At 44.4% G+C, this 57,671-nt stretch carries 53 protein-coding genes and 1 pseudogene (1 of these 54 running past the window's edge); 26 read left to right on the forward strand and 28 right to left on the reverse strand.

The window, feature by feature from the left end; translation table 11 throughout:
* Positions 1-35: 35 nt before the first annotated feature.
* Complete coding sequence (locus F6K57_RS12465) at positions 36-2,240, forward strand: S-layer homology domain-containing protein (protein WP_293067986.1); 2,205 nt, start codon at positions 36-38, stop codon at positions 2,238-2,240.
* 295 nt (positions 2,241-2,535) lie between these two features.
* The gene (locus tag F6K57_RS12470) at positions 2,536-2,664 is read left to right on the forward strand and encodes a hypothetical protein (RefSeq protein ID WP_293024958.1); all 129 of its coding nucleotides are present in this window, start codon (positions 2,536-2,538) and stop codon (positions 2,662-2,664) included.
* A gap of 45 nt (positions 2,665-2,709) precedes the next feature.
* Here the strand turns inward: F6K57_RS12470 and F6K57_RS12475 are convergent, their stop codons facing one another.
* A complete protein-coding gene (locus F6K57_RS12475) occupies positions 2,710-3,333 on the reverse strand; it encodes a type I restriction enzyme HsdR N-terminal domain-containing protein (protein WP_293045054.1) in 624 nt (207 codons plus the stop codon).
* Positions 3,334-3,419: 86 nt separating this feature from the next.
* Positions 3,420-3,614, reverse strand: a complete 195-nt coding sequence (locus tag F6K57_RS12480; protein ID WP_293067990.1) for a hypothetical protein — start codon at positions 3,612-3,614, stop codon at positions 3,420-3,422.
* A 61-nt stretch (positions 3,615-3,675) separates the two neighbouring features.
* On the opposite strand from F6K57_RS12480, the gene F6K57_RS12485 reads away from it, so the two are divergent.
* Together F6K57_RS12485 and F6K57_RS12490 are read left to right on the forward strand one after the other, a co-directional pair.
* Positions 3,676-4,122, forward strand: coding sequence for a hypothetical protein (locus F6K57_RS12485; RefSeq protein ID WP_364302573.1), 447 nt, complete (start codon positions 3,676-3,678; stop codon positions 4,120-4,122).
* A 234-nt stretch (positions 4,123-4,356) separates the two neighbouring features.
* Positions 4,357-5,775 (forward strand): LCP family protein, encoded by a 1,419-nt coding sequence (locus tag F6K57_RS12490; RefSeq protein ID WP_293067993.1) that lies wholly within the window; start codon positions 4,357-4,359, stop codon positions 5,773-5,775.
* Positions 5,776-5,813: 38 nt separating this feature from the next.
* On the opposite strand, the gene F6K57_RS12495 is transcribed toward F6K57_RS12490, so the two are convergent.
* Entirely contained in the window at positions 5,814-6,494 is a 681-nt protein-coding gene (locus F6K57_RS12495; RefSeq protein WP_293067996.1) for an N-acetylmannosamine-6-phosphate 2-epimerase, read from the reverse strand.
* 1,272 nt (positions 6,495-7,766) lie between these two features.
* Between F6K57_RS12495 and F6K57_RS12500 the strand changes: the two genes are divergently transcribed.
* Positions 7,767-9,590 (forward strand): peroxidase family protein, encoded by a 1,824-nt coding sequence (locus F6K57_RS12500; RefSeq protein ID WP_293067999.1) that lies wholly within the window; start codon positions 7,767-7,769, stop codon positions 9,588-9,590.
* A 2,510-nt stretch (positions 9,591-12,100) separates the two neighbouring features.
* Positions 12,101-13,948, forward strand: coding sequence for a peroxidase family protein (locus tag F6K57_RS12505; RefSeq protein WP_293068003.1), 1,848 nt, complete (start codon positions 12,101-12,103; stop codon positions 13,946-13,948).
* Here F6K57_RS12505 and F6K57_RS12510 read toward each other — a convergent pair.
* Positions 13,911-16,277 (reverse strand): ATP-binding protein, encoded by a 2,367-nt coding sequence (locus F6K57_RS12510; protein ID WP_293068006.1) that lies wholly within the window; start codon positions 16,275-16,277, stop codon positions 13,911-13,913. The two genes, F6K57_RS12505 and F6K57_RS12510, sit on opposite strands and share 38 nt — an antisense overlap.
* A 442-nt stretch (positions 16,278-16,719) precedes the next feature.
* Between F6K57_RS12510 and F6K57_RS12515 the strand changes: the two genes are divergently transcribed.
* Positions 16,720-16,980 carry a hypothetical protein gene (locus F6K57_RS12515; RefSeq protein WP_293068009.1) on the forward strand — a complete coding sequence of 87 codons (261 nt, stop codon included), beginning with the start codon at positions 16,720-16,722 and terminating at the stop codon, positions 16,978-16,980.
* Positions 16,981-17,439: 459 nt separating this feature from the next.
* Here the strand turns inward: F6K57_RS12515 and F6K57_RS12520 are convergent, their stop codons facing one another.
* Positions 17,440-17,628, reverse strand: coding sequence for a hypothetical protein (locus F6K57_RS12520; protein ID WP_293026661.1), 189 nt, complete (start codon positions 17,626-17,628; stop codon positions 17,440-17,442).
* 477 nt (positions 17,629-18,105) lie between these two features.
* On the opposite strand from F6K57_RS12520, the gene F6K57_RS12525 reads away from it, so the two are divergent.
* The 3 genes from F6K57_RS12525 to F6K57_RS12535 all read left to right on the forward strand — a co-directional run bounded on the left by F6K57_RS12525 (position 18,106) and on the right by F6K57_RS12535 (position 19,572).
* Positions 18,106-18,549 (forward strand): Hsp20/alpha crystallin family protein, encoded by a 444-nt coding sequence (locus F6K57_RS12525; protein ID WP_293068012.1) that lies wholly within the window; start codon positions 18,106-18,108, stop codon positions 18,547-18,549.
* Positions 18,550-18,706: 157 nt separating this feature from the next.
* On the forward strand, positions 18,707-18,922 hold the full coding sequence (locus F6K57_RS12530) for a hypothetical protein (RefSeq protein WP_293026655.1): 216 nt from the start codon (positions 18,707-18,709) through the stop codon (positions 18,920-18,922).
* Between the two features lie 98 nt (positions 18,923-19,020).
* On the forward strand, positions 19,021-19,572 hold the full coding sequence (locus F6K57_RS12535; protein ID WP_293068015.1) for an outer membrane beta-barrel protein: 552 nt from the start codon (positions 19,021-19,023) through the stop codon (positions 19,570-19,572).
* 45 nt (positions 19,573-19,617) lie between these two features.
* Here the strand turns inward: F6K57_RS12535 and F6K57_RS12540 are convergent.
* Both F6K57_RS12540 and F6K57_RS12545 read right to left on the reverse strand, forming a co-directional pair.
* Positions 19,618-20,160 (reverse strand): annotated as a pseudogene (locus F6K57_RS12540) (aldo/keto reductase); the annotation flags it as partial.
* 240 nt (positions 20,161-20,400) lie between these two features.
* Positions 20,401-20,970, reverse strand: a complete 570-nt coding sequence (locus F6K57_RS12545; protein ID WP_364302583.1) for an aldo/keto reductase — start codon at positions 20,968-20,970, stop codon at positions 20,401-20,403.
* A gap of 288 nt (positions 20,971-21,258) precedes the next feature.
* On the opposite strand from F6K57_RS12545, the gene F6K57_RS12550 reads away from it, so the two are divergent.
* Together F6K57_RS12550 and F6K57_RS12555 are read left to right on the forward strand one after the other, a co-directional pair.
* Complete coding sequence (locus F6K57_RS12550) at positions 21,259-22,047, forward strand: hypothetical protein (RefSeq protein ID WP_293026647.1); 789 nt, start codon at positions 21,259-21,261, stop codon at positions 22,045-22,047.
* Positions 22,048-22,138: 91 nt separating this feature from the next.
* Positions 22,139-22,534: a nuclear transport factor 2 family protein gene (locus tag F6K57_RS12555; protein ID WP_293026645.1), complete on the forward strand. Its 396-nt coding sequence runs from the start codon at positions 22,139-22,141 to the stop codon at positions 22,532-22,534.
* Positions 22,535-22,646: 112 nt separating this feature from the next.
* Here the strand turns inward: F6K57_RS12555 and F6K57_RS12560 are convergent, their stop codons facing one another.
* Complete coding sequence (locus F6K57_RS12560; protein ID WP_293068020.1) at positions 22,647-23,222, reverse strand: EF-hand domain-containing protein; 576 nt, start codon at positions 23,220-23,222, stop codon at positions 22,647-22,649.
* Positions 23,223-24,527: 1,305 nt separating this feature from the next.
* Here F6K57_RS12560 and F6K57_RS12565 point away from each other — a divergent pair.
* The 3 genes from F6K57_RS12565 to F6K57_RS12575 all read left to right on the forward strand — a co-directional run bounded on the left by F6K57_RS12565 (position 24,528) and on the right by F6K57_RS12575 (position 29,425).
* Positions 24,528-25,832 (forward strand): glutamate-5-semialdehyde dehydrogenase, encoded by a 1,305-nt coding sequence (locus F6K57_RS12565; protein ID WP_293026637.1) that lies wholly within the window; start codon positions 24,528-24,530, stop codon positions 25,830-25,832.
* Between the two features lie 2,735 nt (positions 25,833-28,567).
* Positions 28,568-28,843 (forward strand): hypothetical protein, encoded by a 276-nt coding sequence (locus F6K57_RS12570; protein WP_293026635.1) that lies wholly within the window; start codon positions 28,568-28,570, stop codon positions 28,841-28,843.
* Between the two features lie 318 nt (positions 28,844-29,161).
* Complete coding sequence (locus tag F6K57_RS12575) at positions 29,162-29,425, forward strand: hypothetical protein (protein WP_293026633.1); 264 nt, start codon at positions 29,162-29,164, stop codon at positions 29,423-29,425.
* Here the strand turns inward: F6K57_RS12575 and F6K57_RS12580 are convergent.
* Both F6K57_RS12580 and F6K57_RS12585 read right to left on the reverse strand, forming a co-directional pair.
* Positions 29,414-29,617 carry a hypothetical protein gene (locus F6K57_RS12580; protein WP_293026631.1) on the reverse strand — a complete coding sequence of 68 codons (204 nt, stop codon included), beginning with the start codon at positions 29,615-29,617 and terminating at the stop codon, positions 29,414-29,416. The two genes, F6K57_RS12575 and F6K57_RS12580, sit on opposite strands and share 12 nt — an antisense overlap.
* Before the next feature lie 273 nt (positions 29,618-29,890).
* The gene (locus F6K57_RS12585; RefSeq protein WP_293068025.1) at positions 29,891-30,094 is read right to left on the reverse strand and encodes a hypothetical protein; all 204 of its coding nucleotides are present in this window, start codon (positions 30,092-30,094) and stop codon (positions 29,891-29,893) included.
* A gap of 407 nt (positions 30,095-30,501) precedes the next feature.
* Here F6K57_RS12585 and F6K57_RS12590 point away from each other — a divergent pair, with 407 nt between their 5' ends.
* The gene (locus F6K57_RS12590) at positions 30,502-32,046 is read left to right on the forward strand and encodes a glycoside hydrolase family 9 protein (RefSeq protein ID WP_293026627.1); all 1,545 of its coding nucleotides are present in this window, start codon (positions 30,502-30,504) and stop codon (positions 32,044-32,046) included.
* A gap of 105 nt (positions 32,047-32,151) precedes the next feature.
* Positions 32,152-32,322 carry a hypothetical protein gene (locus F6K57_RS12595; protein WP_293026625.1) on the forward strand — a complete coding sequence of 57 codons (171 nt, stop codon included), beginning with the start codon at positions 32,152-32,154 and terminating at the stop codon, positions 32,320-32,322.
* 82 nt (positions 32,323-32,404) lie between these two features.
* On the opposite strand, the gene F6K57_RS12600 is transcribed toward F6K57_RS12595, so the two are convergent.
* The 8 genes from F6K57_RS12600 to F6K57_RS12635 form a co-directional block, all read right to left on the reverse strand.
* Positions 32,405-34,441 carry a serine/threonine-protein kinase gene (locus F6K57_RS12600; protein WP_293026623.1) on the reverse strand — a complete coding sequence of 679 codons (2,037 nt, stop codon included), beginning with the start codon at positions 34,439-34,441 and terminating at the stop codon, positions 32,405-32,407.
* Positions 34,442-34,842: 401 nt separating this feature from the next.
* On the reverse strand, positions 34,843-36,117 hold the full coding sequence (gene iscB, locus F6K57_RS12605; RefSeq protein ID WP_293068029.1) for an RNA-guided endonuclease IscB: 1,275 nt from the start codon (positions 36,115-36,117) through the stop codon (positions 34,843-34,845).
* Between the two features lie 239 nt (positions 36,118-36,356).
* Entirely contained in the window at positions 36,357-36,911 is a 555-nt protein-coding gene (locus tag F6K57_RS12610; RefSeq protein WP_293068032.1) for a Rab family GTPase, read from the reverse strand.
* 287 nt (positions 36,912-37,198) lie between these two features.
* Entirely contained in the window at positions 37,199-39,610 is a 2,412-nt protein-coding gene (locus F6K57_RS12615; RefSeq protein ID WP_293024234.1) for an OmpA family protein, read from the reverse strand.
* 148 nt (positions 39,611-39,758) lie between these two features.
* Positions 39,759-40,430: a hypothetical protein gene (locus tag F6K57_RS12620; RefSeq protein WP_293068036.1), complete on the reverse strand. Its 672-nt coding sequence runs from the start codon at positions 40,428-40,430 to the stop codon at positions 39,759-39,761.
* A 430-nt stretch (positions 40,431-40,860) separates the two neighbouring features.
* Complete coding sequence (locus F6K57_RS12625) at positions 40,861-41,103, reverse strand: TIGR02450 family Trp-rich protein (RefSeq protein WP_008181697.1); 243 nt, start codon at positions 41,101-41,103, stop codon at positions 40,861-40,863.
* Between the two features lie 50 nt (positions 41,104-41,153).
* A complete protein-coding gene (locus F6K57_RS12630; protein ID WP_293024226.1) occupies positions 41,154-41,741 on the reverse strand; it encodes a rhomboid family intramembrane serine protease in 588 nt (195 codons plus the stop codon).
* Positions 41,742-41,892: 151 nt separating this feature from the next.
* Positions 41,893-43,830, reverse strand: coding sequence for a S9 family peptidase (locus F6K57_RS12635; protein WP_293024224.1), 1,938 nt, complete (start codon positions 43,828-43,830; stop codon positions 41,893-41,895).
* A 275-nt stretch (positions 43,831-44,105) separates the two neighbouring features.
* Here F6K57_RS12635 and F6K57_RS12640 point away from each other — a divergent pair, with 275 nt between their 5' ends.
* Entirely contained in the window at positions 44,106-44,324 is a 219-nt protein-coding gene (locus F6K57_RS12640) for a DUF4327 family protein (protein ID WP_071103068.1), read from the forward strand.
* 382 nt (positions 44,325-44,706) lie between these two features.
* Here the strand turns inward: F6K57_RS12640 and F6K57_RS12645 are convergent, their stop codons facing one another.
* A complete protein-coding gene (locus tag F6K57_RS12645) occupies positions 44,707-45,930 on the reverse strand; it encodes a protein kinase (RefSeq protein ID WP_293024221.1) in 1,224 nt (407 codons plus the stop codon).
* 200 nt (positions 45,931-46,130) lie between these two features.
* A complete protein-coding gene (locus tag F6K57_RS12650) occupies positions 46,131-48,452 on the reverse strand; it encodes a serine/threonine phosphatase (protein ID WP_293024219.1) in 2,322 nt (773 codons plus the stop codon).
* Between the two features lie 421 nt (positions 48,453-48,873).
* Between F6K57_RS12650 and F6K57_RS12655 the strand changes: the two genes are divergently transcribed.
* A complete protein-coding gene (locus tag F6K57_RS12655) occupies positions 48,874-49,593 on the forward strand; it encodes a pentapeptide repeat-containing protein (RefSeq protein ID WP_293068043.1) in 720 nt (239 codons plus the stop codon).
* Between the two features lie 178 nt (positions 49,594-49,771).
* Here the strand turns inward: F6K57_RS12655 and F6K57_RS12660 are convergent, their stop codons facing one another.
* Positions 49,772-50,248, reverse strand: coding sequence for a TspO/MBR family protein (locus tag F6K57_RS12660; protein WP_293024213.1), 477 nt, complete (start codon positions 50,246-50,248; stop codon positions 49,772-49,774).
* 78 nt (positions 50,249-50,326) lie between these two features.
* Here F6K57_RS12660 and F6K57_RS12665 point away from each other — a divergent pair, with 78 nt between their 5' ends.
* The gene (locus F6K57_RS12665; RefSeq protein ID WP_293068047.1) at positions 50,327-50,449 is read left to right on the forward strand and encodes a hypothetical protein; all 123 of its coding nucleotides are present in this window, start codon (positions 50,327-50,329) and stop codon (positions 50,447-50,449) included.
* Between the two features lie 97 nt (positions 50,450-50,546).
* Here the strand turns inward: F6K57_RS12665 and F6K57_RS12670 are convergent, their stop codons facing one another.
* Positions 50,547-51,449, reverse strand: coding sequence for a ParA family protein (locus tag F6K57_RS12670; RefSeq protein ID WP_364302603.1), 903 nt, complete (start codon positions 51,447-51,449; stop codon positions 50,547-50,549).
* Positions 51,450-51,469: 20 nt separating this feature from the next.
* Here F6K57_RS12670 and F6K57_RS12675 point away from each other — a divergent pair, with 20 nt between their 5' ends.
* Positions 51,470-52,327 carry an AAA family ATPase gene (locus F6K57_RS12675; RefSeq protein WP_293040904.1) on the forward strand — a complete coding sequence of 286 codons (858 nt, stop codon included), beginning with the start codon at positions 51,470-51,472 and terminating at the stop codon, positions 52,325-52,327.
* 1 nt (position 52,328) lies between these two features.
* On the opposite strand, the gene F6K57_RS12680 is transcribed toward F6K57_RS12675, so the two are convergent.
* Entirely contained in the window at positions 52,329-52,526 is a 198-nt protein-coding gene (locus F6K57_RS12680) for a hypothetical protein (RefSeq protein WP_293024209.1), read from the reverse strand.
* A 43-nt stretch (positions 52,527-52,569) separates the two neighbouring features.
* Here F6K57_RS12680 and F6K57_RS12685 point away from each other — a divergent pair, with 43 nt between their 5' ends.
* Together F6K57_RS12685 and F6K57_RS12690 are read left to right on the forward strand one after the other, a co-directional pair.
* Positions 52,570-52,728 (forward strand): hypothetical protein, encoded by a 159-nt coding sequence (locus F6K57_RS12685; RefSeq protein WP_293024207.1) that lies wholly within the window; start codon positions 52,570-52,572, stop codon positions 52,726-52,728.
* Positions 52,676-53,302 carry a TIGR04282 family arsenosugar biosynthesis glycosyltransferase gene (locus F6K57_RS12690; RefSeq protein WP_364302608.1) on the forward strand — a complete coding sequence of 209 codons (627 nt, stop codon included), beginning with the start codon at positions 52,676-52,678 and terminating at the stop codon, positions 53,300-53,302. The genes F6K57_RS12685 and F6K57_RS12690 overlap by 53 nt, the downstream gene beginning before the upstream one ends.
* Here the strand turns inward: F6K57_RS12690 and F6K57_RS12695 are convergent.
* Together F6K57_RS12695 and F6K57_RS12700 are read right to left on the reverse strand one after the other, a co-directional pair.
* The gene (locus F6K57_RS12695) at positions 53,270-53,392 is read right to left on the reverse strand and encodes a hypothetical protein (protein WP_293040908.1); all 123 of its coding nucleotides are present in this window, start codon (positions 53,390-53,392) and stop codon (positions 53,270-53,272) included. The genes F6K57_RS12690 and F6K57_RS12695 overlap by 33 nt on opposite strands.
* 80 nt (positions 53,393-53,472) lie before the next feature.
* Positions 53,473-54,060 (reverse strand): IS607 family transposase, encoded by a 588-nt coding sequence (locus tag F6K57_RS12700; protein ID WP_293024203.1) that lies wholly within the window; start codon positions 54,058-54,060, stop codon positions 53,473-53,475.
* Between the two features lie 162 nt (positions 54,061-54,222).
* On the opposite strand from F6K57_RS12700, the gene F6K57_RS12705 reads away from it, so the two are divergent.
* On the forward strand, positions 54,223-54,909 hold the full coding sequence (locus F6K57_RS12705; protein ID WP_293024201.1) for a TIGR04283 family arsenosugar biosynthesis glycosyltransferase: 687 nt from the start codon (positions 54,223-54,225) through the stop codon (positions 54,907-54,909).
* Here the strand turns inward: F6K57_RS12705 and F6K57_RS12710 are convergent.
* Positions 54,827-55,138: a hypothetical protein gene (locus F6K57_RS12710; RefSeq protein WP_293024199.1), complete on the reverse strand. Its 312-nt coding sequence runs from the start codon at positions 55,136-55,138 to the stop codon at positions 54,827-54,829. The genes F6K57_RS12705 and F6K57_RS12710 overlap by 83 nt on opposite strands.
* Complete coding sequence (locus F6K57_RS12715; RefSeq protein WP_293024196.1) at positions 55,128-55,262, reverse strand: hypothetical protein; 135 nt, start codon at positions 55,260-55,262, stop codon at positions 55,128-55,130. Before F6K57_RS12715 ends, F6K57_RS12710 begins: the two co-directional genes overlap by 11 nt.
* 173 nt (positions 55,263-55,435) lie before the next feature.
* Between F6K57_RS12715 and F6K57_RS12720 the strand changes: the two genes are divergently transcribed.
* Together F6K57_RS12720 and lipA are read left to right on the forward strand one after the other, a co-directional pair.
* Positions 55,436-55,813 carry a four helix bundle protein gene (locus tag F6K57_RS12720; protein ID WP_293024193.1) on the forward strand — a complete coding sequence of 126 codons (378 nt, stop codon included), beginning with the start codon at positions 55,436-55,438 and terminating at the stop codon, positions 55,811-55,813.
* A 376-nt stretch (positions 55,814-56,189) separates the two neighbouring features.
* Positions 56,190-57,098 (forward strand): lipoyl synthase, encoded by a 909-nt coding sequence (lipA, locus tag F6K57_RS12725; RefSeq protein ID WP_293046970.1) that lies wholly within the window; start codon positions 56,190-56,192, stop codon positions 57,096-57,098.
* Positions 57,099-57,349: 251 nt separating this feature from the next.
* On the opposite strand, the gene F6K57_RS12730 is transcribed toward lipA, so the two are convergent.
* Positions 57,350-57,671, reverse strand: partial view of an SRPBCC family protein gene (locus tag F6K57_RS12730; RefSeq protein WP_293046964.1) — the 3' portion only. Its footprint extends 119 nt past the window's final position; only the last 322 of its 441 coding nucleotides appear in the window; its start codon lies beyond the right edge, outside the window; it ends in the stop codon at positions 57,350-57,352.

Raw genomic sequence — 57,671 nt, forward strand, 5'->3', positions numbered from 1 at the left:
GCTGTGTTCTTAAGCGTTTTGGGTAATCCTAAATTATGGCAACTCTATACGTCAATCCAGCTACTGGAAGTGATAGCGCTGATGGTAGCGAATCTACGCCCTTTAAAACTATTACCAAAGCCTTCGAGTCAGCTGGTTCAGGTGACGAGATTCAACTAAAACCTGGTACTTATAATACAGCCAGTGGTGAAACCTTTCCGCTGAAAGCTCCCTCCGGTGTACAAATTATAGGTGATGAAGCAAACAAAGGCAAGGACATCTTAATTGAAGGCAATGGGTTGTTCAACACCCGTTTCGGTGGTGGTCAAAACGTGACCCTTATCCTAGCTAAGGATACCGAACTCAGGGGAGTAACAATGACCAATCGGGAGCGCCGAGGCACTGGTGCCTGGATTGAGTCTGGTAGTCCTGTTGTTGCTAATTGTACCTTCAAAGAGTGCAATCGTGAAGGGGTTAATGTGACAGGTGAGGCCACACCAGAAGTTAAAGATAATAATTTCATTGGTAGTGGTATAGAGGGTCAAGGGATATCGATTACCAGGGATGCCAAAGGGAACATCCAAGGGAATACCTGTAAAAAAATGGGTAATGGCATTGCTGTTGATAGTAATGCAGCGCCAAGGCTGGTCGAGAACCAAACCTCTGAAAACATCTTTGGGATAGTGGTTTCTGGGGACGCTCGACCGATACTGCGTAAGAATCGGATGGAAAACAACGACAGATTTGGTCTGTCAGTTTCGGGCAAGGGTTTGCCAGATTTGGGAACCACAGGAGACCCAGGGGAAAACGTACTGCGTAACAACGGTGAGTTTGATTTAAAAAATTACACCACGGTTAAGCTGATTTCAGTGGGCAATTTTTTAGTTGCCTCAAAAGTCAGTGGTCCGGTTCAAATTGATGACGCGATCACTAAGGTGCCTGATGATACCGATAAAGACACTGATACCGATAAAGACACTGATACCGATAAAGACACTGATACCGATAAAGACACTGATACCGATAAAGACACTGATACCGATAAAGACACTGATACCGATAAAGACACTGATGGAGAAAAGAAAAAGTTAACCGATATTGCCGGTCATTGGGCAGAGGATTTCATCAAGGGATTGTACAGTAAAGGATACATTAGTGGCTTCCCTGATGGCACCTTTCAGCCAGAAAAAACAATGACCCGTGCTGAATATGCGGCCTTGTTGGTCAACGCTTTCAATCCTTCAGCTGAAAGGGATGCCAAGGATTTCAGTGATGTTGCTTCCAATTATTGGGCTTACGAAAAGATTAAACAAGCCTATCGTGGTGGATTCCTGTCTGGCTACCCTGGGGGGACATTCAAACCCGCAGACAAGGTCCAACGTGCCCAAATAATTGTTTCACTAGTGAATGGGTTAGACTTAACGGCTGCTAGTCCCAATGCCTTACAAGCCTATGATGACAGCGGTTCCATTCCTACCTACGCCATTGAGGCTGTCAAAACCGCAACCAAAAAAGAAATTATCGTAAATCACAGCAATCTCAGGCAACTCAACCCCACTCGCAATGCTACCCGTGCTGAAGTAGCTGCGATGGTTTATCAAGCCTTGGTGGATGCTGGAACAGTCAGCGCCATTACTAATCAATATATTGTCAAATTTGACGACGACGGGATACCCACATTCGCAGACATTCAAAACCACTGGGCGAAAGAGTTTATTCAAGGATTGTTGGCAGAAGGTATGATTTCAGGTGTTGACAACAGTAACTTTAAACCTAACGATAAGATCAACCGTGCTCAATATGCTGCCTTGATTAGCAAAGCCTTCAACCCTGCACCGAAAGCGGAAAGGCCAGCCAAGCAATTCAAAGATGTCAGTGATAAGTCTTGGGCTAAGGATGCAATTCAAAAAGCCTATCGCGGTGGATTCCTCTCTGGTTACGCTAATGGCAACTTCGGACAAGCCGATAATGTCAAGCGAGCGGATGTGATTGTTTCCTTAGTAAATGGTTTGGGTTTAAAAGAATCGGATCCTAATGCTTTGGATCTCTATGATGACAAAGGAGATATTCCCAGCTATGCCACAGATCAAGTAATAACCGCTACTAAAAAACTGATTGTGGTCAATTCCCCTGACCAGAGGAAACTCAATCCAGTGCGTGAGGCCACTCGTGGTGAGGTAGCTGCGATGGTTTATCAGGCTTTGCTGGATCAGGGCACACTAACCGCTGCTGTGAATAGTGAGTACATTGTGGTTGGTTGATTTATAGTTTCGATCTCACGGGAGTTAGATCAACTAAATCTTTCTGAAAACATCAGTAGCCTGCTGAGTGCAGGCTTTTTTTTGTATAGCGCCATAGCTGTAAGCGATTGACCGTAGGTCACGCTACGCGATGGTCCAATGGAGCCGCTACGCGAACGCATTTCGATTTAGCTATCAGCTATCAGCTAAAGGCTGACGGCTGAATGCTTATGACGGCTGAATGCTTATGACGGCTGAATGCTTACCAGAGAACAGGGAACAATGATTTTCCAAGAACCGATCAGAGGTACAAATCATGCATAACAATCGTAGAGCGATGCTCTTAAGGCCAAAGGCCACGCGGGGCGCGTTCAGAGCCGCTACGCGATCGCTTACAGTCAATTTTATTCCCCCTACTCCCTACTCCCTACTCCCTACTCCCTAAAACCTAGGAATAAAGTACCTCACAGAAATTTAGAACTGCTATAGTTCACATCACTATCAATTCAGCAATGCGCTTGAGAATCCTAAGCACATTATACCAGTCATTGCCACGATAGAGGGTAAACTCATCGGAAAGAGCATACATCGGTCTACCGGATTTGGTTAGTTTCAAAAACCGGAAATTAGTACCATTAGTCACCAAGCCAAAACTAGGGCGCAACTGATTAGGATTAGCCATCATGTAGGTCAATGCCTGAGGAATTGCTGACTTGAGAGAGAATCCAGCTTGTTTTGACTCAATCACTAATACCCAAAACTGGTCTTGTAGCACCAGCACATCAATACGCCCTCGCAGGATTTCGTGCTCCTCAACAGCGGAAATCTCTATTGCAGCCTCTGTCTTGAGGTGAAAGGGAGAACCATAAAAGCCCGCTAGTCCTAACAAGGGAGACAGCACTACCATTTTGACAATGTCTTCCACCATCGGATACTGTTCCAGGTATAGTATTTGAGCCTTAATTTGCTCTAAGGACTGCCGTTCAGTGTCGGTAAGTTCTGATAACTCCTCCTGCCACTCTCGGAAAAATTGGTCATCCTCGGCTGAAGTCAGGTCAAATTTGACCTTCACATCATGCAAGCTAAGTTCTGTTGCTGGAATCGTCTTCACCATCTCGATTGAGCCAAGGTCTGTCTTAACTTCTCGGGAAAACTATGATCGCCGACCGCGAAAGCTAGTTAGGGCTTACCACTAGTTTGTCAGTTAGACTTCCCATAGCTCCAGGCTCGACCTACTAATGCGATCGCTAAAATAACCGTTGGAGCCAGTACACCAATCAACCCATTAACGGATGTAGCGGGAATGGGTAAACTGGGAGCAACGTATTTAATAATAACAGCTATTATCGTGGAGAGGATGACGAGTTTGATAATGAAGCTGAGCTGATTATCCATGTTGCCATTGCCCTATTGCTATTACTATATTTTCATTGGTGGATAACAACTAAGAAATGTCATGATAAGAGGTAAAACTACCAAATCATGGGGTTTGAGGGATTATCAAGGCAAGCTACGGATGAAACAGCATGTGAAAAACACTAAATCTACCGAAAATCAAGATATTCAGCGCCTACAGCTATTTATTTACCTTGTCCCCATCTTTGGCTTGTTTCCAGCACTGTGGACAGTGTACCACTCTCAGGGAACCAGAGAGGAAAAAACCGTCAGTCGCTTGTCGGTCACCTTGGCCTTTGGTTGGTTGCTAGGGTACAGTTTATTATCAGCAGGAGCACAATTGTCGGAATTTTGGACATTACGCTTGCTGTTTCTCAATGCTATGCTGACATCTGGCTATTTTCTGGTCAGTTTCGCTGTGATGGTGCGCTTATGGCAGCGCCAGTCACCACGCTTGCCTGGGATTAGCCGGATCTCTGAAGGAATCCTGGGCAAGTATTTGTCCTAGTTTAGGGGTTTACTAAAAGAAATAATGTACTCTAATGATGGTTTTGACTGAAGGATTGGGCAAGGTTGATCGAAAATTTACCTGATCAGGCAGCAACCTGTTATAAAACCTGCTATAGAGTATTAATACTAAACCTTAAGATGGAAGATCCAGGTCAACCATGTGAAACCGGTCAGGAGTGAATAGTCTTCTTCTGTCAATACCATCCCTATTGCCTGTGTGTGAGGAAGCCCAGTGCCAGTTCAAAGAACTTATCGAAAACGCCGTGTAGTGAGAAGACCTACTCGCCCCGTTCGCAGAAAAAAGGTAAAAGTCAAGCGAGGGAATTTGCTCTGGCTTTGGCTAGGTTTTACCGCAGTGGCAATGTCATCTGCGGCAGCAGGTGCAATGCTAGCTGTATCCCTGGCAAGTACCCCTTTGCTGCAAAGTGAACTGACTCCGGACGAGAAATCTGTATTTAACCAAGAGGAAACCATCTCCAGCAACACCATGCACTTGCCGGAGTTGACTCGACCAGTTAATATCTTATTTCTTGGTATCAAAGTCCTAACCTCTGATCTAGATAAACCCCCAGAAGTAGACCTGGGATACCACGCTCTGGTCAATTCCTTAGAGGGTTTGTCAGATACCATGCTCCTGCTACGGTTTGACCCAGACGGGGAAAAAGTCAAAGTTCTTTCCATGCCTCGTGATACTAAAACTCGTATTGAGAAACATGGTAACATTAAGCTCAATGCTGCCAATTATTTCGGTGGACCTGCACTCACAGCGAAGGCGGTCAGTGATCTTCTCGATGATGTGGCCATTGACCGTTATATCCGAGTAAACGTTCAGGGTGTGGAAAAACTGGTGGATGCCTTGGGAGGAGTTACGGTCTATATTCCCAAGGACATGAAGTACACTGACCACTCTCAACACCTTTATATCAACCTCAAAAAAGGTAGACAGCACCTGAATGGTGAGAAGGCGATGCAGTTCCTGCGGTTTCGCTATGACAAATATGGGGATATAGGTCGAGTTCAGCGGCAACAAATGCTGATGAGGGCATTGGTAGAACAGGCACTAAAACCTAGCACTATCGCACGAATCCCACAAATACTCTCAGTTATTCAGTCCCACATTGACACCAACTTAAGTATAGAAGAGCTAGTGGCATTAGGGGGTTTTGCCACCAAGACGAAACGAGCCAATGTCCAAATGCTAATGCTGCCTGGTCGGTTTAGCAACGATGGCAAGAAACAAGCCAGTTACTGGTTGCCAAACCACCGCCGCATCCAGGAGATGGTGGCTCAGCACTTTGGTCAAGGCTATGGCTACTACTCCAATGCCAACTCCACATCCCTGCGGATTGCGATTCAATACACTACAGATTCTTCTCAAGTCGCTAAGGCTATGCTCCGCAACCTCAACCGAGGTGGCTACCAGAATGTTCGTATTGATCAGAAATTGTCTAGGGAACCATTGCGCACCACTCGCATTATTGCCCAACAGGGAGACGATGAAAGTGCTGGCACTATCCGTAACTATTTGGGATTTGGGGAAGTGCGGGTAGAAAGCACTGGCGCTCTTTCCTCAGATATTACTATTCAGTTGGGTCAAGACTGGCTACAGAAACTGGATTCTCAAGAAAAAGATAGGTTTTCCAGCTTCTAGCAAGGCTAATTATAGGGCTAGTGGACAGTTAATCCTACTTATAATAACTCGACAAAAGCCTTAACTTGCAAATCAATGCCAGTAATGGCAGTGCCGACAACAACCGCATAGGCTCCCAATTCTAGAGCAGTTTGAGCCATCTTGGGGGTGGCAATACCTCCTTCGCAAATGGCTGGGATATCTAAATGCTTCACCAACTGGCTGAGTAGGCCAAAGCCGGGAGGAGAGAGATGGCTGGTTTGAGCAGTGTAACCATAGAGGGTGGTACCAACTAAATCCACGCCAGCGGCTTGTGCTGCGATCGCACTCTCAAGGGTATCCACATCTGCCATCACCGGTTTACCCAGTGTATCGTGAATCTGCTTAATTAAACCTTGAACTGTTTCCCCTCCAGGACGTTCCCGTAAGGTGGCATCAATGGCAATAATATCAGCACCAGCGGATGCGATCGCTTTGGCATGGTGAAACTGGGGAGTAATATAAACCTCAGACTCCGGTAACTGTTGCTTCCACAAGCCAATAATTGGAGCAGTGGGACATTGACTACGGACAGCTGCCACATGGTCAGGTGTATCAATACGCACACCCGATGCCCCCTGATTTATCGAAGCTTGTGCCATAGCGGCAATCACTAGGGGGTGGTGCAGGGGTGAGTCACGGGGTGCCTGACAAGAAACAATTAGACTATGACGAATTGAATTGAGATAATTAGCTGCCATGTTGTTGGTGGTTACAGTAAGTGATGATCGATATATAGAGGTTTCACAGCATTTATAAAATAGGTAAGCTACAGAAGTTTTGGATTTTAGGGAATCGGGAATCGGGAATCGGGAATCGGGAATCGGGAATCGGGAATCGGGAATCGGGAATCGGGGAAAAATTATGTGTAGCTCATAAATCTAATAACCGTTATATAGTAATTGGTTTAAGCACTGGGTTTATTGTATTATATTACCTCCAGATAATTACCCTTAATAAAAATATTACCATCTCCCGATCTCCCTATTTACCCATCTCTCCATCTACCAGCGCCACGGACTATTACGGAGATCTGCTTGGTAGTTGTATGTGTTTTGTTTTGACTTTATCGCTTTTTAAAATCAGGTCATTTTAAGGGTAATTATCATGTCATTGAGTCTAATTTTATGCTGAATTTCAGTCTTTATATTTCCAGTTATAGCTGATTAATCAAGCTTTGTTGCCCAAGCAGAATTTCCACCAGTTTTTCGTTGATAAACTGGCGCGATTCCTCAGCCAAAAGACGTAGAGTGGCTTTACTCATCAATGGCTACTTTAAATTTTATGCTTTTGTCAACCCCTATACCTAAATCCTTACACTATATTTATCTACAATCAAGATTTATTGGCTTGACAAGATATTGATTTATTGTGCGTCTGTAAGCATTCAGCCGTCAGCTATCAGCGTGTCGCGTATCAGCTAATGGGCTACGCCCACGCTACACCGAACAGCTAAAGGTCTGTGGCCACGCTACACCGAACAGTTTATGCCCATAGCTTAGGCTACTAATGGTGCTTGTGAATAAAATAAGCTGACGGCTGACGGCTGATAGCTGAATGCTTACGTGCGTATCTATCCAGATAATCTTTAATTAAAGAATTAAAGATTCTGTAAAAATTTTTTTTTTTTGCGGTAGATATACGAAATCCAGCTATCTTAAAATTAGCGGCAATTAGCAGTAATTTTTAATCTTGACTATGGGGAAGTTACGGAAAAAATATGTAGCTAAAATAAATAATTAATCGCTCTTATAGCCCGTTTTAAAAATTATTTACTGGCGATAAATGAGGGAATTACTTGAGGAATTACTTTAGACGAAAACCTCTGAATCTTGGGGATAACTAAAGTAAACTACCCGCATTTACCAAACCATGTAGCTACTTTTCAAACACCTTCTTAGAACAGATAGAGTATTTTACTGCATCTACCACATTAGCGGTTGGGATGCAATCTTAACCTAAGTACTAACCTTATGAAAAATCATTTATCTAACTTAAAAGTGGTTAGAAATCTCAAGCCTCGTCAGCTTGGTCTAGCAGTAACCACTTTCGCTGCCCTAGGATTTACCATGTCTGTGCCTGCTGCAGCAGGAGAATTTCGCACCATTAACGGATTTGGTAACAACCTAAATGATGCCACATTGGGTCAAGCGGAAACAGAACTGCTTCGCCTTCTAACTCCTGCTTACGAGGATGGCTTCAATGCACCAAGAATAACCGGTAGCACCGGCAATCTTCTGCCTAACCCCCGTGACATTAGTAATACGATTGTGCCCCAGAAGGAATTAGTACCTAATTTCCTGAACGCCAGTGACTGGATCTGGCAGTGGGGGCAGTTCATAGATCACGACTTGGATTTGAATGAGGGAGGCTTAGATCGCTCACCAGAAGATTTCACCCCCATCCCAATTAACCCTATTGACATTGCTACTGGTCTTCCGGATCCACTCGCGCCATTGATACCCTTGATCAGGGTTCCTGCAGCTCCAGGCACTGGCACTGGACCTGGCAATCCGCGCCAGCAGATCAACCAGCTAACTTCTTTTATTGATGGTTCACAGGTCTACGGATCTGATTCAGTGCGGGCGGAATTTTTGCGTACTAATGACGGTAGTGGAAAGCTCAAGAGCCAGAGTATCAATGGCCAAGAGCTACTGCCTTTCAACACTGGCGGATTTCCTAATGCCAACACTACCCCTCCTATATCAGGAGAAGAGTTGTTCATCGCTGGCGATGTTCGTGCCAACGAACAAATTGGCTTAACCGCAGCTCACACTTTGTTCGTACGGGAGCACAATCGTCTGGCTGAAGAACTTGCTGAAAAAATTGACGCTGGCGACCCGGTCATTTTGGAGAAGTTACATCAGTCAGGACTTGATCAAGGCGACTTTATCTACGAATCAGTCCGTAAGGTCGTTGGTGCTCAGATTCAGGTAATCACATACAATGAATTCCTACCGCTGCTCATGGGGGATAGCCTTTTGGAGGATTACTCTGGCTACGATCCCACAGTTGACCCACGTATCAGTGTGGAATTTGCCAATGCTAACTTCCGCGTTGGCCACACTCTTCTCTCCCCAGAGCTTCAGCGCATTAACAATAACGGCACTTCCCTCGGAAGTATCTCCCTTGCCGATGCCTTCTTCAATCCCCAAGAAGTGATTGATAATGGCGTCGATTCACTGTTTTTAGGTTTAGCTTCCCAGGTGGCTCAAGAGGTTGACAATCAGATAGTGGACGAGGTGCGGAACTTCCTTGCCCCGATTGCCACCGGTGGCTTTGACCTTGCTTCAATCAATATTGCGCGGGCAAGGGAAGTTGGCCTTCCCGGCTACAATCAGGCTCGTGTGGAACTCGGTCTGGATCCGGTCACTGCCTTCTTGACCACCGATACCGAACTTGGCATTACTTCTAACCCAGAAGTAGCAGCTCTATTTGAAAAAATCTACGAGTCTGTAGAGGATGTGGATTTCTGGATTGGAGGAATATCTGAGGACTCCTTCAACGGTGGCTTGGTCGGTGAACTATTCAATACGGTCATCTCAGACCAGTTCAGGCGGGCACGGGATGGTGACCGGTTCTTTTTCCTCAACGATCTTGAGCATCTGCTGGCCTTGGCTCCAGATCTAGAAAGCACTCGCCTCTCGGACATTATTCGCCGAAACTCAACGATTACCAACATCCAGGCTAATGCTTTCGTTGTCCCAGAAGACGTGCCCGAACCTAGCACGATCATTGGCTTAGTTACACTCCTAGGTTTAGCAGCTATAGGGCAGCGCTCAGGAAATAGGAAATAGGGAATAGGGAATAGGAAAACAGAGGGGTCTGATCAGGGTAGGTTTTTAACAAAAAGGTGAGTGTGGGGTCTAGGGGGTGGGGAGTGGGGAAAATAGAAGGGAATTCCGAGTTACCCGAGCAAAAACGTTCCTTCCGCAACCTGATTAAACCGTGCCTTCTTGATGCAAAGCGCGAGTGGGGAAAACCCCCGTCAGGCCACTGGATCGCTACCAACGTTTCAAGCTCCTGATGTTTACCAACACCCTATACCCCACACCCCACACTCAGTAAGGCGCTCAATGCTATTTGTCACCCCGTCATCTCCCTATCCCCCCACAGGGCAAACGCATCTTATTTTTGTACATGCTGGCGGGGCAAGGATTTCAGATATCGAGTGCTGTTTTTAATCAGTTGGTAAAATCCTTACTGGATAAGGGTTTTGGAATTTAGATGGGTTTGCCCTGTATCCCCCCAGGGTAAGCTCATCTAATTTGGTATAAAATGTACTTGACACAAACTATAGTGTATTTTATAATAATCCATCGAAGTCAATCAAGGGGGGTAAAATTCAAGCTACAATCCTTACCGGGTAATAGTTCCAGCCTATCAGTTACAAAAAGATAGATGGTGTTTTGAGCACGACCATAGAGGTAGTTATAAGGGTTTGAGCTTCCATAACATCATTCGTAGGGTCAACTTGGAAGTTGATCTTCCCTGAGATAATTGGCATCAAAGCCTTAAACTATCTTTAATATAGCGCATAGTCTGCCATCTTTGGAATAAAACGACTCGTGAAGTTCAATTTTATCTAACTTCTATGTTAGGGGATTAGTAAGTTCTTTGTTGTGCTATTCGTCAACATTGGGGTATTGAGGATCAACTCCATTGGAGTTTAGATACTATTTGGAATGAAGATCAATGTCAGATCCTTTCCTTTCATAGTCCTCGGAATTTTGCTCTACAAGGAGCGGGCGGATAGCACTTAATGCTCTTAATCAGGAGAAAACCTTCAATAGCAGTCAACACCTTAAAAGCAAACAGGCTCTTATGAGCAATGATTATATCATGACTGTTATCAGTGTTAACTTATAAGATTTTGAAACAGCCCTGTTTAGTAAGGGGGGAAGGCAGGGTAAGCGCAAGAATCAATAAGCCTAGGCTTATTGATAAAAAAACCGCGCCATTCTCAACAAATTAATTCTATTGCGAGTACAGTTCTACGAGATTATAGGGGTTTCGAGCCACGATCAACCGATATCCACCCAATGCACATTATGGGCCTTTTTTTCTTGCGCTTACCCTGGGGGGGAAGGGAGCACCGGAGCACCGGAGCACCGCAACAGGGCACAGGGCACAGGAAAAAAATCCTGTGTCCCTCATTAGAGTGGAAAAAGCTATAATTATCTACAATCAAGACGTAAGCATTCAGCTATTAGCTATTAGCTTATGGGTTAGGTTCGATGCCTCGAAGCCTGAGCCACAGTACTTTTGAATAAAATAAGCTGAGGTTAAGTCACAGGCTGGAAGCCTGAGCCACAGTACTTTTGAATAAAATAAGCTGACCACTGACAGCTGACAGCTTACTGGTATTGAAAATTTCCTGCATAATCCTTGGTAGTTCCCCCGATAAGTTTATAGATACTCAGAAATCAGCTATTGGCACTAAGCATTCAGCCGCTAGTGCCTTAGCTACTGAATGCTTGCATCAAGACTTATTAGTTTAACAAGATCTTGATTGTTTTGCCGTGTTTATCCTGACATTTTTTCATTAAATAATTAAAGTTTCTATAAAGTTTTTTTATTTTTTGGTCGCAGATAACTGTATTTCAGATATCTTTAATGTAGGAGGACATAGCAGTAATCTTTGATCTTGAATATGGGGTAATTACGGAATCAATAATTTCTGTAGCTAAAAGAAATACGTAGAAATACGTAATCTTTCTTATAGCACGTTTGGAAAATTATTTACTGGCGCGAAATGAGGGAATTACTTCAAGTTTTTATTTATATAAAAACTCGTAAAGTAAAACCATTTAATATTGGGGATAACTAAAGTAAACTACCCGCATTTACCAAACCATGTAGCTACTTTTAAAACACCTTCTTAGAAGAGATAGAGTATTGTAAGCATTCAGCTATCAGCTATTAGCTATTAGCTTATGGGTTAGATCCGATGGGTCGAAGCCTGTGCCACACTACTGTTCGCGCAGCGTGCGCGTAGGGCAATTGGTGCTTTTAGGTGCGACCCGTGGCGAATTTAATTCTTAATACGGAAAGTGCACCTTTGAATAAAATAAGCTGACCGCTGATGGCTGAGCACTCATGGCTGACCGCTGAATCGTTACTCGTATTGAAAGTTTCTTTCATAATTGTTGCGGCTTCGCCCGATAAGTATATAGAGACTTAGAAATCAGCTATTAGCACTCAGGATTCAGCATCTAGTGCCTTAGCTGCTGAATGCTTACAGAGTCTCTTACTGCATCTACCACATTAGCGGTTGGGATGCAATCTTAACCTAAGTACTAACCTTATGAAAAATCATTTATCTAACTTAAAAGTGGTTAGAAATCTCAAGCCTCGTCAGCTTGGTCTAGCAGTAACCACTTTCGCTGCCCTAGGATTTACCATGTCTGTGCCTGCTGCAGCAGGAGAATTTCGTACCATTAACGGATTTGGTAACAACCTAAATGATCCGACATTGGGTGAAGCCGAAACAGAACTACTTCGGCTCCTGAGTCCTGAGTACGAAGATGGCTTCAACGCACCAAGAATAACCGGTCCGACTGGCAATGTTCTGCCTAACCCCCGTGACATTAGCAATACGATTGTGCGCCAGAGTAAATCCGTGCCTAATTTCCTCCGGGCCAGCGACTGGATCTGGCAGTGGGGGCAGTTGATTGATCACGACTTAGGTCTGAATGAGCCAGGGCCAAATAGCCCACCAGAGGATTTCATCCCCATCCCGATTAACCCGATTGACATTGCTACTGGTCAGCCAGATCCACTGGCCGGATCTTCTGGTTTTATACCCTTTGTCAGGGTTCCTGCCGCTGAAGGCACTGGCACTGGCCCTGGCAATCCGCGCGAACACATCAACGAACTGACTTCTTTTATTGATGGTTCACAGGTCTACGGATCTGATCAAGTGCGGGCGGAATTTCTACGTACTAATGACGGTACTGGAAAGCTCAAGAGCCAGATTATCAATGGTGAAGAGCTACTACCTTTCAACACTGCCGGATTGCCTAATAGTAACACTAACCGGTCTGGAGCATTACCACCAGAAGAGTTGTTCATCGCTGGGGATATTCGTACCAACGAACAAATTGGCTTAACTGCAGCTCACACCTTGATGGTGCGAGAGCACAATCGTCTGGCTGAAGAACTTGCTGAAAAAATTGACGCTGGCGACCCGGTGATTTTGGAGAAGTTAAAAGAGTCAGGACTTGATAAAGGTGACTTTATCTACGAATCAGCTCGTAAGGTCGTTGGCGCTCAGATTCAGGTAATCACATACAATGAATTCCTACCGCTATTCATTGGCGATAGCCTTTTGGACGATTACTCTGGCTACGATCCTACAGTTGACCCAAGTGTCAGTCAGGAATTTACCAATGCTAACTTCCGTGTTGGCCACACTCTTCTCTCCGAAGAGCTTCAGCGCATTAACAATAACGGCGATTCCGTCGGAAGTATCTCCCTTGCTGATGCCTTCTTCAATCCCCAAGAAGTGATTGATAACGGCGTCGATTCACTGTTTTTGGGTTTAGCGTCCCAGGTCGCTGAAGAGGTTGACAATCAGATAGTGGACGGGGTGCGGGACTTCCTTATCCCGAATGGTATCGGTCAAGGCTTTGACCTCGCTTCACTCAATATTGCCCGGGGAAGGGAAGTTGGCCTTCCCGGCTACAATCAGGCTCGTGTGGAACTCGGTTTGGCTCCGGTCACTGGCTTCTTGACCACCGACAGCGAACTTGGCATTACTTCTGACCCAGAAATAGCAGCTCTATTTGAAAAAATCTACCAGTCTGTAGACGATGTGGATTGGTGGATTGGAGGAATATCTGAGGACTCCTTCAACGGTGGATTGCTCGGTGAACTATTCAATACAGTGATCTCAGACCAGTTCAGGCGGGCACGGGATGGTGACCGGTTCTTTTTCCTCAACGATCTCGATCATCTGCTGGCCTTGGCTCCAGATCTAGAAAGCACTCGCCTCTCGGACATTATTCGCCGAAACTCAAGCATTAGCAAGATCCAAGATAATGCTTTCGTTGTCCCAGAAGACGTGCCGGAACCTAGCAGCATCCTTGGTTTAGTTACACTCCTTGGTTTAGCAGCTATAGCGCAGCGCTATAACTTTCCACCAAAGCCATAACCCTGTACAATAAATCCATGGGTTCGATCGGTTTATATAAGTAATCATCCACTACCTCCATCATTTCTTGTTGCTCTACTTTTGGCAGGCTCGGAATCGTTAAAGCCAGAATTTTTACCCCACCGGTTGTGGAGGATTGACGCAGCCATTGAGTCATTTCGTAACCCTCCCTAGTCGGTAACTGCCAATCAATAATGATCGTCTGGGGCTTAAGCAATGCAATTTGTTTGATGGCAGTGGAACCATCAATCAACCAAATTACTTTATAGCCTGCTGCGGTCAAAATTTCGCAAATTAGGGTAGCCATCTCTTCTTGGTTTTCCACTAAGGCCACAGTGCCTTGAGCTTTGAGAGTTAGGTTGGACTTAGGCATAGCTTTTCCTGAAGTCGCTGGTACCATGGGTTGAGTGGGCAACCAAACTGTAAAACAAGACCCCTCTCCCACTACCGATTCCACCTCAATTTTGCCCCTATGGAGTTCGATCAGCTGTTTGGTTAAGGCTAACCCCAAGCCAGTTCCTTCATACTTGCGACGGTAGGGCGTTTCTAGCTGCTGAAACTTTTGAAACAGTAATGGTAACTGGTCTTGGGCAATACCAATGCCTGTATCTTCCACTTGAAACACTACTAACTGATTTTCTGGCCAGACCCGTAGGATTACTTTACCCCCCTCTGGGGTAAATTTAATCCCATTGCTTAAAAGGTTAAACAAAATCTGTTTAACCCGCCGTTGGTCTGCAGAAAAACAGTCCCTTTCTGGTGGCACTCGCCAATCTAGCTGTAGAGTCACCTGCTGTTGGTAGGCTTGTTCGTTTAGGCTACTCAATACCTGATTGGCTAGCTTACTTAAGGAAAATTTGCTGATAGTCAGGACTAACTTTCCTGCTTCAACCTGAGACAAATCCAGAATATCGTTGATCAGTTCTAGCAGGTGTTGCCCATTGTCCTGGATAGTTTTTAAATAGCGCTGTTGCTTGTCCACAGGTAATCTGTGGGAACTGTCCTGACCAAAACACCAGCGCAAGAGTGTAGCTGCCATCCCAATTACGCAGGTTAGAGGGGTGCGCAATTCATGACTCATGGTAGCTAGAAACTCACTCTTAGCAAGATTGGCTGCTTGAGCAGCTTGCAAAGCATCCCGGAGTGCTTGGGTGCGCTCAATTACCCGTTGTTCAAGGGTGTTGTTTTGGTGCTGCACTTGGGCGTATAACTTAGCTTGATAGATGGCAACGGCTAGGTGTTCTGCAATTGCCTGGAGAAAGTTTTTTTCACTGTCCTGCCATCGCCTTGGCTCGAAACACTGATGGGCAATTAGTAGGCCCCACAGGTTGTTTTGGACAATAATTGGTGCTACTAACTTGGCTCGTACTTGATGTCGGTGCAACAGGTCAAGTAAGCAATTATGGGTATTATAGGTTCGATCAACATCATCAACAGCAACCGTTGACCCTCGCTGATATTTATGTGTACAGTTCGGTACATGGGTTAAGCATTCCTCCTGCTCAATCACATTCAGCACTGATGGGATAGCATCGGAGACTTTAGCTTCGTAGGTAATACAACCCCAGCCTAATTCAGTGGCAGCAGGTGCTGGCTCTAGTGCTGTGGGACTAGAGGTGTAAGGGAAGTCAAATTGATAGATTACTAATCGGTCTACTTCTAGGAAGTGTCGTACCCGTTCAACTGCTGTGGTCAGGATCAGCGGTAACTCTTGGCTTTGACGGATTTGACTGGTCACCTGATTGAGCAATCGCTCCTGCTCAACCTGCTGGTGCAGTGCTTCGGCTACGGGTTGACAAATGGACCCATAGGGATAATCTGGCTCTGCTAATGGTGGAGCATCGGTGTTGTAGTTATCCGTGTTGTAGTTATCCGTGTTGTAGTTATCCGTGTTGTAGTCACACAGAATATCGATTAATGATAGGGTAAATTCGCTCTGGATAGCTGGATTATTGGGTTTGAGGGAGGCTTGAGCCCTCTTGATTAGGTTGAGAACATCCTGAGAGGTTTCAAATTCTGATGGTGAGGTTAGGTAGGAGTCTTTGAGATGGGTAAGAAAGTTTGCGATCGCATCCGGAGCGAAAGTTAATCCCACTTGGTACAGTCTCATCAGAGATTCATACCCAGTTAAGGTCTCCGGTTGGGCTTCCCCCCACAGCAGACAACTGAACTGTTCTGATCCGATCAGGGTAAATCTCTGGCTCTGAGTCTGATTAATCACCCTCTGATTCAACAACAGATCAGACTTTAGGAGTATTGCCTCTTCGCCCAAAGTTGACTTTATCTGGTCTAATCGCTGATCCAGACGCTCGAACACAGCCAAGGGCAAAATTCTGAGGAATTTTGGATTACTAAATAATTTGGTAGGTGGAATTAAGGATAACACCTGCTGCCTGGTCCGCTAAATTGCCTGAATGGTGTGGATAGTAGCTTATTTGATAGTAGTTGATTTTTGTCCACCTGCTGATAAGTATTCCCCTATTTTACCAGATTTTAGCGTTGCGTGCAGTGTAGTAAATGTGGTAAATGTTGTAAATGTGATAAATGTAGTAAATGGGCGCAGGGAGAGGGTAGAAGTAATTGGTTTGGTAGGTTAATAACACACCAAACTAAATTGCGATGCTCCTTTGGAGCCGCTACGCGATCGCACTAGATTTAATGAAGGGTTGACATCAAGAATAAGGAGTAAAAATGGAATAGAATAGATGAATATATCAGATTAATAGTCATCAAACATGACACCATAAGAAAGATTAACTCAAGTAGAGAACTTGTTAGAGACAGCAGCACGATACATTAATCGTCACTCTCAGACCATCGAGCAAAATCAAGCAGAAATTACTCAATTACGAGTTTCTCTGAATGAGACCTTAAAATTGTTTTCGGATTTGGCAACCTATCAACGTCAAAGTCAAGAGGAGATTATTCAAAATCAAGAGGAGATTCGTCAAAGTCAAGCAGAGATTCGCCAAAATCAAGAAGAAATACGACGGATTTGGGAATATTTATTAAATCAAAGCGGTAATGAATGAAACGGGCAAGATGCCCGTTCCACGGAGGGAATTAAACCTCTAGCGGTTTGGGAGTGTAAACATAAAATTGATGGATAAAGGGCACCATCCCCCTGTCGTGATTGGCCTTTGGGCCACGCTACGCGATGCTCGGTACGAGCCGCTACGCGAACAGAAAACGTGAATTTTTTTTGCATTCGAGAGCAATAGTGTGATCACCTAGATAGAATTTAGACTGGAAAACGTGCTGGCTACTCGACCTGGGTAGCCGGAAAAAGTCAATCAGGGAATCTCCATCTCATTTCTTTGTTGACGTTCGAGTAGAAACCTCGATGATAAACAACAGCTGTTCTGTGCTTGATTCCCTTTGCAATCTACAACCAAATCCAAACCAAGGACACCAAACTGGTGCTACTAGTCAACGCCTAATACCTAGTGCTTCATACCTAGTGCTTAGAGTCTAATCGAGAAAAGTGCGGGTCAACTTTCTCTAAAATACTGGGTTAGGTTGTTGAGCGCCTCTGTCGCACTTTCAATCGCTGAAGCTAATTCTTCAATGCGGTCAGAGTGAGCTTTACCTTCAATTTCTTTTTTCAGCAGTTCCTGTAATTTCAGAATCAATTCTTTTTGGTAGCTGACTGAATGGGTAAAATCTGTGGATTCCATCATTGGACTTAAATTAATTATATTACCTGATAGCTGATAGCTTAAGCTGACCACTGAATTCGAGTTTACCGAACCCAATTGTGTTCAGTTTACCGTAATTTAGCTCAAGGTTTACTATAGCAGTTCTAAATAGTTCATGAAACCCAAAGCTGATTTCTGATCACACCAAAAAATCCTCGGATCTCTTTCTTACTATTCCCTGCTGCCTGCTCCCTGCTGCCTGCTCCCTGCTCCCTGCTCCCTGCTGCCTGCTGCCTGCTCCCTGCTGCCTGCTCCCTGCTCCCTATTCCCTATTCCCTATTCCCTATTCCCTATTCCCTATTCCCTATTCCCTATCCAACAGTTTTTCATAACGGCAATCCCTATAAAGTTAGTGATAAAAACCGAATGGTCACTGCTATTTTGAAGTACTACCATAATAATCAAAGGCAAAAAAACAAGGCTAAATCAATTAAAAAAATACAACTTGGAGGAAGAGCTATGACTCTAGTTCGTTGGAACCCCTGGAAAGACATCAACACCCTACAACGGGAACTTGACCAGCTATTTGACCATAGTTTTGTGCCCACTACTTTGCGAGAGTTTGGTCATTTAAAAAATGTTCCTGCTGCTGAACTAACCCAAACGGAAGATGCTATCACTCTGAAATTGGAAGTTCCAGGAATGGAAGCCAAAGAATTGAATGTAGAAGTCACAGATACTGTTGTTGCTATCAGTGGAGAACGGAAAGAAGAAACCAATACTGACGAAAAAGGCGTCAAGCGTTCTGAATTCCGTTATGGTAAATTCCAGCGGGTAATTCCTTTACCAGTTCGGATTCAAAATACCAAAGTTCAGGCTGAGTACAAAGACGGTATCTTGAATCTGACCTTGCCCAAAGCTGAAGAGGAAAAAAACAAAGTTGTCAAGGTTAACTTGAACTAACTCCCTGGTTAGCTCAGTGGCTGGTTAACTCAGTGGCTGGCTAACTAGACTTGGGACAATTAGTTAGCTACTGGCGTTTAGACTAAATCGTGACCTCAAAAAGCGATCGCTATCTCAACAAGCGATCGCTTTTTGTTTACATATATAGAAATCCTAAATGAAGCGATGCAGCGCGGTCTTGGGGGTTTCCCCCACTCGCTATTGCATCAAGACATTGTGGGAATTTTTGTTGCCTGCTCCCTGTTCCCTGTTCCCTGTTCCCTGTTCCCTTTCCTATACCAGTTCTCAATGGGGTGGCGACAAAATCATCCTATCATTCAGCAACGCCATCACTGGAGTCAATCGGATCTTTTTCTGTAACTTATCCGGATAACTCAACTCGGCTGAGAAATAGAAAAATAGTAGATGCACCTTGATAGCCATCCCCCTGCAATCAAAGCGGGGGGTTTTTTAATTATAACCATGAAACCTATGAAACCCATACTCAAATCTGCCGCAACTTACCTAATCTTAATGATTGCGATGGTTCTATCTGCTAGCCCTGCCTCTGCTCAACCTGAAGGATTAAAGGGTAGCTACGTGGGAATTAGTAACGATGGCAGCAAAATCAGTAATGATATCCTCAATCCCTTTGAGAATTTGCTGGGAATTGGCTCAAACTCAAGCGATGAAAGGATTGGTAGCATGTATCAAGGTCGTATTGATCTGCCCAATTTACCGATTTCAGTGCGTGGTGCAGCGTTTCTCTCTGGCAAAGGTCGTGCGATCGAACCAACAATTACCTATGATGTACCGGTTGCCAGCAATACTAACATTTACGTTGGTGGAGGCTATACCTTTGTGAACAACCAGGAGATCACCACTCCTTTAGGTAATCAAAATTCAGCCGTATTGACTGCTGGTGTAGAAGCAGCAGTCAATGACTACACCATAATCTACGGCAGCGGCAGATTAAGCCTTAGTGATGAAAACAACGATACTTCCCCAGTTAAATTGCAATTTGGTGCAGGCTATCGTTTCTAAAATCTATTGCTCAATCGTAATGGTAGGGGCGCTTCCCTTGGGCATTTATTTTAACCAAAGACGAGTCACTTGTTCCAACTGAGTAACATCCTCCTGACTCAAAGCCCAACCCAAAGCCCCTGCATTGTCTTGCACCTGTTGTGCGGTCTTAGCACCGGGAATCGGGATTACTCCATCTTGAGCAATCAGCCAGTTAAGGGCAACTTGAGCTGGTTTTCGCTCATACTTTTCCCCTAACTGACTCAGTAGCTTTAGCACAGGGGCAATTTTTTCTAAACCACTTTTGCTAAAGCGGGGGTCAATAGCCCTAGCTCCAGTGGGTTTGATATAGCTCTCTACCGTATACTTGCCAGTGAGTAATCCTTGAGCTAAGGGACTGTAAGCCAGAATAGTCACACCTAACTGACGCGCTTTATCAAGAATACCGTTGCTCTCAATTTTCCGATGCAACAGAGAATATTGCACCTGATTCACCGCTAGGGGTATGCCACGGGCTGCCAAGTAACTGTGAGCTTCTGCCATTTGCTTAGCGGAATAGTTACTGACACCAACTGCTCCAATCCGACCACGCTTCACTTCATCAGAAATTTTGGGTTTGAAACCCCGTCCTTCTAGGACGGCAAAACATGTTAGAATGGAAATGGTCAACGACCCACCCGAGACGATGGATTGACCAAAGGTCACGCTTCGCGAACAGACAGCCTACACGAGCGAAGTCCAGTAACCTGGCGGCGCAGAAAAATCGGTAGACCGGGAAAAGAAGACGGGGCAATGGAAGTCCAACCCCTGAATCAACAAAGTACATCAAGATTTTTCTTGTTTGGAATTTCAACACATAAGAACCGCAGGGCTTGCGGGGATAGTCTGTGGAGCGACCATAAGACCTGAAGAGAGTAAATCTCGGAGGGCTGGTGCTATGAAGCAGAAACCTAAATCGTGAGGTTTAGGAATCACCGCACTTCGGCAGGCGGTGAGGATGTCAACAGCTAGAGCATTCATCAACGTCTGTTGGCTGATCAAGAAACTAAAAGGCATATGTACTTGGTACAGTTCCACTTGCTCGACTTGCAGACGTTTCAAACTGTCGCTCAACGCATCAGAAACTGACTGAGCGCTAAATCGCCAGGGTAAGGGGAAATACTTAGTAGCAATCTGGGCTTTCCGTCCCACCTGCTTCATAAACCGTCCGATCAGGGATTCTGATTCTCCTAGTCCATACACCTCAGCGGTGTCAAAAAAGTTAATTCCAGCATCCAAGGTTGCCTCGAAGGCTTCTTTTACCTGAGTAGTGCCGTAGTCACTGCCATAGTTCCAAAACAGCTTGTCTCCCCATGACCACGTCCCAATTCCCAAGGCTGTGACCATCGGACCATTCTGACCTAACCTGATCGTCTGCATTATAAACACTCCAGCTCTTAACATTTCTTAATATTAGTTCAGTTTATCGTGGCGTGGTCAGCTATCAGCTTGGTTGACGGTTGAAAGTTGAAAGTTGAAAGTTGAAAGTTGAAAGTTGAAAGTTAAAAGTTGAAAGTTGAAAGTTGACGGTTTATAACTTAAGTTTAAAAATTAACGATAAACTAGACTGAGCACTGACTCCCTGACCCATTCAGCTATTAATAAAACTAAGCTAGGAAGAAATTGCTGCTGAAGAAGGCTTGATTTGGGAGCCTGAAAACCTTTATTGTGCTGTGGTGGTGTAATCTGGTTACTCCTGTGTGGCGTCAATCCCAACAGCACTCTCAAACCCTTGACCAGGGGCAAGGTATGAATATAGACTCATACATCAACATTGAGCAAGAACAAATTACACGCTCCCGCGTGCTGTTTCATAGCATTCGCTTTGATTTAAATCAAGATATTCTTACAAAAATTAAACAAGCACAACAGACTGGTCACGGCCTTGATATTTCCGGAGAGTTGCTTAGTGATTTACGCCATTTAGCTCTGCTGGATTGGGAAAACCGCCTCCAGTCTGGATTGACGTTTTCTACGTACTATCTACCAGTTGATCGGGCACAGGCACTGATGCGGAGTGTGATTGCCCTTGATGGAGAAATCGTTCACCAGATCAAGAGAGACTGTTTGGAGAATCCCGACTTTTGTTGTCAAATTGCTGACGCTCATTACTGGCTGATCACTCAAATCTTGGCTCAGCTACGCCTGAAACCATCACCCAACTTCCCTAAGCTGGCTTGGGGACTATCAGCGCTGATGATAATCCTGGTGATTGTGGCAGTGCTGGTAATTCCTGGTGTATTACAGCTAATACTTGCTCAACCCTGGAGATGGTTGATTATTATAGTGGGCATAGTCAGCTGTGGTCTACTTCTAGTAATAGTACAATGGCTGCTACGTTCATGTTTAATCAGGATTGCGCCTTGGATGTTGCGTCAGCTATTGTCCGGTTTGCTCTCGGCCAAGCCTGGTCCTAAGAAAATTGCTAAACGTATTCTGGCATGGTTATTGCCGTGATTAGTGATCAGTCTGTGATCTGCCTTTTGCCTTTTGGCTGGGATTATTCGTTCAAGGCAGAATTTAACAGATAATAGAAAGGTTAAGTTAGATGGAAACTATGTCAACAGAAGCGATCGCATCAGTCATCAATGTCTATTTTGCTAACATGGCGGCCATGAATCCAGGAGGCTGGGTAGAGATTTTTGCTGAAGATGCAGTGATTTATGACCCAGTGGGAAAGCCACCAATCAACGTCTCTGAGGACTCGGAGAAGTTCTTTGGACTACTGTCTAGCTTCTTTAACAGCTTTGACATCTCACAAGAGCAAATTTTTATTGCTGGCAATGGAGCAGCGGTAAAGTGGAGGATGCAGGTGTCTGCTAAGAATGGTCGTGAGGCTACTGCTGAAGGCATCAGTGTTTTTGAAATCAATGATGACGGTAAGATTCAACAGGTTTTGTCCTACTGGAATGAAGCAGAAATGATGGCTAAACTTAAGGGCTAATTCCTAAGTGGTGTTGGCGGTTAGCAAGGACAAAAGCTGCTGAACCAGCACCGACAATAATCTAATAGTTATAGAGCATCTTAGATTTAGGAGCGATCAGCAATAGGCTTACCTATGCATCGATCAACGATCCATAAGGAAGCGGACCGTCCGTTTGGTCCCTGGGAAGTGTAAACCAGTATCCCATATGACCTTCTATGAACTCGGCCCGGGTGATGGAACCATTACCATCAGTGTCAAGACTGTTGAAAGCCTTGTCAGCACTTTCGGGCTGGTCTTCACCGGAGTATATTGCCAAATACTTCCGGTACTCTTCACGGGAAATCTGACCGGAATGATCGGTGTCGATGAGATCAAAAAAGACTTCGTTCTTTTGCCGACCCACTTCTAGTGACGATTCGATTACCGTGACAGCCTTTGCGGCATTGGTAATAAACTCTTCTTCCCCGATCATGGTGTTGGCATCGACCGCACCCCCTCCAGCGATTATATACTGAAATAGGTCGTGAAACAGAGTCCGGATTACTTCGTAATTCGACGAATTACCTTGAAGTTTGACAAACCGATCCGCAATTGTTTCGTAGTCCGAGAGCGACAAAACCCCATCTCCGTTGACATCCATAAGCTTGAAGTAAGTCTTCATCCGAACAATCCAAGCACTCGATGACAAAAAGTCTTCTGGTGTCATTTTTAATTCGATAATAAAATCCCAATGTATGATATCAGTTTCTATCCATTGGTGACAAAATTAAGTATCGTACGCGACTTCGTGCAACCGTTATGTTCCTGTCCCATTAGCTATTACTGTTCCCAAAAAAATAACCCCTGAGTATCGTGCTGTTAGATCACAGCTCGACCAACTAAGGGGTATCGATGACTGAATTGCGTAAGCTATTTACTACTATCCACAGCAGCTGTATGCGTACGGGTTTTCCCAACGTTAACCAAACAGTTAACCAATGGTATAACTTCAGGGTAAGACCAGTTGCTCAGACCTCAGACAAATAGTATGTAGCGGGGAAACGCTTTTGAGCTGTTAGACAAAAAAATACCCCTGTCTGGCTATTAGATCACAGACAGAGGAATTAAGGGGTATCGATGACTGAATTGCGTAAGCTATTTACTACTATCCACAGCGGCTGTATGCGTACGGGTTTTCCCAACGTTAACCAATGGTATAACTTCAGGGTAAGACCAGTTGCTCAGACCTTAGACAACTAGTATTTAGCTGGGAGAAGCCTTTGAGCTGTTCCAAAAAAAATACCCTCTGAGTGTCTTGCTGTTAGATCACAGCTCGACCAACTAAGGGGTGTCCATGGCTGAATTGCGTAAGCTATTTACTACTATCCACAGCGGCTGTATGCGATCGCGTTTACCCAACGTTAACCTTATAGTTAACCAATGGTATAACTTGACGATAAGACGAGCTGGTAACAGGTCAGACAACTAGTATGTAGCCGGGAAACGCTTTTGAGCTGTTACACAAAAAAAATACCCCTGTCTTGCTCTTAGATCACAGCTCGACTAACTAAGGGGTATCGATGACTGAATTGGGTAAGCTATTTACTACTATCAACAGCGGCTGTATGCGATCGCGTTTTCCCAAAGTTAACCTTATAGTTAACCAATGGTATAACTTCAGGGTAAGGGGAGCTGGTCAGAGGTGAGGCAACTAGTATGTAGCCGGGAAACGCTTTTGAGTTCCAAAAAAATAACCCCTGAGTGTCTTGCTGTTAGATCACAGCTCGACTAACTAAGGGGTATCGATGGCTGAATTGGGTAAGCTATTTACTACTATCAACAGCGGCTGTATGCGATCGCGTTTTCCCAACGTTAACCTTATAGTTAACCTGATGTATAAGTGATGGTTTAGCCGATGATGGGGGTTTGGGGCAAGCAATAATCCCCGACAATAGCAGTGCCTGCACCCTGTGGGAGCGTCAATTTGCTACACTTCTGATCACGTATTGGTATTGCCTCCAAAATCACAACCATGACAGCTACACCACTTGCATCCATACCCCTAAGTGCGATCGCTCAAAAAACCCGTCAAGCTGCACAGAACTTAGCCGTTCTCTCAACAAAGGCTAAAAATGAAGCTATTGAGGCAATAGCCCAAGCCTTGGAAGCTGCAGCACCGGAAATCCTAGCGGCGAATGCTGCAGACTGCCAAGCGGCTGAGGCAGATAACATTCCTAAAGCCCTTTATAATCGCCTGAAGTTCAACGAAACAAAGCTCAAGGGGGCTATTCAGGGGGTGCGAGATGTGGGCAACCTTGGTGATCCTGTGGGCAATGTCCAAATTCATCGAGAACTGGATCAAGGACTAATCCTCAAACGAGTCACTTGTTCCTTAGGAGTTTTAGGAGTTATCTTTGAAGCTCGTCCCGATGCCTTAATTCAAATTACCTCTCTTGCGATTAAATCTGGTAATGGTGTTATCCTCAAAGGCGGTAAAGAAGCAATTCGCTCCTGTGAAACCCTAGTCAAAGCAATTCATAAAGGATTATCTACGACAGCAGTTGACCCAGCAACGGTACAGTTGTTAACCACTAGAGAAGAAATCAAAGAGCTGTTACAACTAGACAACTATGTGGATTTGATTATTCCCAGAGGGTCGAACGCTTTTGTTCGGTTTGTGCAGGAGAATACTCGTATTCCAGTACTTGGTCATGCTGATGGGATTTGCCACCTCTATATTGATGCAGCAGCTGACTTGGAGAAAGCGGTAACTATCACCGTTGATGCCAAAACTCAATATCCAGCTGTTTGTAATGCGATTGAAACCCTGCTGGTGCATTCAGCAATTGCTCCTCGTTTTTTGCCCCTAGCAGCAGAAGCTTTGAAAAAGGGTAATGTAGAATTGCGAGGGGATGAAGCTAGCCGTGAGATTATCCCAATCTCTGTAGCAACCGATGAGGATTGGTCTACAGAATATAATGATTTAATTCTTTCTATCAAAGTAGTAGATTCTGTGGAAGAAGCGATTAACCATATCAATACTTATGGTTCCAGACATACGGATGCAATTGTTACTGAAGACCAGGAGGTAGCAGATAGCTTCGGAAATCAAGTTGATGCAGCTAATGTTTTCCACAACTGTTCTACTCGCTTTGCCGATGGTTTCCGCTATGGTTTTGGAGCAGAAGTAGGAATTAGCACTCAACAAATGCCCCCCCGAGGTCCAGTGGGCTTAGAGGGATTGGTGACTTACAAATACAAGGTTACAGGTAATGGTCACATTGCCGCTACTTATGTTGGTGAGAATGCTAAGCCTTTTACCCATCGGGATATCTAATATTCTTCGGTAAATTTATAATGCTTACGGAAACTAACAGGTTTTAAATTCCGAAAGTATTGTCCAGTAATGCTTTGAGTATAATTATACTGGCAGGCGCTCCTAGTAAGTGCTCAAGAGCGATATTTTTGGACTTTTGCAAGAGGTCTATTAAAAAAACCTCAGCGGATAGCTGAGGAATTAGTCACGTTGCATCTACTATTTCTTAATCCTTGATTCGTCTATCTAGATCCGGAACAATTTAGAAATGCTTACGCCAAGGAAACAGGCAAGATGGCTATCCCACATAGAACTAATAGATTGTTTGAAACAAGATTAAACAAAAAAAATCCCCAGCGGGTAGCTGAGGAAGGAGTCAGGGTGCATCTACTATTTCTTATTCCTTGATTGCTCTCTCTAGATCCGGAACAATTTAGAAATGCCTAAGCCAAATAGAACTGATAGATTGGTTGAGACAAAATTCAAAAAAAAAAATCCCCAGCGGGTAGCTGAGGGATGAGTCAGGGTGCATCTACTATTTCTTATTCCTTCATGGCTCTCTCTAGATCCGGAACAATTTAGAAATGCCTAAGCCAAATAGAACTGATAGATTGGTTGAGACAAAATTCAACAAAAAAAATCCCCAGCGGGTAGCTGAGGGATGAGTCAGGGTGCATCTACTATTTCTTAATCCTTCATGGCTCTCTCTAGATCCGGAACAATTTAGAAATGCCTAAGCCAAATAGAACTGATAGATTAGTTGAGACAAAATTGAACAAAAAAAATCCCCAGCGGCTAGCTGAGGGATGAGTCAGGGTGCATCTACTATTTCTTATTCCTTGATTGCTATCTCTAGATCCGGAACAATTTAGAAATGCCTAAGCCAAATAGAACTGATAGATTAGTTGAGACAAAATTCAACAAAAAAAAATCCCCAGCGGGTAGCTGAGGGATTAGTCAGGGTGCATCTACTATTTCTTAATCCTTGATTGCTCTATCTAGATCCGGAAGAAATTAGAAATGGGTAAGCCCAATAGAACTGATAGATTAGTTAAAACAAAATTGAACAAAAAAAAATCCCCAGCGGGTAGCTGAGGGATGAGTCAGGGTGCATCTACTATTTCTTAATCCTTGATTGCTCTCTCTCGATCCGGAAGAAATTAGAAACACACTAGCTAAATAGAACTGATAGATTAGTTGAGACAAAATTGAACAAAAAAAAATCCCCAGCGGGTAGCTGAGGGATGAGTCAGGGTGCATCTACTATTTTTTAATCCTTGATTGCTCTATCTAGATCCGGAAGAAATTAGAAATGGGTAAGCCCAATAGAACTGATAGATTAGTTGAGACAAAATTGAACAAAAAAAAATCCCCAGCGGGTAGCTGAGGGATGAGTCAGGGTGCATCTACTATTTCTTAATCCTTGATTGCTCTCTCTCGATCCGGAAGAAATTAGAAATGGGTAAGCCCAATAGAACTGATAGATTAGTTAAAACAAAATTGAACAAAAAAAAATCCCCAGCGGGTAGCTGAGGGATGAGTCAGGGTGCATCTACTATTTCTTAATCCTTGATTGCTCTCTCTCGATCCGGAAGAAATTAGAAACACACTAGCTAAATAGAACTGATAGATTAGTTGAGACAAAATTAAACAAAAAAAATCCCCAGCGGCTAGCTGAGGGATGAGTCAGGGTGCATCTACTATTTCTTAATCCTTCATGGCTCTCTCTCGATCCGGAAGAAATTAGAACTGATAGATTAGTTGAGACAAAATTAAACAAAAAAAATCCCCAGCGGCTAGCTGAGGGATCAGTCAGGGTGCATCTACTATTTCTTAATCCTTCATGGCTCTGTCTCGATCCGGAAGAAATTAGAACTGATAGATTAGTTGAGACAAAATTAAACAAAAAAAATCCCCAGCGGCTAGCTGAGGGATCAGTCAGGGTGCATCTACTATTTCTTATTCCTTGATTGCTCTCTCTCGATCCGGAATAAATTAGAACTGATAGATTAGTTGAGACAAAATTGAACAAAAAAAAATCCCCAGCGGCTAGCTGAGGGATCAGTCAGGGTGCATCTACTATTTCTTATTCCTTCATTGCTCTCTCTCGATCCGGAAGAAATTAGAACTGATAGATTAGTTGAGACAAAATTGAACAAAAAAAAATCCCCAGCGGCTAGCTGAGGGATGAGTCAGGGTGCATCTACTATTTCTTAATCCTTCATTGCTCTGTCTCGATCCGGAAGAAATTAGAAACGCTTACCCATTGATAACGAGTGATAGATTAGTTGAGACAAAATTAAACAAAAAAAATCCCCAGCGGCTAGCTGAGAGCTGATTCGTAAAGTAAATCTTAAGAAGTCTGAAAGCCTTGCTATGATTGTCTTTTGGTTATTAAATAGTTCAAATGTTCTATTTTAGCGCAAGCCTTATCTTACAAGGATTACAGCGAGTTTACGAATCAGCTCTTAATGCTGTTGATGATTACGCCAATTAAGGGGGTGCATCTCATATTTGTAAAAAAGATGGGAAGTGTGGGAAGTGTGGGGCGGGGGCGCGGGGCGGGGGCGCCTTTCAGGTGTATGATTTTAACAAAAGAGGAAAAAAGAACTAAAAACCTTAGTACACCATTGGACTGTCATCGATGATCACACAGATTCCGAAAGGGTATCAAGAATGGTTCTCAGTTGTGATGAGGAAGATGCCTCATCTGAGCAAATCTCAGGCAGTGGGATTAGCAATGGGTCGTTTTGGTATTGCCATCACTCTTTCGTTGTGGATTATCAACAGTAGCAGTGTTTTTAGCAGAAATCCAACATCGATCTCAAAACAATGTCAGAGAGCAGTTAAGGCAATGGTACAAGGAAAAAAGTCACAAATATGGCAGAAAGCGACAGGAAATAGAAGTCAGTGAAAGCAAAGCCTTCTTATTGTTGTGGATATTAAGTTGGTGGTCATCCGATCAAAAAAGCCTGGTGCTGGCTGCAGATGCATCCACATTGGGTAAGCGTATTGAGCGTCTTGGTAATTAGTGTGGTCTACCGTGGCTGTGGAATACCTGTAGCGAGCGAAAATTGTGGGTGCAACCGAAAAAGCGATGCAGCAAGGGAACAGGGGGTTTCCCCCGGAGACCAAACCGTAAGACAGTTGAGCCTTTATGGTTGGTCGGCTATGCAGAAAAGGGGTAAAACTTATTGATTAAGGCTCAACTGTCTTACGGTAAATTCAAACCACTCGCTATTGCATCAAGACAGGGAGTTGGCAACCTTACTGGCATCAGCTGTTAAATCAGGTCAAACAGGGGATCCCGGATGATTGGTTTGTGATAGTCACCACAGACAATCGGTTGTATGCTAAATGGTTTTATCAAGGGATTGTGGCTAATGGCTGGCATCCTAGCCATGCGGATTAATGCTCTTCGATATTACCAACCATCCCAGGTTTTGGGTGACCAACCCCCATCGAAATTACCTCTGTCTGGGCTAATCACGCTCGGTTGGTCAGCATTGGAGTGGTCGAGTCAGATGTTTGAGAAGCAACTGTGTCGATGGCACTCTCAATGCTCGCACCGGATCACGGTTATGCTGACCCATGGGTTTTTGTTAACGGTATGACGTCCACAACAGGCTCAAATCTACTGGTATAGTATGCGTAGCTGGATTGAATGCAAGTTCTACGACATTAAGCGTGGTGGATAGGGTTTGCATCACACCAAAATGACTGACCCCAAACGTGCCTGCATACAATGGTAACGCTATTGCTGTGGCGACTATTTGGTTGGTTGGCGTCGGAGGATTAACTGACACTAGTTTATCTGCTAGTAGTTTATCGGTTAAAACTGACGACGATGGCCTCGACGCCGATCCGTTGCAATTTTCGACCCACTCTCAACAACCATATTCTTTAAGTTGTAAAGGGCGAGGTTTTTTACGTATTCTGGCATCTGTCATTCAACAAATGCCTTTACCTATGGGTTGAAATTCTCCCTCATTTTCTCTATCTTCTGCATAAATCTTAAAATCATACACCTAAAAGGGGGAGTGTGGGGGGCGCGGGAAGTTAGATGAGCAACTGGCTCCTCAAGACGGCGCTACCTTCCAGCCCCGAAGTCCCAGATCCGCTGTTCCGGTGATCCGCTGTTCCGGTGATCCGCTGTTCTTTAAGAGTAGGGCAAGAGGCAAGAGGCAAGAGTTAATAAAGTATAGCGCTGCATCACTACTCCCTGTTCCGGTGATCCGCTGTTCCCTGTTCCCTAAAATCCCAAAATTTTGTACCTCACCCAATTTAAAACTGATTAGTTCAAGATACAGTGTGTTAGGGATTTTAATTCTTTACCCAAAATTAACAATAACTTATAGCTTTCTTTAAAAGAAATATCCTGACAGTTGTAAACTAATATTAGCTATCGTTACAAAACAAAACTATTTCGGTGTAACCATTGAGAGTAGTATTACTAAAACTTAAAGTGCTTTTGTAAATCAAAGATGATGCCCTATTATCTCCTTTATTGACGGGTACTTAGAGGCTAGTTCATTGTCCCTGTATTAAACAGGGGTAATTTAACTTGTTTGGTTTTTTTTATCTTCATAAACAACAAAAAATTGTAATTTGAACGGTTTCGTTTTCCCAGTATTAAACAGGGGTAATTTGACTAGCTTTGTTATCAAATATTACTAATTTTTAATGACTAATGAATGAATCTACTCCTGTTCAACTCGACTCATCCAATGGAAATGGTGAGACTGTACCCAGTATCATCAACACCAATGTTTCACCACAGTTCAACTATGCTGACGCTGTCGAAAAGTCCTTCTTATTTTATGAAGCTCAGCGCTCCGGTAAACTTCCTGAGGACAATCGCATCCCATGGCGCGGGGATTCTGCCCTCAACGATGGTGCTGATGTAGGAGTTGACCTCACTGGCGGTTATTACGATGCTGGGGACCACGTCAAGTTCGGCTTCCCCATGGCTGCTGCCATGACTATGCTTGCTTGGGGGGCAATCGAATATCAAGATTCCTACCAGCAAATGGGTCAATGGGATGAGGCGTTGGATGCCATTAAGTGGGGTACAGATTACATACTCAAATCCCACATCACAGACAGTAACGGTCAAACCGAAGAGTTTTGGGGACAGGTTGGATCCGGTGAAATCGACCACAGCGTCTGGGCACCGCCGGAAACCATGACCATGGTGCGACCAGCGTTCAAAATTGATCCTTTAAATCCCGGTTCTGACCTAGCTGGTGAATCCGCTGCTGCCTTAGCTGCTGCCTCAATTGCCTTCCAATCCACAAACAGCAGCTACGCTAATCAACTACTGACGAACGCCAAAGCCCTATTTGACTTTGCCGAGACCTATCAGGGTAACTACTCTGACTCTATCCCCGATGCTGCTATTTTCTACAATTCTTGGAGTGGCTACGAAGACGAACTAGCCTGGTCTGCAACTTGGCTGTACAAAGCAACCGGTGACCAGACCTACTTGGATAAAGCCGAAAGTTACTATCTAGGTATTGATCCGACTCAGACTCAATCCTGGGATCAAAAAGTCCATGGTACTGGCATCCTCCTTGCTCAAGAAACTGACCAGGATAAGTACCGTATTGAAGTAGAACGCTGGCTAGACTACTGGAGTGACGATAGTGGTGAAGGTATCGAATATACTGAGGGCGGACTAGCTTGGTTAGATGACTGGGGTTCCCTACGATATGCTGCCAATACAGCTTTCCTTGCTGGTATTTATAGCGATACCGTTAATGATGGTAATGGTCGTTACTCCGATTTCGCCGCTGATCAAATTGACTACATTCTTGGGGATAATCCCAACAATCGCAGTTATGTCGTCGGTTTTGGCCACAATTCTCCCAAGAATCCCCACCATCGTGGAGCCCATGGTTCCACCACCAATGACATCGAATCACCGACGGACAACCTCAACATTCTCTATGGTGCACTGGTGGGTGGTCCCTCTGAACCAGACGATAATGCCTATGTCGATGTTCGAACTAACTATGCCATTAATGAAGTCGCTCTTGACTACAACGCTGGCTTCACTGGTGCTCTTGCCCGTATGTACCGTGAACAGATGGAACTAAGTCTGGGTTCTAACGTTGAACCATTACTGTCTACAGTAGATCCGATCCAAGTTGAACCATTACTGTCTACAGTAGATCCGATCCAAGTTGAACCATTACTGTCTACAGTAGATCCGATCACTAACTCAATAATTTAACTCTCCCCCGCCGGGGAATTCTAAACGGTATAGCACTACGCATTAAGGTGTTTGACATTGATACAAGCAGCAAAAGCTGTTTTAGTGAACTTTTAGGTGCGACCCGTGGCGAATTTAATAATTAGATGCGGAAAGCGCACCTTTGCATGCATGCCTCTTGCCTCTTGCCTTGTGCGTAGCGCTATAGAACCCACATTCCGCACCTTCAAGTTTGACACTACGGATTTATCGCTACTCCCTGCTCCGAAGTCAGAAGAGGTAAGAGCTAAGAGCTAAGATGGTAAAAATCCTGTGTACCTCATTAGACTAAAAACCGCTATAGCTCACCCAATTGAGAACTGCTATAAATTACCAATCACTAATCTTCAACCCTCAAGTTAAGTCGATAATTAATCGGTTCAGAGGCTTGAGAAACTACCACAAACTCATAGAAACCAGATGCTGGCAGATCCCCGATCCAGTAGCGTTCGTTTGAGTCTTCTAATAGGGTGGTCTTACGGCTCGGACCATAAACTGAAAACAAGGCATTCACATCGGTAGCCAGTCTCACTTCCATGACTTGACCACCAGAAAGTTTAGCCGTAAACGCTTTCCCGTCTCCTGGCTCAAGGGTACCACTGACTTGCTGAATCACTGCGCCAGGGGCAAACTCGATGCGCTGTAGGGCTTTGCCCGATTTCAACGCTTCGATGGTATCCCCAACAATCCCTTGCCACACCTGACCAATAGACTTATCGATAAACTTCTCACCGCGCTGATCGGGAAACTTATGAAAGAATTTAGAATCTGCAATATCATAAGCTGCACGGCTAGAAAGACGCAACTGATTCACTTGCTGCTTCCAGCTAGTCAGATCTGCTGTCCCATAGCTTCCCAACCTTCCCCGTGCCGTCCGACTCAAATTGAGCAACTCAATCCGGGTCAATAGCTCAAATGCCAGCTTATCCCACTCTTCTCTTAACGGAGCATCCTTTGATCCAGTGCCTAGCTGTCGTTTTTCTTGATTGGGGTACTTGTTCCAAAAGGCCTCATTGACTAACTGAACGTAGAACTTCTCGTCAATCTCCAAATTGGCACGACGCTGATCTAGCAATTCCTTGCGCTTTGCCTCGTTGCTGGGAAACCACGAGGGTGGCTTTATGTCCGGTTGATCGATGGGTGATTCCTTTGGAGAGGGTTCCGGCTGAGATCCTCTGAATTTGAACCACCAATTGGTTGCCCAGAAGGTAAAACCAAATACAGCAGCAGCTAAAACAGATACCAAAACCACCTTGCCCAGCCAGTCTAAAACGGTATTGTTTGTAAAAGTGCTTAATGGTGTTCTGGTAGCTGGGGTTGCTGGCTGGTTAACCGCTACTGGCTTGGAACCAGGGGCAACTGCTAAGGTCGGTTTAGTCTGAGGGGGTGATGGAGCTGATTGCGGGTCACTGGCAAATTGAAGGTGAGTGGTGAGGTCTCGCAGCACTTCTTTGGCATTTTGGTACCGTTCCCCTGGTCTAGGTTGAAGCATTTTATCGAGGATACGACCTAGGGTTGAGCTAAGGCTGATCTCTCGCCGCCAGTTCCAGGTCAGGGTATTGGGGTCAATTATCTGCTGGGGTTCCTGACCAGTCACTAATACTAATATAGTTGCCCCTAGAGCATAGAGGTCACTGTGGGGAAAAACACTTCCTCCTTGCATCTGCTCTGGGGGAGCATAGCCAACTTTACCCAACCGAGTTATGATCGGCTTATTTTGACCAGCCACCTTTGACCCTAGGAACTTCGATGCCACATTCGCTGCTACCTCCTTGACACCGCCAAAGTCAATCAGCACTGGTAAACCATCGGTACTGCGCAAAATCAGATTATCGGGAGAGATATCCCGATGAATCACCCTCATAAAATGGATATATTCCAACACTGGCAGGATTTGGATCAGCAGTTGAGTCACTTCTGCTTCACTAAACCGGAGTCCCTGAGGTCGGCGAGCCTCCAGTAGAGCGCGGTAGGTTTGCCCCTCCACATAGTCCTGAACCAACAATAGGGTGCCTTTGTCCTGTTGTTGTACCTGAAACAACTCACGAAATTGAGGGATTTGAGGGTGTTGCAATCGATAAAGAACTCCCGCTTCCCGCTCAAATAATTCTTCTGCTTTTTGTAAGGCGTGGTTACCTTGAACTTGGGGGGCAAATTCTTTTAGCACACACAGTTCATTAAAGCGGTTAAGGTCTTGAGCTAAATAGGTGCGTCCAAAGCCTCCGTGTCCCAACTCCCGGAGGATGCGGTAGCGACCACCCAGAATCTTCCCAGTGTCAAAGGTTTTGGCTAGGGACGGCAGCATCTCGCCACAAACCCGGCAAAACTTATTGCCATTGGGATTCTCATGTCCTTTACTACAATAGAGGGGCGTCATTCGATTTTGAATGTTGGATGTTGGATTTTGGATGTTAGATTTTTTCCCAGGGCTTGCTCCCGGAGACTTGACACAGTGCGTGGGATTCTGTGACCTGTTGACTCAGTAGTTGACTAAGCATAGGTAGACCAGCTACTGTGCTATATATATTAAAGATATATAGCATTTCTAAAATAGGTGAGGTAGATTTTGGATTTTAGGGAATAGGCAACAGGCAACAGGCAACAGGGAAAAAATCTTGTGTACCTCATTACTATGATAAACGCTATATATCACTATATATATAACTAATCATCAAAAATGGGGGTTGGTAAGGGGAGAAACGGATACCCCTGTCATTTATGCGTGGGGAGGAGTTTCTCCCCTTACACAAACAGCAGCTAGACAGTACTTCTTTTGAACTAGAAGCTATAAGCATATCCGTCTTTCCTATGTACAATGCTGCAATATTGGTGACTGATTCCTTGTACCAGTCCGTGTTTAGTGGAGATATTGAATGAACCGGTTTTTCGAGTAGCTATTCTACCTGTGTATGTTCCCACTTTCTTACCTTTGGTTACAACGGCTTTGGCAATATCTCCAGTCTGAAACCCTTTGACAAACTTCAACCTTGGTACATAACGAGTGGGAAAGCCAAACTTGTTCGTTCTGCACATCTGACGAGTACCATGTCCTTTAGCTGAAATCAACAATGGCTGATAAACTTCGATGTACAAAGTATCGACTTTTCCAACATTGGCGGCATCTAACCAGTGTGTTTTTGGAAGGTTCTGCCGACATCGATTGTACTTAGTTAATCCACCTGACCCTGTTTCAATCGGCAAACCCAAGGCTTTTAATTCGTTATACAACTTCCATCTAGTTGAGTTGACGGCTGCCCCATCGACTAAAGGTCGTTTGGCTTGAGAAAGAATACGCTTTATAACATCAGGTTTACCAGATAAAAACTGTTCGATTTCCTGATTACCTTTGGTTTGATTGCACTTCCTACAAGCAATTGCTAGGTTACTTACTCGGTCAGAACCGCCCTTTGATTTAGGTTTGATGTGTTCGACCTCTAGTGGAGTATCAGTCACACCACAGTAAGCACATTTACGATTCCATTTGGAAAGTAGATATTCTCTAACTTCATATCCGTAGAGTGTGCCCTGCTGATACTCTGTGCCAGAAATCTCAGGGTTTTCCATCTTCTGAGTATCGAACCTAACTAATTCCTGAGAAATGCCAGTTATCGGACAAAATCGAGTAAGTTTTTTTACCCATGTGATAATATTATAGACTCTCGACATTAGACTGGGAGCTAACCAGCCATCAGGACGTTTACGGTTAAGAAACCGTGGCTGTCGATAACGAGTTTTGCGGTTTCTACGAGAACGTCTCAACTGTCTACGTGAGGTTAAACCATCTCGAATTTGAAGACCTCTGTGGGTTAGTTCGGCACCCCAAACAACTACCTTTTCTTGAACAATTGCTAAACCTGTCGTTTGAGAACCAGGGTCAAGTTTGATCTGATGATTATGTGTCACACATTCCAATTCCTCCAAATCGCGCATGATGATTGTGAACGGGTATCTCCTAAAGACCTTAGCCCTTCCTTGTTTGAGCAAGATTCTAGCTCTAGCAGGCTGACATGGATCTAAAGGTTTTTTGTTTTTATCAAGTACAAAAACTCGCATAATGTGAGTATTCTCCTATTGCTAGGGTAAAGTTCGCTGCGCCAATGTTATCAGTCGGTACTTCCCAGATTGCACTTCCTTAACCTGATAAAGATGTTTAACAATCCGGTTCTAGAGCTTGAAACTAGCGTCGCATTTCAAGGTAGGAACTTTAACTCTTGCTGATAACGTAGTCCCTGACGGGACTTAGGCTGGTCAGGTAATGATTCACAAGCCCCCGGATTTATCCGTGGGGTTTGCTACTCCCAGGCTCCTGAATCCTGTTGAAGCGTTCCGCCACCTAATTGGTAAAATATATCATCGACGTATAACCCGGTTTTCGCTGAGGTATAATAACTTGCTATGACTTGGTCTTGCTGGGCAGTTTTTTTCTGTAACATCTGTGTCAATTCCTCCAGTTTTGCTTGATAAACTAAGTCGGATTTATTTAAGGCAGTAATAATCAACCCTTTGGGATTGATGGATAAAAACAGATCGATATGATGAACAATGTGCTCAATGGTTTCCATGCGAGTTACATCAGCAACAATAATTGCACCCTGAGCTCCTTTTAAATAAGTTGGTGAAATTCCCTTAAATTTAGTATGACCTTCTAAATCCCAAATCATCAATTTTATATCCAGCAGTTCTGATCGGGTTTCATCCTTAAATTTTATGATTTTGCGGGAAATTTTCACTCCGACTGTTGAAAGATATTGGTCACTAAACACACCCTCCACAAATCGGCGGATTAGGCTAGTTTTGCCTACACCAAAGTCTCCAACTAGGCAAATTTTTCGATCAATAGTGGACATTGTTACTGGTTGCTGACAACTGGTTTGAACTCTCGGGGATTGTAAACAGTTGTTAAGAGATGGGCGTGGCTCCACATCTGAACAAGTTTACGATATGATTTCTTCAGCGGACTTGAACACCTAATTGCTCACCGACCGTATGTTCCCAGACAGCACTATGGTTTTAGTGTTAGTGATCTATTGCAGTAGTTGGATCACCTCCTGATTTGAGATTTAATACACATTTAATATACAAGGGACTAAAGTCCATAACTTGTTGTGATCTCCTAGCTAAACCAAAGGGGCTTTCAACTGGATTTCTTGGTAAACGGATCAAATACGACACATCGATTTAACCACAGCGGTTGACTAGCATCAACATCTGGGGGGCGTTTGCCAACCCCACGCACTTGCAGCCGCTTGGGATCAATGCCTTGCTGAACAAGCACATCTTTTACCATTTGGGCTCGTTGTTGTGCCAATCCCTGATTTTCGGTAAGTTGACCCCTAGGATCGGCGTAGCCGATTATCCTCAGGTGCTTTTGAGGATACCGCTCCAGAAATTCCTTAATTGATCGGATTTTAGTGCCTATATCCTCTGGTTTCAACTGGGCTGAACCAAGATCAAAGTAGATCCGGCTGGTAAGGTCTGATCCGTGGAGTTGTAAATTGTTCTCGACCGACTTGACACCAGGAATGTTCTCAAAGGCTTCGGTAATCTTAGGGAAATCTTTAGCATAGAGTATCGCTCCTTTTACGGTCACCCTGCCTTCTGTATAAGATGCTACAATTACCACTCCATCCATTTGATTCAAGGTGTTTCTCACCCGTTGGACTTGAGCTTTGGTTAACTCATCAGTATAAGGGAGTTCGATCACCTCAATTCGATTATCCAACGCTAAGTTAGGGGCCGCAGCTTTGGCAATTTGCTCGACGTTTGAGCGCAGAGCCTGATTCGGTAGCTGTCCAGCTAGCTTTAGTCTCTGGCGATTGGCTTTAACTGTTAAACCATAATCAGACACTTCTGGGGCATAATAGGCGAGGGCAAGTTGAGTTTTTTGCTCAATGCGACGGTTTATTTTAGCCCTATGCTGATAAATTCCCCCAAATACAGCGATTAAACCCAGAAGCCCCAAGCCAACCACCAATAAGGCTGGCGGTTTCTTGCCTTTTTTCCGATTTTCCTGAGTATCACGACGCCCTTGACTAAGGGATTGATCTAATAAATTTTGTAAAATTCCCTTGACTCCCACCGGGATAGTTGTATGATATCCATCAAAAGACTTGATCGGTTTACCATAATGGGTAATAATAGTTTCTAGGCTTTCCCGCAACTGATTAATGAACTGGTGGGTGGGTTCCCCTTGAACTAACACCGCCAGGTAGCAGTATCCCTCTACTTCCAGGATGATCTTGGATGTACCATAGTCAATAGCATCGATTTCTGCCACATCCCCAGACTGAGCGATACAGTCATTGACAAAGCTACGGATAGCGGTGAGCATCCCTGCTACCATATCTGACTCTAGGTGCTGGCTGTCAGAGGGTTGTACCTCAGCAATCACTAAACCAGAGTCTTTATGAATCAAAAAGATCGCTCGCGCCCGAAACAGCATCACCTCCCGAAACAGCAATTCCGCTTCAGAAACTCCCTGCACCTTAGCGCGAATCTTGCGCTTAATTGCTTCAACGCTGAGGGCATTTTCCAGTTTCTCATTGATAGCTCGGATTTCTTCTGCTAAGTATGTGGAAATGGTACTGCCAATGACCGGATACAGAGCATTTACCATGGCGTCTCGCTCAATTATAATCTGTTGCCGGATCGCTGCTGCCATTTCTGGTGCGATCGCAAACCCAACTTCCTCTGGACACTCCATGATCCGGGAGGAAATAGCTATTGGAACTGCCGGAGCGATCGCTTCTCCCACACACACTTTATCCTGTTGAGTTCTGTGGTCAATGACTTCATCAATGATGGGAGTCAGGGAATCGGTAACCGAGGTACTGAACTGAGCTACTGTGAGATCCAGGAGCTTAGCCATCACTGGTAGCAATAGATTAATCAATTCTTGAGGTTGATAAATCCGATGCTCAAGCCTGCCTTGTCTCTGGGCTAGCCTTTCTATCTGGTCACGAAACTCTGCCATTTCTGGAGATATCACCAGTTCTTGTAAAATCTCAGCCAAGGTGTCTAATTCCTGGGAGGTGTCGTGATCAGACTTTGATTGCAGGTCTTGGTTGGTTTTTGTGGTTTCGGATTGGACTAACTTCTCAGCTAATACTGGATCTTCGGAATTTTGAGGCATTTGCGGCAGATGCTCCTTTGGTGTAGGAAGCTGTGGTGATGGGTTCTGATCGGGAAAAACTTTGACACCGAAGGATTGGGGTTGATCCCTTTCTTGAGCTAATGGTTCTTTCTCCTGAACCCTAGACGGGAGGCTGCTACTCCCACGGTCAGTTTGAGGTTCAATAGCCGGAACCTCAAGGTCACCGGATGAATCGGATTGTTTAATAGTGTCTCCCTGATCAGAGGTCATCCCTTGCTGCTTAGAGTTAGGATGTTGGCTAGGTTTATCCCTGTGATCAATAATCTTGAGGTCAACGAGTAAATTAAGTAAATCCTTCAACTCGTCTTCTGTACTCGAATTGACCTCAATTGACTCTGATCTAGAATTTTCCGGCTGAGAGGCATCAGCCGGATTTTGGTTTGAAAATGCCACTGGTGGCTATCCGTTACTATTTAACCTTTTGGAAAAATCAGCGATGCTCAGCAAAGAGCCGCTACGCGAACGCACCTTGATTTAAAACTAATCTTAGCGAGAAAATCAAGTTAATTTTTGTTACTGACATTGCCGGACTGTGCCAAGTCTATTCCAAAGTCTGAGTTTGCTTGATTAACTGGAGATGCTCGTCATCATTAGTAGCAGTTTTCTCCATGACCGTACCATTATGACCTTTGGTCTGTGGTAACCCAGACCACCCATCACTAGCTTCTTTGAGTGCTGGAACCAATTCAGTCCCTTTGAGCCTCAAACCCAACTCTAACAACATGTCTCCGAGATCTGCTTTCGAGGCTTTGGCATCTTTGAGCTGTGCAAATTTAGTTTCCAGCTCGGCCAAGATCTGCTTTCTGAGATTGATCACATCTTGCTGATGCTGTTCTTTAGTTTCTGAAAGTTCCTTCTTTAGGGAGGTTGACTGCTTGTAGACTGTCTCGTCGAGCACCTCAATACTCTTAGAAAACTTTTTGTTGAGCAGCTCAACCCGCTCCTGAATCTCATTCCTCTCTTCGGCTGCAGTTAAACTAAGAGTACTTATTTTTTTTTCCAGGGAATCTACAGCAGCAGCCATTTCTTTTGAGAGAGTCGTTTTGATCTGCTCAACGCGATCGCGTATTTCCTGCTGCCACATAGATAAGTCAGACTCTATCTTCGTGAAGCGAGTATCATACTCTCGCAGCTTAGAGCCTACTATTATATCACGTATCTTCTCAAGATTTCCCAGTCTTTCCCGCATTTCTGCTTTATTGATTCCATCCATGACCATAAAACTCAAATAAACAATAAACACTTAACCATAAACAATTACTAGCTTGCCTTGAATTCAAGGAGCGTGCCATTTATGTTATCAATCAGATGCTGCTGTCAACCGGAACCGTTGTGTGACAAACATCTTTACCCCCATCACTAACGATACAAAATACTTAAAACCTATTACTATTAGCTTAAAGCCAATACCCTTAATCATCTGCACCAAGGATTTCTGCTTGACCGAGTAGGGGGTTGGTCAGGGGAAACTGGAAGCTTGTGGGATTTATGCATGGGCATGAAAGTTCCGTCTTATATCAAGTCCGGTTGAATACCCATCAATCTTGTAGATTGATGGGGAGATAGGGATATCGCCAGATGGGACAGATTTTTAGGAGATTTTGATTCAAAATCCCCGTTGATACTATATCAACGGGGATTGGTTACTCTTCGCTTTCGATTTCGGCTAAAGATTTCCAGCCTGCTTGCCACAAGCCAGGATCTTTAAGCTGTTTAGCATTCAGCCAAAAACGGACATTCGGGTCACAAGAAGCCACCATTTCAGCAAACACCCACTTTCCTTGGTTTTTACGATTGACCACTTGGAAATGCCGCCAGCCCCAAGTTTTCTGTTTAGCTGTCCATTTTGAACCCACAAGATGAGGGAATTTCTGTTTTTGAGCCATTTCCTGTATGGTCTGGTTTCACTTTCCCACTGAGCACTCACAACTTAGCACTACGAAGAGAGTTTACGCCTTGCCAGTAGACGTGCGGCTAGGATACCGCCGATAAAACCAAATAAATGTCCTTGCCAAGATACATGGGGCTGTGAAGGTAAGACACCCCAAACTAAACCACCATAGAGGAAGCCGACTAGAATTGATAGAAAAATTGAGGGTAGGTTTCGTTCAAAGAAGCCTCTAAATAGCAGAAAACCTAGGTAGCCAAAGATCAGCACACTTGCCCCAATGTGAACTGAATTGGGAGCGCCCAACAGCCAAACCCCAAGACCACCAACCACCATGGTGATGCTGGTAACTACGAAAAAGTCGCTAGTTTCTTGCAACATTACAAACCAGCCTAGGACAAGAAAAGGTATAGTGTTGGAAATCAGATGAGAAAAACCACCGTGGAGAAAAGGGGCAAATAAAATACCCCGCAGCCCAATTGGGTTGCGGGGAATGATGCCATATAGATCAAGTTTCCTTCCAAAAATGAATATATCCACCAGCTCTACAATCCACATCAGAGCGACCCATCCACCGAGAATGATTGCCTGAGTTTGTAACTCACTGGTTATTGATTGTCTTTCCTGCCTAGTCATTGTTGATGAGTTTATGGTGAACAATAATATCGAAACCAATAGACAAATACTGACATTGGCTTACTTCGCAGGTGTTGCTCCATGTCTACAGACTAACTTAATTGATCAAGGCAATTAACCAATGACTAATGACTAATAACTCAACTAATAACTAATAATTATAAATATTTACAGGTTCTATCGCCTCTGCTAGCTCAAATCCAAATACCCGGGAGTAAAAATACAACTCCCCTTCCAGAGTCCGTTTAATCGTTTCTGCTTTACGAAAACCGTGTTGCTCCCCTTCATAGGTAACATAGGCTACAGGTAACCCCTTAGCCTTCAAAGCTGCCACCATCATTTCTGCTTGGTTAGGGGGGACTACCTTGTCTTCTAGCCCCTGGAAGAAAATTACAGGACACGAAAGTTGGTCTGTGAAATGAATAGGCGATCGCTGTTGATATAAATCTTTACGTTCTGGATAAGGACCGATCAAGCCATCTAGATACCGGGATTCAAATTTGTGGGTATCCTTGGCTAGTACCTCCAAATCACTTACACCGTAGTAGCTAGCGCCAGCTTTAAACACATCTCGGAATGTCAGAGCAGCTAGAGTTGTATAACCCCCAGCACTTCCCCCTGCAATGGCCAGTCGCTCACCATCAACTAGTCCTTGCTCAGCTAGGTACTTTGCTCCATTGGTGCAGTCATCAACATCCACAATTCCCCAGTTGTTTTTAAGGCGTTGACGATAGTCCCGCCCATAGCCAGTACTGCCTCCATAGTTGACATCTAGGATGGCAAAACCACGAGAGGTCCAGTATTGAATTTTTAGGTTAAAGGTACTGGAAGTCGCTGCCGTAGGTCCACCGTGGCTTTTGACAATTAGGGGTGGTTTTTCGGAGGTTGGTGCAGTGTAGTCTTTGTTTTGTGGTGGGTAGAAGAAACCATAGGCGGTCAGTCCATTAGTTGTGGGAAATGCGATCGCTTCAGGCTGCGATAGATAGCCAGTATCGATAGCTAACTCACGCTTACTCCTCAGTACATTTATTTGTCCATTTGTCAAGTCCAACTGAACAATAGCGCTTGCTTCTGTTACAGAACCAGCGATAAAAACCGCTTGATTATCAGCTACCTTTAGGTCGGAAATACTGGTGTATGGTGTAGCAATCACCGACCGCTGCTTCGTTTTTAGGTCAATACTAGCTAAATGCCAGTTTCCTTCCTGAGTATAGGTACATATGATTCGATTGGCACCATCGAAGCCATAAGTAGACATACCAAAGACCCACTGGGGTAGTCCAAACTCGGCTTCCATTTCACACAGGGGTTCGATTGCCCCTTGGCTTGGTTGCCAGCGGTAGAGATTCCACCAATTAGTGCGATCGCAAACAAAGTAAAGGACACCATCTGGTGACCACTCTGGCTGAAATACCGACTCATCCCCCCCACCAGCAATAGGCTCTGCAACACCTATAGAACCATCGGTTAAGATTGGAGCTACCCATAGTTGAGTACCATCCCAGGGCATATGGGGATGATTCCAGGTTAGCCAAGCGAGTTTAGAGGAATCCGGACTTAGGCGCGGCGAGGAGTAAAAGTCACAGCCAGAGGCTAGCACTTGAATATCTTCACCGTTTTCTTGGCTGATGCTAACCAAGGTATTGACTGGTTCCCCATCCACCGTGTGGTTTTCTCCCACACAGATTATACGTCCTCTTTCCTGGTCAATTACCCCATCACCATAGCGCCAGTTAGCTATGGGGGTTAGGGGTTGGGGTTTGGAGTTTGGGGTTTGTTGGTACAGACGTTGGTCAGCAAAATTAGAGAAGTAAATTTTGCCATCCTTAACCGCAAAACCACCACCACCATACTCGTTAACCCGAGTACGAGCATTGAAGCGCTCGGGAGTCAGATCAACAGTTTTGCCATCAGGGGTGCGTCGCACGATTACATTGCGTCCAGCTTCCGCAGGTCGCCCTTCAATCCAGTAAACATCCTTTTCATCAAGGGCAATGCTGCCCAACCTAACGCTGCTTTGAACAATCATGTCAGCGGTAATAGGGGATTTCCAGGAACCATAGGGAACAAGGTGTGGTGGTTGGGTCATGGAAAAACTGCTGTAATTGCCTCTAACTTGCTTGGGCTCTATCTACTATCATAACCTGACTACGTGTCCATGGTTAGCGTTAAAGTAGGGATTCCCGTACATTTACCCAAATCGGGCTTGCTTAAATGCATCCGATTGCGCTAAAAGAGTATAGAGGGGCTTCCTTGCCGTACAAAACTCTACAGATCGGCGCATTAACGCAAAGGGGAAGCATTGTAGTTCAGGTATTAGCAAAAGCCAATCCAACAACAGAATTGATTTAGAGATTTTAGAGTATGACTCAAACAGTTACTCACCCCATGGTGAAGTTGCAACGCCATGTGCGTTCACTGGCGGAATCCAATATTATTAAACCCAGTGACAGCCTTTGGAAAATTGCCCTGCTCTATGGGGACAAATGGTCCCACTGGAAACAGGAACTGACTGAATTCGGGTTTACCATGCAAGACCCGATCAGTGACTTACTAGCTGTGGAAGCCTGGGACGAAGAATGATCTGATCCAGTGTCAGGTTAAGTACTTATCGATCTCTGTTGTTCGTAAGAATGAAAATTGACATAAAATTGACAATTAAAACTTGTCAGTGGTCAATTTGCTATTAACAATTTGCTATTAACAATAGAAAATTGACAATTGACAAAAGGCGATCAACGGGGATCAACCATTTTTAGAAGTAATTAACCGGACTTGATCTGACTTGTTTCGCTCCCGTTTGGTGTCCACGCTTCAATCGGTGGAGCTTGGCTATGGATGAGGATACAGCGCGGGTAGGGTTAGTATATCCTTTCTTGATTCCCTTGCCCCCCCTTATCCTAATCACTAGGGATCGCCAAATTCTGGCCGTGAAATTTCTGCTCATATTCTAAGACGCCGACTCCTAAATACAAGCAACCAAAGCCTGGATCAGCTCTTTTGCCGTTTGGTAGCGATCGCAAGCTCTTGGTTGGCAAACCCGCTCAATTACTTGCCTTAATTGGGGAGTAACAGTGGGAACGCCTGATACATCAAACCGATATCCTGAACTACGCCTTTGATAATACTTTAGAGGAGCTTCCCCGGTGAGCAGAAATATTAGAGTTGGGCCAATGGCGTAAAGATCCGATTGAGTGCAAGGCTGACCTCGGTCTTGTTCAGGAGCACTATATCCCTCGGCACCAATCCGTGTGCCTGGTATTGTGCCAATTTCTTTAACAGCACCGAAATCCAACATCACAATTCGGTTATCTCGATGGCGCACCATCAAATTCGCGGGCTTAACGTCTCGGTGGATTAGAGGCGGCTGGCGGTCGTGGATGTAGTCTAAGATATCGCAAGTCTGAATCATCCACTCTACTGCCTGGGGCAAGGTGACTGGTCCAGTGCTCAAGACACGTTTTTCTAAATCTTCACCGTGGATCAGAGCCATTGCTAAGTATTTTTTCCCCCCTTCCACAAAAAAGTCGTAATACTGCGGAATTCCGGGATGATTCAGGGTTTTCAGGGTGCGAGCCTCTCGTTCAAACAGTTCTTGAGCCTTGGAAATTTGAGCCATGTCAGCATTCATTTCCTTCAGTACTAGTAGGAGTGGGTATCCATCCTTGCTGTTAACTTTGTCCCAGGCAAGATAAGTGGTTCCCATTCCCCCCTGTCCCAATGTCCGCAAAACATGGTAGTTGCGAATGACTCCCTCGACTGGCACCAAGGGTTGACCACAGTGAATACAGAACAAATTGCCTGGTGCATTGCCTTGGTGTTGGCATGGCTTAGTAGTCTCAGTCAAGGGCTTGGGTGCTAGGGAAGGTAGTTGCTGGGTTTGAACTTGGAATTCCAGCCTCGGACCTTTCTGGGCTAGCTGAATCAGAGCCTTTTCCGGCAGCACCCCCTGGGAAACCAAGACACCATTGAGGAAGGTGCCATTGGCACCCTGATTGACCAACTGCCACATCGGACCCGATGGGGAAGCACTAGCCCTGAGTTCCAGGTGATGTCGTGACACGATCGGGTCATCGACAATCACATCATTATCAGGAGCACGACCAATGCGAATCGTAGATTTGCTCTGAAAGCTCCACTGCTGCACTGGAGTGGGGCTTAACGGATCTAATAGGGTCAGTGTGACCATAGTCAGTTGTCCTTTGTCCAAAGTCCTTTGTGGGTTTTATCCTTTGTCGGTTTTATCCTTTGTCGGTTTTATCCTTTGTCGGTTTTATCCTTTGTCCAAAGTGACTAACCAGAATCTACTGGCAGCTACTAATCACATACAACTAATCACCTAATGACTAATCACATACAACTAATGACTAATCACATACAACTAATCACCTAATGTAATTTTGGTTGAGCCAAGTTTGGTCGCACCTTCACCCGAACTAGGATTAGTGTAATGTTGTCGTGACCATTATGCTCATTTGCCAGCTCAATCAAGTTAGCCAGACCCTGATCGAGGCTAGCTCGGGAACTTAGTAAAGGCGCTAAGTGAGTTTGCCAGTGATTTTCCAACAGGTCATTATCTGACAAACCATCAGAACAAAGTAAGAATATAGTATCTTCTGCGATATCTATGAATTGCACATCCGGATTTAGGAATTGCTCACTGCGCGGTCCAAGGGCTTGAGTTAGTTGATAGGCATCAGGGCGAGAGTAAGCCAGCTCTGGATCTACTCCGTGCTGGATTTCTCGTTGACCCACCTCGTGGTCTATAGTGATTTGCTCTAAGCCCCGTTTGCGAGTTAGACGATAGACCCGACTATCTCCGACATGGACAATCCCTACCTTGGTATTTTGAATCAACATCATGACTAGAGTCGTACCCATGCGACCGCTGCCAGAGCGAGCATTTTGTTGGTTGATATCGAAAATCGCTTGATTTGTTACATATACCGATTTCCTGAGACTATCTTCTGTGGGAAACTCGTCTTGCCAATTTTGTTTAAAGTAATTCTGGAGTACCTCTACTGCCATAGAACTGGCTACTTCCCCAGCCGCATGCCCTCCCATGCCATCGCAGAGAATATATAAACCACGAGCTTGTATAGTTCGACCAATGGGATTTTCCTGCTTTTTGAGTTGGGTCTCGATGCCAAAACAATCCTCATTATGATCTCTTTGATGACCAATATCTGTACTACCGAGATCATCGAGACTCTGCAAGCTCATTGGCAACAGTACCGTTGGCATGTCATCCCCTTGTTGCTCTTTTCCTGGTAGATCAGACAATAATTCCTGGCTATCAGGAGGTTCAGTGTCTGCCGTTGCCATTTCTGAGAGTACAGCCTCAGTTAATTCCATACCGGATTCGTATGGGTCAGATTCTTGTTCGTCAGCAATCCCTTGCAGATGCGATCGCAATTCCTCAATGGTTTCAATTTCCTTAGTACACAACTGCCGGACAACCGTTGACAAGGAGGTAAATTGGGTTCGCTGGGACTCGTTAAATAATCGTTGCCACAGTTGTCCCAAATCCTCTAAGGTTAGCGGATTTTCCTCCATATCCGGATATAGACGCTCCAAACCTAGTGCTTGGTCTTCATCCACCCGGAGATTCGTCAGTTCCAACAGACTCTGACGACAATGCCAAGGCTCTAGAGCTTGCCAAAGCTTTGCCATTTCATCGAGCCAGTATAGGATTTGCAGTTTAGAAAACTCTTCTGACCCCCACAACTTACTCAGTAACTGCCATTCTGAACGGTTTTCTAGCAGGATTATCGCCTTACCATTTTGCTGCCAAACATCATGAATTTCTGGCACACTAGGATAACATAAGTCCTTGAGAGCCAAATAGGGTTTAGCACTCTGTGGGATATCTAGGACTTTCCAAACGTCTACGTTTTCTTTCGAGGAAGGTTTTGGCTGCTCTTGGGTTGTCGATATATCGAATTTCTCTGGAGACAATTTTGTTTGATTAATCAGGGTTTCTAGGGGAGACTTTTGTAACGGTTGGCAGTCCAAAACTGTGACAAAGATACTATGGTCTGTTGTCTTACTTTCCCCTATCTGAGAGAGTTTCTCAGGTTCTAGTACTCTGTAACGCTTACCTTGGTCTAGATAGACAATTGTTGCTGTTTCTGAAGTTGGGTTTTCGAGATTAAGAATTGACCAGGTGGAAGCTTCAGTAGATTGAGGTTTCTTCTGTATTGGGCTAATCTCTAGTAATGGCTCCTCTCCAGATTCTAGTTCCACTTGATCACAGCCACCTCTGTTGTTTATCGATGCTTCATCAGCGTTGACTGTTGATGCTTGGGACAAGGTGCCATCATCCCCTGGCTCTGTTAGTATAGTATCCGATTCCGTTAGCCACTCTTGTCTTGTTTCTAGGAATGATGCTGGCTGGGTTAGTTCCCTCTCGGTCTGGTCAGACTCTGGTTGCGACACCGCTACTGCCGTAGCCTGATCAGTTGAGGACTCTGACACCTCAACTGGGGTTTGAGGAGAATACTGCGGGGAGGTTGCCGAATTTTGCTGCTTAGAAATAATTGCCCTCCAAACCGTTCCTGTGAACGCACCGCAGTTGTGACAAGTTTCAGCATTTAGGGGCACTTGGCTAGCGCATTCATGACAAGTTTTATCGGTTAGGGAAGTTCCACATCGTTGACAAAACTTGTTGGTATTTGGGTTCTCGAACTGACACTGGGGACAAACTAACATAATGGAACTTCCTTAATCCTTAAATTCCGCGCTTTGGTGGGTAACTTTTAAGATTTAATCTAACTGCCATCTAGTTGGCCACGCTGTAATCTATAATGGCAGCTTTTAGCAGCATAGCCTGATTACAATTTTTACGCTCTCGTGCCATGTCATGCTATAATTAAAGAAATTTTTTAAGTAACTATTTTTTTTCTAGGCTACACCCTATAGTCTACCCAGGGAGCATAGGGGGGATAACAACCAAACGGGAAACTAGCTCTATTATCGCTCCCTTATGGCAAAGCCTCTCCTCTTACTACAGCAAACAGCTGCTATTGTTATACACAAAACTTTAAACTTTTTTTGCGGTATGGCTAATAATATATTATATCTATCTCAGTAGAGCTTCTACTCTCGGGTCAATCTGGGCAAGCTTTTGTTTATGAACATTAAGCTATCTTTAATCATTGCTGCTATCTTAGGGGTAACTATAGCAATTGCTCTTCATCTATCATCTGCGCAACCGGTCAGCATATCCCTAAAAACTAATGATAACTCCAGTAATACCATTCAACATCAACAAGCCAAGACAAAAAAGCTTGAATTAATCTTAAAAACTAAGACCTGTGTAGAGTGTGATCTCATGGGTTTTGATTTGAGTGGAGTTGACTTAAGTGGAGTTGACTTTAGCAGAGCTGACTTTAGCCAAGCTAACTTATCCGATAGTAACCTAGAGAAGGCTAAACTCAAAGATGCTAAAGTGATTGGTGCTCGTTTGGAAAATGCGAAGTTAACCTCTGCTGACTTAGATGGCGCTGATTTTAAAGATACTAACTTGAAAGGTGCTGATCTCAGTGATGCTAATCTGCTCAATATCCGATTGGCTAATGCTGATTTAAGTGCTGCTATTCTTAATCGTACTGAGCTTCGAGAAGCTGACTTGACTGGTGCCAATATGGAGCATGCTGACTTGAGTCATGCTAGTATTTATGGTGCAATTTTGAGGGAGGCTAATCTAACTAGTGCCAACCTTTATAAAGCTAATTTGCGTTACGCCAATTTGCAAGATGCGGTATTGAAGGGTACTAATCTAAAAGGTGCTGATTTACAATTTGCGGTTATGCCTGATGGGAAAACTGTTTATGGCACAGATGATTACTAATTTCTGGTAAAAAAAATTAGGAGTTGGTGAATCAAGCGATGAATAGGAGTAGAGTGGGCATCCTGCCCGCCCGAAAATATATTGAAACTGGCAAGATGCCAGTTCCACGCCTGATGCGCCTAGGTCAAGCGCACCTAAAAACGCTTAAAATCATTCCATTATTAAGCAACGCCAAAAATTAGGCTGCTCCTGGATTAAGTCGCCTCATTTGCCAGGTAGTGTAGGTCCCAATCGGACTCCAAAGTATGTAGGGAAGTAGCAACAAAAACGCCACGATAGATACGGGATAAATCAGTAAAGCCAGGATAAGACTTAATAAGGCACCTGTGCCACCAATAATGGTGCCAACTGTGAGGCTACGAAATAGGAACATCACGGGTGTATAAGCGATGGTGATGATTTCTAGTAGTAGATATAAACCCATCAGCAACCAGGTGCTTCGGCTACCTGGGTCATTTTCCCAAACTATATACGCTGACCAAGCACCGCAAATAAAGATAGTTATCCAGATCAGGGGAATTGCTCTCTCGAAGGTGAGCCATCGCGGACGACGTAGGCGATAGAACCATCTGACTCCTTCGGGTGTGGTGATTAAGTTACCAGCAAATGCTACTAGCAGGGTTACCAGTCCAATTACCATCCAAGATTTAATCATGATTTTGGCCTTGCTCCTAAATTCCCAATTTCCTCAAAAATGAGCAAAAATGTCTTGAATATAGCGGTTTTAAAGGGTATGAGGGACAGATTCCTCGGTTTTAGGGAACAGCGGATCTGGGAACAGCGGATCTGGGAACAGCGGATCTGGGAAAAAACCTATGTAGCTTATAGTTATGAAAAGCGCTGTATACTAAAATAATCGAAAAATACGTCTTCCCTCCTCTCCCCACACTCTTACCCCGATTCCCGATTCCCGATTCCCGATTCCCGATTCCCGATTCCACCCTTCTGCTCAACTAGTTCTTAGATTTATTTGTTATAATACTTGATAATTTTTGGATAAATTCTGCCGTGAATTCAGTAAAGGCTTTGGCTCCAGTTGCTTGGGGTTCATTGATGACTACCGGTCGAAACTCATCCACGGCTTTGGCAACCGCAACATTCCTGGGAATTTCTATACTAAAAATTTTGTCTTTCCCAAAATTATCGGTCAATCGGTTCTTGACTTGTGTAGCCATATTGGTGGCGTGACCAAGGGAGAAAAACAGAATCCCAATCAGGGTTATGCCAGAGCGATCGCTTTGTACGAGCTTTTTGATCTGACCTTCTTCCAGGATGCCAATCCCAACCACTGATAAGGGTTCAGGTTTGGCAGGAATGATATAAAAATCACTAGCAATAATTCCACTACGAGTGATAATATTCTCACTTGGAGGGAAATCCAATAGAATAAAATCGTAGGTTTGTTGAACTGGCTCAAGGGCACGCTTAATTAAATAATTCTCTAGCTGATTCCAGTTGTTTTCAAACTCTTGGGGATTATCCTTTGACTGAGAAAACAGCAATGCAGCCAATAGAAAATCATTGTAGGTTTCGATATCCCCTGGCAATAAATCTAGTCCATCGACTCGACAAATATTGCGCTGAATCGCTTGTTCAATGGGAATATATGCCTGAGTGGGTGACTGAATGACTTGATTAATTATTTTTTTTAAGGTTCGGTCTTCCTTCTTGAGTTTAGCAAATTGGACTGGAGGCATCAGGCTTAGGGTAGCATTAATCTGGGTATCGAGATCTACGATTAATACTCGCATGCCATAATCTTTGGCAAGACAGGTAGCAAGGTTGACGGTGGTGGTAGTCTTGCCAACACCGCCTTTCATATTGACTATGGAAATGGTGTATCCCAGTTTTGACAAAAAGAAAGAGGTAATATAACGTGAAAGTCATTGCAGTATACCATAACAAAGGCGGCGTGGGGAAAACCACAACGGTGGTTAACCTAGGGGCAGCTATCCGAAAAAACCGCAAAAAAGTGCTTGTCATCGATCTTGATAGCCAAGCTAATGCTACCTTTGCTACCGGACTGGTTAAATTTCATGACGAAGCATTTGATGATATCAAAGAGTGTAATATTCTCCATGTTTTGCAATCTGAGGAATTCTTCTCAATCTCGGAAGTAGCTAGAAAATCTGAATTCAGCAATCCAGAAATTGATGTGGTTCCTGCTCACATCGATCTGATGAAATATGAACTTGATATGAATCAGCTTGATTTTAGCCTGCTCATGCTGATGGATAAACTAGAGGATGTTAAAACTTACTATGATGTGGTAATTATTGATACCCCTCCCTCTTGGAATTTATATGCTAGAATTGCTTTGATCACTGCTGACTTTTTAATCATTCCTTCAGACCTCAAGCCTTTTTCTAATCAAGGCTTACTGAATGTGAAAGATTTCATCAGAGCGATTAATGGCTATAGAAAACAAGTCAAGATTAAGCCGCCCCTTAAGGTTTTGGGAGTGTTGCCTTGTAAAATAGCAACCAATAATATGTTTATACAGCATACCTTGCCAAAACGGATAAAAGCAATTTCCGAACGATATGGGTTTGATGTGATGAAGAGTGTTATTTTCGATCGAGATGATTTGGCAAAATGTGCTGAACAAGTTGAAAAAGTAGACAATCAGGATATACCGTATCCTGTGTCTGTGTTGGATTATAAGCCCTATTCTATGGCTTCAGAAGAATTTAGGTCTCTTGCCCAAGAAGTTTTGGAAAAAATAGGCATGTAAACTATAGGGTTTGTATTTGATAGGTGAACATAAGATTGATGGTAAATCGGGAATCGGGAATCGGGAATCGGGAATCGTCAATCGAATCGGTAGGGAGTAGGGAGCAGGTAAGAGGTAAGAGGAAATAGGGAACAGTAGTCAAGATATCAAAGGAGTTTTTACTGTTATGATAAATTAAGATTATTTTTCGTGATAGCATTATAAATGCTATATAAAAATCCGTGTAGTAATTGTGATAATTATTGTCCCCTAATCCCGACTCCCGACTCCCGTTCCCCTCCTGGGAGGGGTTAGGGGTGGGTTCCGATTCCCTACTCCCTACTCCCTACTCCCTTTACATTAATGATAATGACAGAACGCCTAATTATTTTCAGCCGCTATCCAGAGCCCGGAAAGACTAAAACCCGGATGATACCAGCTCTAGGAGCGGATGGTGCGGCAAACCTTCAACGTCGGATGACCGAACATACTGTTGCCCAGGTCAAGGAATTAACAACTGGTCGCCCTGTGTCTGTAGAAATCGATTTTGCTGGTGGTAATCAACAGCTAATGGAGAATTGGTTAGGCTCGACTCTGGTCTGTAAACCTCAGAGTGATGGGGATTTGGGCAAGCGAATCACTTCAGCTTTTGAGTTATCGTTTGCGGAAAGCATGACCAAAGTTGTGATAATTGGTATTGATTGCCCCGATTTGAATAGTTCGGTGATGAATCAGGCATTTGAGGCTCTAGACAATCATGATTTAGTACTTGGACCAGCCAAGGATGGTGGCTACTATCTGGTTGGTCTAGGTCGATTGATTCCAGATTTGTTTGTGGGAGTGAGTTGGGGCACATCTGAGGTTTTGCAGCAAACGGTGGATATTGCTAACAGTCTTAACCTAACTATGGCGATGCTTTCCGAGCTTACTGATGTTGACCGCCCAGAGGATTTATGGGTAGTATCAAATTTGATGGGAGTAGGGAGTAGGGAGTAGGGAATCGGGAATCGGGAATCGGGAACAGGGAGTAGGGAGTAGGGAATCGGGAATCGGGAATCGGGAATCGGGAATCGGGAATCGTGGCACAGGCTTCTAGCCTGTGATGTAGCCCATAAGCTGATAGCTGATAGCTGATAGCTGATCACTGATAGCTAATAGCTAATAGCTTACATTTTGGAACTTTTAGCACTATGGAGTTTTTCTGAAAATATTGTAATCAGCTCCATCATGTCTGTAACTAATTCTTGTTCAAGGCTGATGTCTTCTGATGACTTGTTGATAATTATTACTTCTGTCTTGAATTCTTCACACATAGCAAAGACTAATTCAGCGCTAACTCTAAGCAGCCTATCTTTGTGAGTAATGACAAGTCTGCCAACATTCCCCTGCATGATGCGCTTGAGCAGTTTCTGTAAGCCTTTATTTTGGGAATTGATTCCGGCACCTGAATCTTGAATTGTTTCATACTGCCAACCATTAGCAGTACTAAAAGACTCTAAAATTTTGATTTGCTTGACTAAGTCTTCTTTTTGGTCTTGATCTGAAATACGGGCATAGTTAATGGTTATGCGATCATCGATCTGACCGACATTCCGTGGTGTAATGTGTTTGATATCGGCTACATAAAATCGCCGATGGCCACTGGGAGAACGTTGTGACCTAATCTTTCCTGCGTCTGCCCACCTCCTTAAGGTTTTAACTGAGACTCCTAGCTCACTGGCTGCTTCTCCAATACTAATGGTTAACCCTGACATGTTGGATTTCTCACCTTATTTGAATCTAGTTTGTATTTAGTTTACCTTTTATTATATCGCTATTACGTAATAAATGTCTAAATATGGATAGAAATTAAGGGAACATTGGTTATTTCCTAGTCAGGGATGCTAATTTGTCAGAAACAATGCTAAAGCTGTTGCGTGATAGTAAAAATTTCAATTATCATCCCGGTTCTGAATGAGGCTAGTCACATAGCTGATACTTTGGCTACGGTTAGGGAAGCGTCTAATGTGGAAGTGATTGTGGTAGATGGGGGCAGTCATGATGAAACCGTTGCGATCGCACAATCACTGGGTGCTAAGATTATAGCTGCTGGTACCGGTCGCGCTAGTCAAATGAATGCTGGTGCTGCGGTGGCTACCGGAGATATTCTACTGTTTCTCCACGCTGATACCCGTTTACCAAAAGGATTTGATACCTTAGTTCGCGAAGGGTTACAAAACTATGATACCGTGGCTGGTGCTTTTGAATTAGCGATTGATGCTAACCTGCGGGGGGTAAGGCTAATTGAACGGATGGTGAATTTGCGATCGCGTTTTTGCTCTTTGCCTTACGGTGATCAAGCTATCTTTATCAAGACTAAGGTGTTTACAGACCTTGGTGGTTTTCTTAATCTACCGATTATGGAAGATTTTGACTTGATGCGACGCCTCCGCCACCTAGGTAAAATAACTATCCTTAATCAACCTGTCTTAACATCAGGACGCCGCTGGCAGACCTTGGGGGTTGTCAAAACTACATTAATTAACCAACTGGTGATCGTTGCCTATCATTTGGGGGTTTCTCCTCACCGGATTGTGGGTTGGTATCGTCGGGCAAAGGGGTGAAGGAATCGGGAATCGGGAATTGGGAATCGGGAATCGGGAATCGGGAATCGGGAATTGGGAATCGGGAATCGGGAGTCGGGAGTCGGGAGTCGGGAATCGGGAGTCGGGAATCGGGAGTCGGGAATCGGGAGTCGGGAATCGGGAGTGGGGAATCGGGAATTGGGAATCGGGAATTGGGAATCGATGTGTGACTATTTATAAAAAAATAGTGGGTACGCTTAGTATACAAAAGCTAATGATTTTATAAATGGCAAATGTTTTCGGAGACTGACAACCATAATCGGGAATCGGGAATCGGGAATCGGGAATCGGTATATTTTTCGGGTGGTGGATGTTGTATTTGTGATTTTCAAAAAATAGTGGGAACGCTTAGTATACAAAAGCTAATAATTTTATAAATGGCAAATGTTTTCGGAGACTGACAACCATAGCGATCGCTTTTCTACCATAGAGCCACTCCCGACTCCCGACTCCCCACTCCCGATTCCCGATTCCCCACTCCCGACTCCCGAACTCTAGTTTAAGCATGAGCAATTATAATCAAATTCAGTCTTATCGAGATTTGCGAGTTTGGCAAAAGGGAATGGATGTGGCCGAGAGTTGCTATGTGATCACCAGAGAATTCCCTAAACAGGAAATGTATGGGATGACTGCACAGATAAGGAGAGCAGCTGCATCAATTCCTGCTAATATTGCAGAGGGATATGGGCGAGAATATCGAGGAGAATATGTTCAATTTCTCAGAATAGCTCAAGGCTCTCTCAAAGAATTGGAAACCCATCTTTTCTTATCGGTCAGAGTGAAACTGGCTACTTCTGGAAGCATTAATCCGATTATAGATGAGTGTGAAGCTTTAGGAAGAATGCTACGTTCTCTGATTCGGTCATTGCTAGATAACTCATAATTCCGGAGTCGGGAATCGGGAATCGGGAATCGGGAGTGGGGAATCGGGAGGAGTAGATAGTAGACCTATGCGCAAAAGTAGTTTTCTGATAGTGTTTGCATCAATTCTTGTCTACTGTTCTGGTGATCCCCTGTTCCAGACAACTGCCGCGAAGTCAAGTCTTTGTGTGACTAGTTAAACAATAGTAGACTTCGTTTGATGGAAATAGTTTTGTGGAATAGCCATCTTGGTAGAATAGCCATCTAACGTGGAACGGGCATCTTGCCCGTTGCTCCTGTTACAATTCTATTCGACTCCCGATTCCCGATTCCCGATTCCCGATTCCCGATTCCCGATTCCCCACTCCCGATTCCCGACTCCCGACTCCCGATTATCCATGACTACACAAAAACAATGGCGTTCAGAAATTACTGCACTTCCCTCTTGGTTGCGACGTCCTATTGGTAATGCTAGTGACATCTCAACGGTGCAGCGGATTATTAAACAACGGCAAATTCACACCATTTGTGAAGAGGGACGTTGCCCCAACCGAGGTGAGTGCTATTCTCAGAAAACTGCTACATTTTTGTTGATGGGACCGACGTGTACACGGTCTTGTGCATTTTGTCAAGTAGATAAAGGTCATGCTCCCATGGCCCTAGACCCAGAGGAGCCGCAAAAAGTGGCGGAATCGGTACAGTTATTGGGGTTGCGGTATGTGGTGCTGACCTCTGTGGCCAGGGATGATTTACCAGACCAGGGTGCGGGTTGGTTTGTCGCTACGATGGATGCAATCCGCAAACTCAATCCAGGTACTGAGATAGAAGTGCTAACGGCAGATTTCTGGGGGGGTAAAGGTGAGCAGGATCAAACCTCAGCAGAGTTGCAACAGCAACGGATAGCCACGGTGGTGGAGGCCAAGCCAGCCTGTTACAACCACAATATTGAAACAGTGCAGCGGCTACAGGGCAAGGTGCGCCGGGGAGCACAATATCAGCGATCGCTTGATGTGCTCAGCATTGTCAAACAACTCAATCCCACCATTCCCACTAAGTCCGGATTAATGTTGGGCCATGGGGAAACCAAAGCAGAAGTGATTGAGGCGATGGCGGATTTAGGTAAGATTGGATGCGATCGCATCACCCTCGGTCAATATATGCGTCCCTCTCTCCAACATCTGCCGGTACAAAAATACTGGACACCGGAAGAGTTTGATGAGCTAGGTGCGATCGCACGGGATATGGGATTTGCTCATGTTCGTTCGGGTCCTTTGGTCCGTAGTTCGTACCATGCGGGGGAAAGTTGAAGAGCAGGTTGAAGGTTGGTTGGTTGAAGGTTGAAGGTTAGCTGGTTGAAGGTTGAAGGTTAGCTGGTTGAAGGTTGAAGGTTAGCTGGTTGAAGGGTTAATATGATATACTATTAAATCTCCCCATCCCCCCATCTCCCCATCCCCCCATCTCCCATACTCCCCATACTCCCCATCCCCCCATCTCCCATACTCCCCATCTCCCCATACTCCCCATCTCCCCATCTCCCCATCTCCCCATCTCCCCACTCCTAGCCTTTCACTTTAAGAGCATAATCCCGGAATCGTTCTAAATCTTCCTGGATAGTAGACTCAACTAAGTTACCTAAAAATAAGTTATCCATTAACTGACCAAGAATGCCGGGAATGCCGTAAGCGATGGTCAGCTTAACGATACTGCTATCTTTACGGTCGTAGAAGCGGACTGCACCTCGATTGGGCAAACCATCTACTGATTCCCACTGAATAATCTGATGTGGAACTAATTTCAGAATTCGAGAGAGCCAGCTAAACTCAAAACCTGTACTAGCAAGTTTCCACCGGGATAAGTCAGGATCCTCTTCTAGGACTTCC

It is taken from the genome of Moorena sp. SIO4A5, from assembly GCF_010672005.1.
Classification (GTDB): domain Bacteria; phylum Cyanobacteriota; class Cyanobacteriia; order Cyanobacteriales; family Coleofasciculaceae; genus Moorena.

Coding starts and splice junctions, on each gene's coding strand:
- F6K57_RS12575 (WP_293026633.1), top strand. CDS start 29,162: ATGCTAAATGGTTTTATCAAGGGATTGTGGCTAATGGCTGGCATCCTA.
- F6K57_RS12505 (WP_293068003.1), top strand. CDS start 12,101: ATGAAAAATCATTTATCTAACTTAAAAGTGGTTAGAAATCTCAAGCCT.
- F6K57_RS12470 (WP_293024958.1), top strand. CDS start 2,536: ATGCATAACAATCGTAGAGCGATGCTCTTAAGGCCAAAGGCCACGCGG.
- F6K57_RS12565 (WP_293026637.1), top strand. CDS start 24,528: ATGACAGCTACACCACTTGCATCCATACCCCTAAGTGCGATCGCTCAA.
- F6K57_RS12640 (WP_071103068.1), top strand. CDS start 44,106: ATGACTCAAACAGTTACTCACCCCATGGTGAAGTTGCAACGCCATGTG.
- F6K57_RS12535 (WP_293068015.1), top strand. CDS start 19,021: ATGAAACCCATACTCAAATCTGCCGCAACTTACCTAATCTTAATGATT.
- F6K57_RS12590 (WP_293026627.1), top strand. CDS start 30,502: ATGAATGAATCTACTCCTGTTCAACTCGACTCATCCAATGGAAATGGT.
- F6K57_RS12665 (WP_293068047.1), top strand. CDS start 50,327: ATGAGGGACAGATTCCTCGGTTTTAGGGAACAGCGGATCTGGGAACAG.
- F6K57_RS12530 (WP_293026655.1), top strand. CDS start 18,707: ATGAAGCGATGCAGCGCGGTCTTGGGGGTTTCCCCCACTCGCTATTGC.
- F6K57_RS12690 (WP_364302608.1), top strand. CDS start 52,676: ATGACAGAACGCCTAATTATTTTCAGCCGCTATCCAGAGCCCGGAAAG.
- F6K57_RS12525 (WP_293068012.1), top strand. CDS start 18,106: ATGACTCTAGTTCGTTGGAACCCCTGGAAAGACATCAACACCCTACAA.
- iscB (WP_293068029.1), bottom strand. CDS start 36,117: ATGCGAGTTTTTGTACTTGATAAAAACAAAAAACCTTTAGATCCATGT.
- F6K57_RS12610 (WP_293068032.1), bottom strand. CDS start 36,911: ATGTCCACTATTGATCGAAAAATTTGCCTAGTTGGAGACTTTGGTGTA.
- F6K57_RS12625 (WP_008181697.1), bottom strand. CDS start 41,103: ATGGCTCAAAAACAGAAATTCCCTCATCTTGTGGGTTCAAAATGGACA.
- F6K57_RS12620 (WP_293068036.1), bottom strand. CDS start 40,430: ATGGATGGAATCAATAAAGCAGAAATGCGGGAAAGACTGGGAAATCTT.
- lipA (WP_293046970.1), top strand. CDS start 56,190: ATGACTACACAAAAACAATGGCGTTCAGAAATTACTGCACTTCCCTCT.
- F6K57_RS12560 (WP_293068020.1), bottom strand. CDS start 23,222: ATGACACCAGAAGACTTTTTGTCATCGAGTGCTTGGATTGTTCGGATG.
- F6K57_RS12485 (WP_364302573.1), top strand. CDS start 3,676: ATGATAAGAGGTAAAACTACCAAATCATGGGGTTTGAGGGATTATCAA.
- F6K57_RS12545 (WP_364302583.1), bottom strand. CDS start 20,970: ATGCAGACGATCAGGTTAGGTCAGAATGGTCCGATGGTCACAGCCTTG.
- F6K57_RS12655 (WP_293068043.1), top strand. CDS start 48,874: ATGAACATTAAGCTATCTTTAATCATTGCTGCTATCTTAGGGGTAACT.
- F6K57_RS12635 (WP_293024224.1), bottom strand. CDS start 43,830: ATGACCCAACCACCACACCTTGTTCCCTATGGTTCCTGGAAATCCCCT.
- F6K57_RS12660 (WP_293024213.1), bottom strand. CDS start 50,248: ATGATTAAATCTTGGATGGTAATTGGACTGGTAACCCTGCTAGTAGCA.
- F6K57_RS12630 (WP_293024226.1), bottom strand. CDS start 41,741: ATGACTAGGCAGGAAAGACAATCAATAACCAGTGAGTTACAAACTCAG.
- F6K57_RS12465 (WP_293067986.1), top strand. CDS start 36: ATGGCAACTCTATACGTCAATCCAGCTACTGGAAGTGATAGCGCTGAT.
- F6K57_RS12500 (WP_293067999.1), top strand. CDS start 7,767: ATGAAAAATCATTTATCTAACTTAAAAGTGGTTAGAAATCTCAAGCCT.
- F6K57_RS12480 (WP_293067990.1), bottom strand. CDS start 3,614: ATGGATAATCAGCTCAGCTTCATTATCAAACTCGTCATCCTCTCCACG.
- F6K57_RS12520 (WP_293026661.1), bottom strand. CDS start 17,628: ATGATGGAATCCACAGATTTTACCCATTCAGTCAGCTACCAAAAAGAA.
- F6K57_RS12645 (WP_293024221.1), bottom strand. CDS start 45,930: ATGGTCACACTGACCCTATTAGATCCGTTAAGCCCCACTCCAGTGCAG.
- F6K57_RS12475 (WP_293045054.1), bottom strand. CDS start 3,333: ATGGTGAAGACGATTCCAGCAACAGAACTTAGCTTGCATGATGTGAAG.
- F6K57_RS12555 (WP_293026645.1), top strand. CDS start 22,139: ATGGAAACTATGTCAACAGAAGCGATCGCATCAGTCATCAATGTCTAT.
- F6K57_RS12720 (WP_293024193.1), top strand. CDS start 55,436: ATGAGCAATTATAATCAAATTCAGTCTTATCGAGATTTGCGAGTTTGG.
- F6K57_RS12650 (WP_293024219.1), bottom strand. CDS start 48,452: ATGTTAGTTTGTCCCCAGTGTCAGTTCGAGAACCCAAATACCAACAAG.
- F6K57_RS12495 (WP_293067996.1), bottom strand. CDS start 6,494: ATGGCAGCTAATTATCTCAATTCAATTCGTCATAGTCTAATTGTTTCT.
- F6K57_RS12680 (WP_293024209.1), bottom strand. CDS start 52,526: ATGCTATCACGAAAAATAATCTTAATTTATCATAACAGTAAAAACTCC.
- F6K57_RS12700 (WP_293024203.1), bottom strand. CDS start 54,060: ATGTCAGGGTTAACCATTAGTATTGGAGAAGCAGCCAGTGAGCTAGGA.
- F6K57_RS12600 (WP_293026623.1), bottom strand. CDS start 34,441: ATGACGCCCCTCTATTGTAGTAAAGGACATGAGAATCCCAATGGCAAT.